Raw genomic sequence first — 51,643 nt, forward strand, 5'->3', positions numbered from 1 at the left:
CCACCCGCACCACCGGCAGCCCGTACTGGGTGAGCGGTCCGGGGTCCGGCAGCCCCAGGAGCGCGTAGGAGGCGCCCGCGGAGAGCGCGGTCAGCGCGGCGGCGACGAGGGCGGCCAACACGGCGGCGGTGACGATCAGCACACCCACGGAGCTGGACGGACGCCGTTCCGGTGCGTTTTCCTGAGCGGTCTCGGATGGCACACACCGAGCGTAACCGTCGAGGCGGTTCGTCCCTTCGCAGGATGCCTCGCCGGCTGGTGATCTGTGCCGCGGTGGACCGCTACGGTAACGCCGTGATCGCTGTTCGCCGCAGTGCGCCGCTGCTGCTCCTGTGCGCCGTCACCGCCTGCTCGACGCCGGTGCCCGGCGAGCCGGTCCCGGCCGTCGGGTTCCAGGAGCCGCCGACGAGAGCCACCGCGGTCGGGCAGCACTCGCTCCCCGCCAGCGTCGACCCGTGCACGCTGCTGACCCCCGAGGACCTGGTGGCGCTCGGCGGCACCGCGGGGCCGCCCCGCCCGGACCAGCCGATGCCGGGGGTGTGCAGCTACCCGCTGACCAGCGCGCCGGCGAACGCCGCGGCGGTGGGCCTCTACCACCCGCTCGAGGTGGTCGCGGCACGCCAGCCGGGCGGGGTGGCGGTGGAGGTCGAGGGCAGATCGGCCTGGCTGTACTGCGAGCTGGTCGACGGGCACCAGACCTGCACCGCCACCACCGCGCTCGCGCCCGACCGCTCGTTGCTGACCATGCTGACCGTCGAGGGCGCCTCCGCCGCGGACACCACCGACCACCTGTTCGGGTTGACCACGGCGGCGTTGCACCGCCTGACATCGCGCTGACCTGCGAGGACGCCTGTCGTTACGGTTCTGGGTCTTCGATCAGCTTGCCGTTCGGTACCGGGTCGGCAACGGTGCGGCGTCGATGCAACGGCCAGGACCGCTGCCCGCTACCCTGCATGCTTGCAGCTCAGCGGAGCACACCATGCCCCCATAGCTCAGCTGGATAGAGCGGAGGACTTCTAATCCTTAGGTCGCAGGTTCGAGTCCTGCTGGGGGCGCAACACCGCAGGTGAGGCGCGAGGGACCGGACCCCGTCAAGATCAACTCTCACCTTACCCCCACCTCTGCGCCCGGCTGCGCCCCCGTCACCCGCGCGCGAGGTCGGCGGGGTGGCCGCTGGGGCACCTGGTGCGGAACATCCCGGCGGTGAGCCGGGTTGCTGGGTGTGGAGGTCCCGGCCGCACTCGCCAGGAGGACGATCATGACTGCTTCCTCGTTCGACCCGCGTGACCTGCTCGCGAAGAGCCGGCTCGGCGTGCTCGCCACGATCAAGTCCGACGGTGTCCCCCAGCTCTCCCCCGTGACGCCGTACTACGACCGGGAGGCCGAGGTCGTGCTCATCTCGACGACCGAGGGACGGGCCAAGACGGCCAACCTGCGGCGGGACCCGCGTGCCGCGCTCGAGGTCACCAGTCCCGACGGCACCGCCTGGGCCACCGCCGAGGGAACGGTGACGCTCACGGGCCCGGGCACCGATCCGCACGGCCCCGAGGTCGAGGCACTGGTGGGCTACTACCGCCGCGCGGCCGGCGAGCACCCGGACTGGGACGAGTACCGGTCGGTGATGGTCTCCGACCGCAGGGTGCTGGTCACCTTGGCGGTCTCCCGGGTCTACGGCGCCAGGATCCGCTGAGCGGCGCAGGATCGCCCGCGGCGGCACGGTTTGCGAGGCCTGACCGGTCCTAGCGCCGGGGCGCGAGGAGGCCCATCCGAGGTACCGCTGCGCGCCCAGCACGACCGGGCCGCGGACCGGTTCGGGGAACTCCAGCAGGACGTGCAGGAACGGCCGCGGCACCTTCTCCTGCCGCGCCAGGTCCCGCCGCCCGAGGAACGCCCCACCCCGCAACATCGGATCCCGCCCGGTCACGACGGAGGTCGGCGCAGGCAGACCGACCCGTGCACAGGCACGGCTGATCTCGGCCTCTTCCCCGTCACGACCGAAGAACCGGTCCAGCACCATCGGCGTCACGCTCGCCCACCGCCGGGACGGGCCGAGCCACCACTCCGGGGCCAACGGGGAGCCGGAGACGCTGCTCCGTCGGAGCCGTAGACGCGCATCGGTCAACCTGAGCTCGAAGCTGTCTGACAGTCCTGCGTCGATCGTCTTGACGAGGTCGTCCCGCCCGCCTGGAACCAGCACGCCGACCCCGAGCACATCACCACTGGCCTCGGCGTGCCCGGCGTCGAGCAACGGGAGGCAGGCGACGTGGAGGTGGTCCTGCCGTCGTGCCCACTGATCTCCGGCGGAATGGGATCGGACACGCGGCTCATGACGGTCTTCCGCAGGCATCCGGCGACCGCTCCGGCCATCTTGCCCCGAACTCGAACGTGCTGTGGGAACGCGTGCGTGAGCATCACGCGGCACCGGTCCGGACGTTCTGGACGCCGGTCGGCGGCGAGGAGAGGATCGGGGCGTGGTGCGTGTGCCGGCGGAACGCACTGCCGTGCTGCATGATCCGAGACTCATGGTCAACCGGCCGGTCACATGGGCGAACACCGCAGAAGTTGGCGATTGCACCATGTCGATCGGACGAGCTGCGCTCGTGTTCCACAGATCAGACGAGCGGTTCCGGTCGCGGTCCACGGGGTTGGAGGAGCCCGAGCCCTCCACGGCCGGTCTCCGGCGCATCCTGCACTGACAAAGCGACCGCGTCAGCGTCACGACGTCATGCGTCCATGAGGTCATGAGACCTCACAGCCGACTGCGCCGAGGCCAGGTTCGGAAACCGGATCGAACGATCTGGCACACCGACACGTCACGCGGGGCGTGGCCGCCAATCCGGAAGAGCTTCATCCGACTCTTCCCGCGGCGTCTGAGGACAGCCTCGGCATCGGCCAAGGCGCAACCTGGGCGGATCTGCGACAACCCCACCTGATCGAGCGATGAAACGCGTGTTCGACGCTGGCAGTGTGGAGGTGTGGACGTGTTGGCGTTGGTGTCGCGGTCGAGTGTGGACGGTGGGTGTGCACAGTCGACGATGGCGGCGTGCTCGGATGCCGAACTGGAGGCGGTGATCCGCGATGCCGAGGCCGTGATGCGCGCTGCGATGGCGTTGCAGGTGCAGGCGATCGCCGAAGCCGAGGACCGTGGTCTCCCGGCCGAGCAGGGAGCCCGCACGACCGAGACGTGGGTGCAGGAGAAGCTGAACATCGCCGGCGGGGAGGCGAAGACCCGGGTCCTGGTGGCGCGGAAGGCGACCGACCACACCACGCTGCACGGCGAGCCGATCCCCGCAGAACTTCCGGCGACCGCCCGGGCGATCAGCACCGGTGCGATCACGGTGGCGCACGCGCGAGTGATCATCGACGGCGTTCGGCGGATGGAGCCGGTCAGCACGCCCGCTGAGCAGCGGCAGGCCGAGGCCGTGCTCGCTGACTGGGCTCGCGGGTTCTCCCCGCACGAGTTGGCGAAGCTGGCGGAGCGGATCCGCTACTGCTTCGACCAGGACGGCGCCTACCGCGACGAGCAGACCCAGCACCGGCTGCGGGAGCTGCACTACGGCACGGCAGCCGACGGCATGACGGTGGTCAACGCCCGTCTCGACCGGGAGACCGGGGCGAAGTTCCGCGCGGCCCTCGAACCCCTCGCCGCACCGCGCCCTGCGGAGGACGGCGAACCCGATCCGCGCACGCCCGGTCAGCGCAACGCCGACGCCCTCGACGCGCTGCTGGACATCGCCCTCGGCTCAGACCGCCTGCCGCGCGCCGGCGGCCAGCGCCCGCACCTCACGGTGACCATCGACTTCGACGACCTCACCCGCGCGCTCCGCACCGAGCAGCCCGGCCTTCCCGGCACCCTGACGGCGAACGGTCAGCCCATCACCGCGGAGAACGTCCGGCGCCTGGCCTGCGACGCCGAAGTCCTGCCGGTCGTCCTCGGCAGCGACAGCCTCCCCCTCGACATCGGCCGCGCACAGCGCACCGCACCGCCGCACCTGCGGGCCGCACTCCTGGCACGGGACGGCACGTGCGCGTTCCCGTCCTGCGACCACCCGCCGGGCACCCCCGACGCCCACCACATCACGAGCTGGATCGACGGCGGCGCCACCGACCTGTCGAACCTCGTCATGCTCTGCGGCCACCACCACAGGGCCGTCCACCACCAGCACTGGCAGATCACCGTCGAAGACGGCCGCCCGATCTTCACCCCACCGCCCACCATCGACCCCACCCGCCGACCGCGCCCCGGAGGCCGCCCCACCAGCACCGACCACACCACCCTCCTCCGCCAGGTCATCCCCCGACCACGCCAACCGGAGGCCACACCCGCCCACACCTGAGCCGCCCCACCCCCGGGACGGCCACCCCCGCACGCCTTGGAACAGGCGCGAGCGGTCCGGCGCGAAGCGGCCCGGGCACGAACCGCTCGCGGGACAAAACAGCAGGTCAACGGCGGCATAGCAGCTGTGTAAGATCGAACCGCGACTCGCGAGCGATCTCCAACCGAGACCGCTCGCGGTGATCTTTGAAACCGCAGCTCAGAAGGCCCGTAATCGCCAAGCAGTGTCACCGGCTCTCGCAGCCGGTCCCCATTGAGGCGGGCAGTCGGTCCACATCCGCTCCTCGCCGAGTGCCTTGTGTCACCGGCTCTCACAGCCGGTCCCCATTGAGGCCCGTAGGCGCGGGCGGCGCCGATACCCCGGTTCTGGTGTCACCGGCTCTTCAGACCGGTCCCCATCGAGGCTGGGACACGAAGTGGCAGATGTAGCCGACGATGGTCAGCGTCACCGGCTCTCGAAGCCGTCCCCCTTGGCGTGCCCTTGCGCTTCTTCGCTCCTCGCAGTCGAGTAGGGCCGTCACCAGCCAAGCTGGGCCGCCCCTGCGCATGCCTCGGCCCGACGCGGCTTTTCCTCCTCCAGGAACGCGCCGGTGCTGCTCTCAGTTCTGACCCCCTCGTGCGCCAACGACAAGGACGGCTGGCGTGTTGCCACACGGCACGTCGACCATCAGTCGACTTCCGCTCGTGCCAGTCAGTTTCAGCGATCGTCGGCGCATCTTGGCAGTTCGTCCCCAGTGGACGTGGCAGATCCAATCCTCGATGTGTTGCACGACCTGCCTCGCTCCCTTGGCGTGTGCCGACACCGCACAGTCGGGAGCGGCTCACGTGGCAACCTCCCGGCCTGTCACGAGAGTTCACGCCCGCAAACCTCAAGAGTCATCACTCGCCACTGTGGCATCAGCGCCCCACGCGACCCGGCCGTAGGAGCGCCGTGGGCCATGCTTGCAGCTGAACCGCTCGCACTCACCGGGCATCACCACCGCCGCGCGAGCTTCGACCGGGTCGACCCATCCGCGCGCCACCTGAACCCGACCTCGTCACGGGGGCCGCACTGATCGAGCACGGCCAAGGCTGGGCATGGCGCCAGAGGGGACAGCGGAGCAGACGTCCCCGTCACGGCCGCCGATCGCGTGCGAGGGTGGTGCAGGAGGCAGTGTCGGTGCCGTCAAGCCGCTCGACCCACTGACGGGACGCCTCCCCGCGGGGAGCCGCTTTCAGGTTCTTACCTCCAGACGCCCGAAGGCCGGTGCGAGCACCCCAACGCGAACCTCCCCAGGCACGGACCGCCCGCACACCAAAACCGCAGGTCACGTCGGCAATCACACGTATGCAAGATCGAACGGCGCTACGTGAGCGATCTCCAGTCGGGACCGCTCGCGATGATCTTTGAAACCCCAGCTCAGGGGCCCAAAAACCCTCAGCCCTGTCACCGGCCTCCACGGCCGGCCCCCATTGAGGCCCGCCCCCGCAGACCAGCAGCGTGTAGTCGTGCAGCCACGGCTGTCACCGGCCTCCACGGCCGGCCCCCCTTCGAGAGCCTGATCGGTTCCGTGCGTGATGCCTTGGGTCGACACCGTTGTGCCGGTTTTTCATGCGGGTTCGAACGCGGAGAACCGGACGAGGGAAGACCGGACCCGCAGGCCCGGTGGACGCATGGTCGTGAGTGCGAGGACCGGTTCCAGCCGGTTCCTGCACTCACGACCGCGAGGTGTGCCGGTGTTGCGTTTCGGGCCGTAGTCTTGTCGCGGTGTGATCGGTGATCAGCGGAGATGGCCGGCAGGGCGAGGTGGGCTGGGCTCGCTCGCCTTGTGTTGAGGGGTTGGAGGCCGCAGGGATGGGCTCGTCGGACTCGCCTTCCGCGGTGACGGGAGTACCGGCCGGGGCGTCGGTGCTGGTCGGGCCGTCCGCAGGTGTCAGGCGCCGGCAGCGGAGGTTGCGGTGAGTCAGCAGCGGATGTTGGACGTGCTCACTGCGGAGTGGGACGAGGTGGCCGAGCGGCTCGACCCGGAGGCGTTCACCCGGTTGGTCTCGCTGGTGGGTGAGTTGCAGGGCAGTGATGCGGACACCGCTGCGTTGGTGACCGAGGACATCGCCGTGCTGCTCGGGGAAGTGCTGCCCGTGGAGCATCCGGTGCGGCGGGCGTTGGCCGAGTCGGAGACGCGGTTCGGGCGGTCGGACGTGGAGTGGGATCGGCTCAGCGGCGGGTTGCGGGACCGGCTGACCGGGTCTGCGCCGCGGCCGGACCTGGAGCGGTTGCGTTCGGTCGACGCGCTCGACGAGCAGCAGGTCGTGGCTGCCGGGCTGGAGCCCGAGGACCCGAGCTTGATCCGGTTGCCCGGCGAAGGCGGTGACCGGTGGCCGGCGTTCCAGTTCGGTGCCGACGGGGCGCCACGCGAGGTCGTGCGAGCCGTCAACCGGCTCCTGCACGCCGGCGAAGACCCGTGGGGCGCGGCGGATTGGTGGCTCGGGCACCACACCTCGCTGGGCGGGGTCCCCGCGCAGCTGCTCGGGCAGGTCGACGACGACGCGCTCATCGACGCGGCGCGTGACGAGTCCGCGGAGGTGTGAGCGTGCCGCAGGCCACTCCACCTCAGCAGTACGCGGCCACGCCGAACCGGTACGTCCTGCCCGCTGACACGGCGTTGTTCCGGCTCCACGAGCGGGCACGGCACGCCGCCGAGTTCAAGCCCGCGCACGTCAGCTTCGGTGCACCGGGTGGGCGGTTCGACGGGACACCGGAGGACCCGTTCCCCACCTACTACGCCGGGTTGCACGTCACCACGGCGCTGGCCGAAGTGCTGTTGCGGAACATCAGCTTCGGCCACGACGGGCAGCGGTTGATCCGCCGGGCGCAGATCGCCGGGCGGCGGTTCAGCGCGGTGCGCACGAAGCGGGAACTCACCCTGGTCAGCTTGCTCACCGGGCCCGACCTCGCTGCGGTGGCGCAGGATTCGTGGCTCGTCGACGCGGAGGGCCGGGACGCCTACCCGCACACGCGGAGCTGGGCGTCGTGGATCCGGTCGCAGGCGGACTGGGCGGACGGGTTGATCTGGCCGTCCAAGCGCGACACCGGGAAACCTGCCGTGGTGCTGTTCGGCGACCGGTGTGCGGACGCGCTGGACGGGGCGGAGCCCGACCTCCACATCGACCTGGACTCGCCGATCGGTGAGGCCTGGTTGGCCACGATGCTCGCGCCCTACCGGGCCGCCGTCGCGCCGAGCCCCAGCTAGCGGAACCTCAGCGCTGGGACCTGGTTCCGCCGTCAGCGCTGGGACCAGGTCCCGCCGTGCTGGAGGTGCAGCCACTCGCGCTCCCACGCACGCATGCTGATCCGCCGGGCCAGCCCCTGGGTGCCCGCGATCAGGCCGAAGCAGGCGAGCTCGGTCACCACGAGGAACAGCAGCGCGGCGAAGACGGCGGACGTGGTGATCGACCCGGCGCTCGCCGGCTGCGGGACGCGGTGGCCCGCTTCGTCGACCCACACCGTCACGGTCTCCCCGGCGCTGGCGTTCGCCGGGACCTGGACCGTCGCGCTGTGCTTCTGCAGCCCGACGCGCCACTCCGCGACCGCGGTGGAGCTGAGCGCGTCGTTGCTGTAGACCTCGGAGACGGGGATGTCCATCTCGGGGCTGGTGGTCAGCACCGCCTCGACGGGGCGAGTGGTCGCGGCCGATTCCGCTGCGCGCTGGGTGAGGCTGGCGTGCAGCGAGGCACCGAACATGCCCGCCACCGGCACCGCCACCATCGCCGCCATCAGCAGCAGGACCGTGATCCCCGCGGCGAGCCGGTCGATCGGCCTGCGCAGCGGGTTCCGGTTGACCCCCAGTGCGTTCACCAACCAAGCTGCGTGCGCCTTCAGCGCCGCGACCATGCCAACCTCCAGACTGCCGGTGCACCGTGCGCCGCGGACCGCCGTCGTGTGGTCGTGCTCCGATGGTTGTGCGCGGCAACCTCCGTGCCGAGTATCCGCCCCACCTGCTTCATTGTTATCACAACGTGACTGTTCATACACCGGGAGTGGAGCAGATCACGTTCTGTGTCGTGCAATGCGGATGTACCGGGCATTTCCGGCGCTCGTGCAGCAGGGCGGGTCCGCGCTCACCGCTCCCGGCTGCCGAACAGGCGCCGGGCGACCCGGCGGGTGCGATCCCGCTTCGGCCCGCGCTGGACGACCTCGCGCAGCCACTCGTGCCACGCCGTGGCGTGCTCCGCGTCGACGCCGCGCAGCAGCCTGCTCACGCGGCGGAAGTCGGGGTGCTCGTGCTTGTGCACCCACGCTTCCAGTTCGCGGTCGAACGCGGCGCGCACCGTGGCCGTGGCGCTGTCCGACCAGGCGCACACGAACGCGAGCACCACCGCGCGGTCCCGCCGGTCCCGGTCGACGTCCTCGTCGTTCCACACCGCGGGCAGTGCGCGGACCAGGGTCTGCGGGAGCTCCTCGCCGCACGCCGCGATCGTCCCCGTCGACTCCTGCGGGTCGGCGTCCAGCAGGGCCGCCACCAGCTTGTCGGCGCGGGCGCCGAGCACCGTGCTGGAGATGTCACCGAGGCTCCCAGCTCCCGCGCCCTTCTTGCGGTGGTTGCTCAGCCAGACGCGCAGCTTGCTGTCGTCCTCCCACAGCGTGCGCAGGTCCTTGCGGTCACCGAGGTGGTGGCTGAGCATCCGCAGCACGTCCAGGTAGCGCCCGTTCACCGTGGACCTGGCCAGCACGCGGAAAGCCCGCTGCGCCAACGCGTCCGACACCGCCGTGGACGGCAGCTCGGCGAGGAAGTCGGACAGCTCCCCCAGCGTGGGCTGGGATGCGCCGAACAGCGCGTCGTAGACGGCTTCCTCCGTCCCGGGACGCTCGGGCGCGCGCAGCAGCGCGCGGAACGCCTCGACGGTCTCCTGCCGCGCCGACCCGCCGGCGGCGACCGCGGCGGACGCGACCGCGGCGTCCAGCGGCTCGAACGGGTCCGACACGGTGGGGGCGAGCAACCGCCACCAGCGGTCCTCGATCGCCTGGCGGACCTCGTCGGCGTCCGGACCCTGGAGGCGCCGCGCCAGCGCGTCGCGCAGCAGGCCGAGGAGCTCCGGGGCGCAGGTCCACCGTTCCGGGTCCACCCCGGCGTCCGGGTGGTGCGACCACCACGCGACGAACCGCTCCGCCGCCTGGCGGAAGCCGTCGAGGCGGGGGTGCACGTCGAAGCGGGCCGCGGTGCGCAGCAACAGGTCCATCCGCTCCGGCAGCACCGCGTCGGCCGCGTTCTCCACCAGTGCCGTGGCCCGCTCCGCCTCAGCGGTCGTCCACGGGCGGGGGGTGAGCGGCGACCGGTCGTCGGCGCGCGTGCCGCGCACGATCTCGCCGATCTCCGCGCGCAGCAACGCGATCCGCACCTGACCGGCGCGCTCCAGCTCGGCCTCGGCGAGCCGGGCCAGCACCGGCACCCCCGGGTCGGCGGCCAGCACCGCCGTCAGCACCGGGTCCAGCACGTCCACTCCGGACACCGCGGGCGGGGCGCACAACCACTCGGCCAGCGCCATCGCCGCGTCGTCCCCGGCCACCGGCTCGCCCAGCGCCACCACCCCGGCGGCGAGCCGGTCCGCCGCGTTCGGACGGTCCGCGCCCCGGCCGGCGGCGAACCGGTGGGACAGCTCGACGGCGTCCACCACGTCGAAGGGGTCGGCGCGGAGGAAGCGCGGGACCCAGTGCTGCGCCGCAGCGCTCGGTTCGCCCTCCCACCGCTCACCGGTGACCAGGTTGAACACCGCGACTCCGCTCTGGTCGACCAGCGACCCCGCCTGGTCCGGGCGCAGCGCCAGCACGTCCGCCCCGGTCGCCTGCGGGTCGGTGGCGAACACCTGGAAACCGACCTCGAGCGCGCTCTCCTGCGGCAGCAGCAGCGTCGCGGCGGCGATCCAGCGCGCCACCGCACCGGGGTCCTCGCTGACGAACACCACGCGCGGCGCACCGCCGTCGATCGCGGAGTGCACGGCGAGCAGCCAGGACTCGCCGTCCCGCTGCCCCAGCACCCACTCCCGCAGCGCCTCCACCCCGAACCCGGTCTCGGGTTCGGCGGGCACCGCGGGGCACTCGCCGCTCGGCGCGGGTCCGGTGACCCACCACGGCGCGTCCCACAGCTGCGCCGGGCGGATCGGCCCGTAGGGCCCGGCATCGGGGGCGACGAGCGCGTGGACGACGTGCTCGCCCTCACCGGTGCCCGCGCTGCGCGCCGTGACGTAGACCCCGTCGTGCGCGTGGACCAGCGACGGGCGCTCGGTGACCGCGCGCCGCACCGCGGTCGTCATCTCCTCGGTGGTGCCGGGGGAAACCGCCCGGAACTCAAGCTCGCCCGGTTGTTGTCCTGGGCCGCGGGCGGTGCAGTACAGCGAGTGGAACTCCCGCGCGCTCATGCTCGGCTCCGTTCGATGACCCTGTGGCTGCGGGAGGGCCGCAGCTCGTCCGCCCCGGTCGGGCGCTCGCGGCCGCGGTCCGGTCCCGCACCGAGCGCGGCCCCCGCGGCGCAGCGGTCGCGCTCGAGGCCCCCGGGCTGCCAGCGCGTCATGTCCTCACCGGCGAGGAACAGCTGGTCCAGCCGGGCCCGGCGGCAGCAGCGGGGACACGCGACCTCAACCATCTCGTCCTACCCCGTGAGCGCTGCCGACCGCAAGATCGACCGTCGCCCACGGCTGCACACTAAGGCACCTCCAGCTGGGAGTTGGGCGGATCGATCAACTCGACACCGGACGTGCTCGCGAAGCAGCGCAGCCAGAACGGCCCGCGCCGCGGCAGGTCCACGGTGACCGCGACGGGGCCGTCGATGCGGTGCACCGCGTGGTGCACGACCTCGCCGTCCCCCGGCTCCCGCGGCATGCGGCGACCGGGCGCGACGACCACCACCAGCTCGCACTCCGGCACCGGGTGGTCACTGTGGAGCAGGATGCGCGCGGTCGCCCCGAACAGCCGGTGCCGCCGCACGACCCGGTAGCCGACCTGGGCCGGTCCTCCGGTGGTCAGCTCGGCAGGGCTGGAGCGGAGCTCGCCGACGACCGCGGTGACCCGCACGTCCACCGCGCCCGGACCGGCGTCCACGCGGCACCCGCCCTCGTCCTCGTACTGCTGCCGCGTCACCCGCCGCCGGCCGCCGACCGCACCGCGGGTCCAGCGCACCTCGGCCTGCTGCACGCCGTCGGGCCACTCCCAGGACAGCAGGAGCTCGCGCCCGGAGCGGCGCCCGTCCAACGAGGTCACGGGCGGTGGGCTCGACGCGGTGTGCCGCACCGTGACGGCGTCCGCGCGGGCCTCGGTGCCGTCCGGGAGCCGGTAGCGCGCCACCAGCAGGTAGTCCGCGCGAGTGTCCACAGTGGTGTCTCGGAACGCGGTGAGACCGTCGGTGGGCACCGGGACCTCGCCGGAGGGGCCCCTCCGCACCACGTCCACCCCGACGGCGTCCGGGTGCACCTCCCACCGGCCTTCGACCGCGCCGTCCCGCACCGCCAACCGCACCTCGTGCACCGGCGGCAGCACCTCGACGGTCGCCCCGGCCGGGCGCGACCACGCCCCGTCGGGTTCCGCGGCGAACACCGCGTAGCCCGCGGTCCGGCCCCCCGGCACCGCGGTGTCCACCGCGGACGTCGCCGTCCCCTCGGCGACCACGTCGCCGTCGCCGGGGTGCTCGGGCGCCCGCCCGGCCCGCCGCACGACCCGGTACCGGGTGCCGGCGTCGTGGTCGGGCCGCGCGCGCCACGACAACCGCACGCCGAGCCCGTCCGACCGGGCCGTCAGGTCCGCCACCGGGCTCACCGGGATGCGCCGGGCCTCGGCCGCGATCGCGCCGTCGTCGGAGGCCAACCGGGCCGCGTCCGCCAGCTGCCGCCGGGCGTCGTCCTCGGCGCCGCGCTCCAGCGCGCGGCGCGCGGCTTCGCGCAGCTCGCGCACCTGCGCCGCGTGCCGGTCGACGGCCGCGGTCGCGGCGGCCGCCTCCTCGGCGTCGGTGATGCCGACCAGGGCCTGCTGGGCGGCCACCAGCCGTCCGTCGGCGAGCAGTGCGGTGACCTTGGCCAGGCCGGTGGCCTCCACCTCCGGCGCGCCCGCTTCGCTGAGCACGCTCACCACGACGTGCCGCGCCTCGCCCTCCTCCAGCCCGGACTGGCGCAGCACGCGCAGCAGCGCGCCGGCGGGCGCCCCGCTCTCGCGGAACCGGCGCACGTCGTCGACCAGGTGGTAGAGCGCCAGGCGGCGGAGGTCGACCGCCGTGCTCACCAGCTCCAGGGCGTCCCGCGCGGCTCCACCGGAGCGCTCCAGCGCCGCGCGCACGGCGTCCGCACCCAGCCCGTCGGGACGTGGTGGGGTGCTGCGGAACCCGGTGACCAGCGCGAAGCCGGTCAGCTCGCCGTGCAGCAACGCGGGGACGCTGGTGACCTCGGCGTCCCGGAGCAGTTCCTTGAGGCGGCGGAAGGACCCGTCCGGCAGTCCGGGGGTCTTCGGCAGGTCCAGCGGCACCACCGTCCGCACCCCGGCCTCCGCCAGTGCCGCGTCCACCTCGCGCGGGGCCAGTGGGCCGACCGCGCGGCGCAGCGCCTCCAGCTGGCCCGGGGTGACCAACCCGAGGTCGCCGAAGTGGGCTCCGAGCACCTGGGCGAGCTCGGCGACCTGGGCGCTGACCGCCGCCGCCCGCTCCTCGTGCCGGGCCCGCCACCAGGACATCCGCGCCAGGGCGTCGCCGTGCTCGCGGCGCAGGTGCCGGTCCTCGCGCAGGAAGGCCCGGTAGACGCTGGTGGTGAAGCCGGCCCAGGCGGCCGAGCGGACCCGGTCGCGCCAGTGCGCGCGGACCTGCGCCAAGCGCTGCGCGAGGTCGGCGTCCGAGAAGTCGAGCGCGAGCGCGTACCGGGTCAGCAGGTCGTCGGGCAGGCGTCCGCCGCGCCCCCGCAACGGTCGCACCACGTCACGCTCGTACGCCTCCGGATCGAAGGGTTCCAACGCTCCGCCCGCCTCGCAGTCACGAGTGACCGGCCTCCGCGGTGACCGGTGGTCACCGGATGATCACCAAGCCTAGCCGCGAGGAGCTCCGCCTCGGGTGGGATCTTCGGCGGGCCGGAGGGCACCGGGGCGTGAGCGGCGCTGGGCCGTTCCAGTGAACGGCTGCGGCGGTCGGGGTGGCCGACCGCCGCAGCCGGTGGCTCACCGCAGGGTGAGCGCCTCGTGGGTGAACAGGCGCGGCTCGACGGCCTTGCCCTCGGCGAAGTTGGCCTCCACCTCGGCGATCTCCGCGGAGTTCGGGACCGCGCTGGTGCACTCCGGGCCGGCGCTGGCGCCCGACATCAGGTCCTCGCACACGCCGGTGCGGTCGTCCGGCAGGCCCAGGATGTGCCCGAGCTCGTGCGCCGCGATGCGGATCTCGTCGTAGCCCTCCTGGACCGCCTGGCGGCCCATCCAGATCTTGCCCTGGCCCAGACCGGTCAGCTGGGTGCGCGGCCAGCCGTCGTCGGCGACCACCACGACGTCGGCGCTGCCGCCCGTGGCCGGCTCGAACTTCACGTTCTGCACGTGCTCGTTCCACACCTGCGCACCGGCGTCGACCGCCTGCTGGAACTCCTCCGACTGGGACGCGTCGTAGGTGATGACGCGCACGTCCTCCGGGGCGGCCGAGCCCGCCACCGGCAGGCCCAGCGCCACCAGGAACGCGATGAGCAGGCCGACGACGGGCCGCAACGTCCTGGGCACAACCATCTGCACCAACCTCCCTCAACGATCACGGTCCCCACGAACGTATTGCGGCCGATCACCGGTGACGCCGGGGTGGCGTAGACCCGCCACCGCGACGGACCTCCCGGTTGGTGCTCGGGGAGCTGTGGCGGGAGGTGTGCGCGGGCGGACTGCGCGACACTCGAACGACCCGAGTCCGGGAGGTGAGGGATGGCCGAGGAGCTCGAGCCGCTGCCGACGGACTGGCAGCGGGCGCTGGCGGTCGCCGCGCACCCCGACGACCTGGAGCACGCCTGCGCCGGCGCGGTCGCCGCGTGGACGGCGTCCGGCCGCGACGTGGCCTACCTGCTGGTGACCCGCGGCGAGGCGGGCATCGACAGCCTACCGCCGGCGGAGGCCGCGCCGCTGCGCGAGCTCGAGGAGCACGCGAGCGCCGCCAAGCTGGGCGTGCACTCGGTGGAGTTCCTGGACCACCGCGACGGGGTGGTCGAGCACGGTCTGGCGCTGCGGCGCGACCTGTGCCGCGCGGTCCGCGAGCACCGGCCGGGCCTGGTGGTCACGGTCAACCACCACGACACCTGGGGACCGGGCAGCTGGAACAGCGCCGACCACCGCGCGGTCGGCCGGGCCGCGCTGGACGCGGTCGCCGACGCCGGCAACCGGTGGGTCTTCCCCGAGCTGCTCGAACAGGGCTACGAACCGTGGCAGGGGGTGCGCTGGGTCGCCGTGGCCTCCGCACCGCACCCGACGCACGCCGTGGACGTCACCGAGACCCTGGAGCAGGCGGTCGCGTCGCTGGCCGCGCACGAGAGCTACCTCCGGGCGCTGAGCGGGGAACCGGTCGAGGAGCACGCCCGCCGGGTCGTGGAGGGCGTCGCCCGGCAGCACGCCCACCGCTTCGGCGGCCGACCGTGCGCGACCTTCGAACTGTTCGGCGCGGGGTGACGGTCAGCCGATGACCGGCAGGCCGACCGCGGCGTCCACCGCGATGGCCACGAAGACCAGCGCCAGGTACGAGTTCGACAGGTGGAACAGCTCCATCGGCTTGAACACCCGGCCGTTGCGGACCGCCGAGTGCAGGCGCTGCGCGACGATGAGGAACGCCGCCCCGGCCAGCACGGCCAGCGCCACGTAGACCCAGCTGGTCACCGGCACCAGCAGCAGCGTGCAGGCCACCGTGGCCCAGCTGTAGACCAGGATCCGCGCCGACACCTGGCGGGGCGTGGCCACCACCGGCAGCATCGGCACCCCGGCGCGCGCGTAGTCGTCCTTGTACTTCATCGCCAGCGACCAGAAGTGCGGCGGCGTCCACAGGAACACCACGCCGAACATCACCAGCGCCGGCCACTCCACGGTGCCGGTGACCGCGGCCCAGCCGACCACCACCGGCATGCAGCCCGCAGCGCCGCCCCACACGATGTTCTGCGAGGTCCGGCGCTTGAGCACCAGGGTGTAGACGAAGACGTAGAACAGGATCGCGCTGGTGGCCAGCACCGCGGCCAGCAGGTTCGCGCCCAGCCAGAGCACGAGGAACGAGGCCACGCCGAGCACGATGCCGAAGACGAGCGCGTTGCGGCGCGGCACCTCGTAGCGCACCAGCGGCCGCTTCTTGGTCCGGTGCATCACCGCGTCGATGTCGGAGTCCGCGACGCAGTTGAGGGCGTTGGCGCTGCCGGCCGACATGGTGCCGCCGACCAGCGTCACGATGACCAGCCACGGCGAGGGGATGCCGCGCGCGGCGAGGAACATCGCCGGGATCGTGGTGACCAGCAGCAGCTCGATGACCCGCGGCTTGGTCAGCGCGAAGTACGCGGCGACGACGCTGCGGCGACGGCCGGCGGTCTGCCCGGTCTCGGCGGGGGCGGATTCGTGGGTCGCTGTCATGAGGCGGGTGTTTCCTCCGCGGTCCGGGGGCGCGGCTCGGTCAGCGGCTTGCCCGCCAACCGGAGTTCGTGCCAGCGCGTCACCTTCCGCTCGGCGAAGAACGCGCCGAACGGGATGGTGCCGGCCAGCAGCACCAGGAGCATGCGCCCCAGCGGAACGCGCAACTGGGTCGTGGCGACGACGGCGACGAGCAGGTAGACCATGTACAGCCAGCCGTGCGCGACACCGATCCGGAACGTCCACGCGGTCCCGAGCTGCTGCGTCGAGCTGCCTTCCTCCCACAGCCCGGCGAGGTACCCGTACTTGAGCACCATGGCGGCGCACAGCAGGATCAACAGCACCGCAGTGACGTACGCCATGATCCGGTAGAAGATCAGCACACCAGGCTTCACGCCAATCCCTCAATCCCGCCTCGTGCCTCGAAACACCGGTGTCAACCAGACCGTACGCCACGCACGACCAGCGTCTGCGGCGGACCTCGGCCAGAAGTGACCCCACCCACCCGGGCCGGCCGGAGCGCCCCGGCGGGCGTCAGACCATCCGGTAGGCCTTGGCCACCAGTTCGAAGGAGTGCAGCTTGGTCTCCCGGTCCGGCACGTTGGCCGTGAGCATCAGCTCCTGGACACCGGTGCGCTCCCGCAGCTCGTCCAGGCCCGCGCGGACCGTCTCCGGGGAGCCGTAGACCGCGTCCGCCAGCCAGCTGTCCACGAAGCTCTGCTCGAGCTCGTCGTAGGCGTACTCGCGCGCCTCCTCGCGGGTGGGCTGCTTGCCGGGCATGCCCTTGCGCAGGCGCAGCATGCTCAGCGCGATCGGGCGGACGATGTCGAGCGCTTCCTCGTCGGTGTCCGCGGCCACCGTCTGCACCCCGATCAGCGCGTACGGCTCGTCCAGCACCGCGGAGGGCTGGAAGGACCGCCGGTACAGCTCCAGGGCGGGCAGCGTGTTCTGCGCGCTGAAGTGGTGCGCGAAGGCGAACGGCAGGCCGAGCGCCCCGGCCAGCTGCGCGCTGAAGCCGCTCGACCCGAGCAGCCAGATCGGCGGCACCGGCCCGTTCGGCACGGACTGGATCGCCGCGTACGGGTGGTCGATCGGGAAGTCGTCGCCGAGGAAGGCCATCAGCTCGCCGAGCTGCTGCGGGAAGTCGTCGGCCGACAGCGGACCGCTGGTGCGGCGCAGGGCGCGCGCGGTCGCCTGGTCGGTGCCCGGGGCGCGGCCGATGCCGAGGTCGATGCGCCCGGGGTGCAGCGCCTGCAGGGTGCCGAACTGCTCGGCGACGACCAGCGGCGCGTGGTTGGGCAGCATCACGCCGCCGGAGCCGAGTCGCAGCGTGCTGGTGTGCGCGGCCAGGTGCGCGATCACGACCGCGGGCGAGGAGCTGGCGATGCCGGGCATGCCGTGGTGCTCGGCGACCCACATCCGCTGGTAGCCCCACGCCTCGACGCTGCGGGCCAGGTCGGTGGTGGTGCGCAGCGCGTCGGAGGCGCTCTGGTGGGTCCCGACGGTGGACAGGTCGAGGACCGACAGCGGTACCGGCGAGTCACCGCGCGCGACGCCCTTGATCTGGTCGGCCTGGGAAGCGGTCGCGTCACCGGCCTCGGCGCGCTCCGGGGTCGCATTGGTGTCCATCGATCAGCACAACCACCCGGGCCCCAGCGTTGTTCCTGCCTGTGCCGGTGACCACAGGCGCCGGGCTCAGGCGAAGCTGACCTCCCGGGCCGGCTGCGCGGGCCGGGCCCGGCGGCGGGTGAGGATCGAGTCGCGGATCTCGCCGGCGCGGACCGCGCCGTTGGACAGCAGCGACGAGGTCAGGCCGTGGGTGTGCTCGGTGCCGCCCTGCAGGTAGATGCCGCCCGGGAGGTCGGTGCGGGTGCGCACGCGGTAGTCCCGCTCCACCCGCAGCCGGCCCTCCTCGTCGCGCTCGCAGTCCTGCGCGGTCTCGCCGAGCAGCCGCTCCGGGTCGCGGGGCCGGCACCCGGTCGCGTACACCAGCAGGTCGGCGTCCAGCTCGGTGCGCTCCCCGGTCGGCAGGAACTCGACGGTCACCGCCACCCCGCCGTCGCGGTGCGCGACCTCGCGCACCCGGGAGGCGTTGAGGATCCGCAGCCGCTCCTCACCCCGCACCTTCTCCTGGTAGGAGATGGCGTAGAGCTGCTCGATGAGGTCCAGGTCGACCACCGAGTAGTTGGTGTTGCGGTGGTAGTCCAGCAGCTGCCGGCGGACCTCGGGCGAGGCGGCGTGGAAGTCGTCCACGGCCTGCGGGTCGAAGACGCGGTTGGCGAACGGGCTGTCGTCGGCCGGGCTGTAGCCGTACCGGCTGAACACCGCGCACACCTCGGCCGCCGGGAACGTCCGGTGCAGGTACTCGGTGACCTCGGCGGCGCTCTGCCCGGCGCCGACCACCACGCAGCGGCGCGGCGGCTCGGTCAGCTCGTCCACGCGGTGCAGCAGGTCGAGGTTGTGCCACACCCGCTCGCCGAGCTCGGCGCCCGGGGGCAGGCTCGCTTCCAGCCCGACGGCGAGCACGACGTTGCGCGCCCGGTGCACCTCCAGCTGCCCGCCGTGGCGGACCACGGCCTCGAAGTGGTCGCCGGAGCGGTGCAGCTCGACGACCTCCGCGCCGTAGCGCACCACGTCGGAGACGCGCTCGGCGGCCCACTCCAGGTAGTCGTGGTACTCGACGCGGGTCGGGAACATCGTCTTGTGGTTGATGAAGTCGACCAGCCGGTGCTTGGCGTGCAGGTAGCTCAGGAACGAGAAGTCGCTGGCGGGGTTGCGCAGGGTGACCAGGTCCTTGAGGAAGGACACCTGCATGGTGGTGCCCTCGATGAGCATGCCCCGGTGCCAGCTGAACGCCGGTTCGCGTTCGAAGAACACCGCGGAGAGGCGGTCTGCCGCCGGCGCGGTGCGGTTGTGCTCCTCCACCGCGATCGCCAGCGCCAGGTTGGACGGCCCGAAACCGATCCCCAGGACGTCGTGGACTTCTTCCTCGCTCGGTACGGCAGTCACGTTGTCCCCTCGCCTCGCAGGTGCCCGGTTCGCGGGCACGCGGCCGTGCCGGCGCGAGTGCTGCCTCGCGCCGGGCTGCGGTCCACGTCGTTCAGTCCCGGTCGTGGTTGTGCTTGTCGTGGTACTCGGTCTCGGCGAGCCCGTGCTTCCAGTAGCCGATGGCGAGCACGGAGCCGGCGTCCATGCCGCGATCGGTGCGCAGGTGGCGGCGGATCCCGTGGACGATGCTGGACTCCCCGGCCACCCAGGCAGAGACGTCCACGTCGGCGGGCACGTCGAGCTGCTGGACGGCGTCGACGAGCTGCCGGGAGCGGCCGGCCGGGACGCCGTCGCGGTGCAGCCAGGTCCACTGCAGGTCCGGCGGGCACTCGACGTGCTGCTGGTCGGCCGGGTCACCGATCTCGACCAGGACCTGGCCGCGCGCGGTGGGCGGCAGCCCCTCGACGATGGCGGAGATCGCGGGCAGCGCGGTCTCGTCGCCGACCAGCAGGTAGTAGTCGGCGGCCCGGCAGGTCTTGCCGCCGGGCCCCATCACGCCGAGGTGGTCACCGGGCCGCGCGTTGCGAGCCCAGTTGGAGGCCACCCCGTGCGCTCCGTGCATCACGAAGTCCACGTCGAGCTCACCGCGGGCCTCGTCGTAGCGGCGGACGGTGTAGGTGCGCATGGTCGGGCGCACGTGCGGTTCGGGCCAGCGGTAGCGGCCGGTCTCCTCGTCCAGCACCGGGAGCACCGGTCGCTCCTGGCCCTGCCGCGGCACGAACACCTTGATGTTCGGCCCGGTGTGCTGGTCCAGGAAGCCCTCGAGCTCCTCGCCGCCCAGGGTGATCCGCCGCATCGACGGGCTCAGCTCAGCGGTGCGCAGCACCTCGAGATCGCGCGCTGGGGGCCGGCTGTGCCGGAGTCGGTCCGCGGTACCCATCGACCCGTGCGTTCCTTCCTGTCCACCAACGATCATGCCAGTTAAGGCTAGCCTAACCATAGATCCACCGGCTTGTCTTCCCCGCGGTGGCTCAGATCTCTCGGCGCCGCCCGCCCGTGATCCGCGTCCGCGGCGCCGCCGCGGCGGGTTCGCGCACCGGCGCCTGCTCGGCGAGGCGCAGCGCCAGCGCGGCCCCGACCAGCGCGAGGCCGGCCGACACCGCCATCGCCAGGTGGTAGCCGTCGAGGCCGGGCGCACCGGCCAGCACGCAGGCCGTCAGCGCCACGCCGAGCGCGGACCCCACCTGCCGCTGCACGGTGAACAGCGTCGAGGCCCCGCCGGTGGCGGAGGCGCTGATCGTGGTGAAGGCGACGACCTGCAGCTCGGCGGACGCCGCGCCCACGAAGAACCCGGTGAGCAGCTGGACGAACGCGGCGAACCACAGCTCACCCGCGCTGATCGCGTTGAGCAGCAGGAACGAGCACGCCGCACCGAGCATGGCGGTCGCGATCACCCGGCGCGCGCCGAACCGGCGGTGCGCCCAGCCGACCAGCTGGGAGGCGATCATCAGCCCGATCGCCTTCGGCAGCGTCACCAGCCCGGTCTCCCAGGCCGAGGCGCCCAGTTCCCCCTGGAACATCAGCGTGAAGCCGTAGAGCGTGCCGAGGAACCCGGACACGCACAGGAACAGCACCAGGCTCGCCCGGCGGAACGACGCGTCGCCGAACAGCCCCAGGTCCAGCATCGGCGCCCGCGCGCGCAGCTGGGTCCGCACCAGCAGCGCCAGGCAGACCAGCCCGGCGCCCCCGGCAGCCCAGGTGTGCGGCGAGCCCGGGCCGTGCCGCCCGACCGACTCCAGCGCGTACATCACCAGCCCGAGCCCGGGCGCGGCCAGCGCGAGGCCCACGGCGTCGAAGCGCTTCTGGCCGGCCTCGACGTGCTCGACCAGCAGCAGCGCGCCGAACACCAGCGCCAGCGCGCCGACCGGCAGGTTCACGTAGAAGCCCCACCGCCACGTGAGGTCCTCGACGAAGAACCCGCCCAGCACCGGACCGAGCGCGGGGGCCACCGCGGTCGGCACCAGCAGCACCCGGGACAACCGGATCCGCTGCTCCGGTGGGTAGGCGCGGAACAGCATGGTCAGCGCGACGGGGCTCATCACGCCGCCGCCCGCGCCCTGCAGCACCCGCGCGAGCACCAGCTGCGGCAGCTCCGCGGCCACCCCGCACAGCGCCGACGCCAGCACGAACACCCCGAAGGCGCTGAGGAACACCCGCTTGGTGCCGAACCGGTCGCCGAGCCAGCCGGACACCGGGATGCACACCGCGAGGCTGACCAGGTACCCGACGTTGACGGCCGAGGTCGCGCTGGGCGGCACGCCGAACTCGGCGGCGATGGCGGGCAGCGCCACGTTGACGATGGTGGCGTCCATGCCGTTCATGAACATCGCCGCGACGTAGCAGACGCACACCGCGACCTGGGGACTCACCCGACGCAGCACCGTCATCAGCGCGCGGGCCGCATGTCGGTCCAGTTCACCTCGATGTGGTCCACACAGGACTGGCGGTCGGCCGGGCCGTGCGCGACGGTCCACCCGGCAGGCACCTCGATCGCGCTCGGCCACAGCGAGTACTGGTCCTGGTCGTTGATCAGGGCGTAGTACTCGCCGGCCGGGTCCTCGAACGGGTTCGTCATCGTCGTGCTCCTCCAGTGCGGTGCGGTCCTGCGCTCACCGGTCCACCTCGTGGAGCTCGCGGTCGACGACCGCGGCGATCTCGGCGAGCGGCCCGGGTTGCGTCATGTCCTTGTGCTCGCAGGCGATGTCGTGGTTGCGCACCTCGCCGTCGACGTAGGGCTCCCACATCTGCGCGGTCAGCGACGCCTTGGCCGGGTTGACGGTGGCGGTGAAGAACAGCACGTCCCCGCGGAACTTGTCGTGGTCGGCCTCGTTCTCCAGCACCGCGCAGTTGGCGAAGCCGTCGATGATCGCGGTGATGGTGTGCGGTTCCAGGTTGGCCAGCGCGCTGCCCTCGGCGGACAGCACCGCCATGACGTCGTCCCTGGTCAGCGGGCGGTCCTCGAACTCGGCGAGGTCGTAGCCGGCCATGTGGAGCAGCGCCTTGAGCGCCTCCTCCTCGGTGGGCAGCTCGTCCCACACGTCCTTCGGGTAGGAGTCGAGCATGCACAGCATGCGCACCTCCTCGCCCTGCGCCTGCAGGTGGGTGCTCATCTCGTGCGCGACGACCCCGCCGAAGGACCAGCCGAGGAAGTGGTACGGCCCGTGCGGCTGGACCTGGCGGACGTGCTCGAGGTACTCGGCGGCCATCTCGCTCAGGCTGGCCGCGACCGGCCTCGGCTCGGCCAGCCCGCGCGACTGGATCCCGTAGACCGGCCGCTCGCTGTCGATGTGCTTGAGCAGCCGGGAGAACGGCCAGGCCAGCCCGGCCGCCGGGTGCACGCAGAACAGCGGCGGCTTGCTCCCGCCGGTGCGCAGCGGCAGCAGGATCTCCAGCGCGTCCCGGTCGCCGCCGTGGTCGATCCGCTCGGCGAGCCCCGCGACCGTCGGCGCGGCGAACAGGCTGCCGACGTTGACCTTCACGCCCAGCGCGTCGCGGATGCGGCCGATGAGCTTGGCGGCCAGCAGGGAGTGCCCACCGAGGTCGAAGAAGCTGTCCTCGACGCCGACCCGCGGCAGCCCGAGGACCTCGGCGAACAGCTCGCACAGGACCTCCTCGGTGGGGTTGCGCGGCATCGCGGACCCGACCGCCTCGCCCAGGTCGGGCGCGGGCAGCGCCCGGCGGTCGAGCTTGCCGTTGGGCATCAGCGGCAGCGCGTCGACGTGCACCACGGCGGCCGGGACCATGTGGTCCGGCAGCGCCTCGGCCACGTGCCTGCGCAGCTCGGCGGCGTCGCCGCCGCCCACCACGTAGGCCACCAGCCGCTTGTCGCCGGGGGTGTCCTCGCGCACCACGGCCGCGACCTGCGCGACGTCCGGGTGCCGGGCCAGCACCGCCTCGACCTCGCCGAGCTCGATGCGGAAACCGCGCACCTTGACCTGGTCGTCGGCCCGGCCGGCGAAGTCCAGCGTCCCGTCGGCGCGCCAGCGCACCAGGTCGCCGGTGCGGTACATGCGGGAGCCGGGCGGCCCGAACGGGTCGGCGACGAAGCGTTCCGCGGTCAGCCCGGGCCGGTTGAGGTAGCCGTGGGCCAGGCCGAGCCCGGAGACGTAGAGCTCGCCGACCACCCCGGGCGGCACCGGCTGCAGCTGCGCGTCGAGCACGTGGAGGCGGGTGCCGGGGTCGGGCACGCCGATCGGCACCGAGCTGCCCACGGCGTCGGGGTCGCACTCCCACAGCGTGGTGTTGACCGTCGCTTCGGTGGGCCCGTAGCAGTTGAGCATCCGCAGCTCGCGCGCCCAGCGCAGCACCAGGTCGGACGGCACCTTCTCGGCCCCGCACAGCAGGGTCGCGCCCGGCGGGAGCTCGGTGTCCGGCGGGAACATGCCCATCACCGACGGGCCGATCGCCAGGTGCGTGACCCGGTGCCGCCGGGCGTACTCGGCGAGCGGTTCACCGGGCACGCGCCGGTCGGCGGGCACCACGACGAGCGTGCCGCCGCTGAGCAGCCCCATGCACATCTCCCAGAACGCCACGTCGAAGCTCGGCGAGGCGAACTGCAGCACCCGGCTGTCGGCGGTGACGCCGACCCGCTCGCGCTGGGTGGCCAGCAGCTTGGCGATGCCCCGGTGCGGCACCACCACGCCCTTGGGCGTCCCGGTGGAGCCGGAGGTGTAGATGACGTACGCCGCGTCGTCCAGCCGCGGGGTGGGCAGCTGCCAGCCGCCCTGCGGCCGGTCGTGGCAGCTCAGCAGGGCCACCGGCAGGTCGGCGTCGAGGTCGTCGGTGAGCACCAGCCGCGGCCGCGCGTCGGTGACCATGTGCCGCAGCCGCTCCAGCGGGTAGTCCGGGTCCAGCGCCAGGTAGGCGGCCCCGGCGCGCATCGCCGCCAGCAGCCCGATGACCAGCTCGGGCGAGCGCGGCAGCAGGACGCCGACGATGTCGCCGGGCCCGACGCCGTGCTCGACCAGCAGCTGCGCCTGCTCGGTGACCCGCCGGTCGAGTTCGCGGTAGCTGAGCTCGACGTCCTCGAACACCAGCGCCGGCTTGTCCGGGTCGCGCTCGACGCTGCGCGCGAACAGCTCGGGGAACGTCCCGGCCGGCTCCCGCACCTGGCTGGACGCGTCGCCCCAGGCCAGCACCCGCTGCCGCTCGTCCGCGCCGAGCACGTCCAGGCGGCCGACCGGGGTGGCCGGGTCGGCGACCGCGGCGTCGAGCAGCCGGACGAAACGCGCGGCCAGGTCGTCGACGGTGCGCCGGGTGAACAGGTCGGTGCTGTACTGCACCAGCCCGTCGACCCCGCCGTCGGGGCGCTCGCTGAGGCTGAACGCCAGGTCGAACTTCGCCGCCCCCGGGTCCGCGGTGCTCACCTCGGTGCGCAGCCCCGGCAGGTCCGCGGTGACGGCGTCGGTGGCGCTCCAGTGGGCGAGCATGACCTGGAACAGCGGGTGCCGGGACAGCGAGCGCGCCGGGTTGAGCACCTCGGCCAGCCGCTCGAAGGGCAGGTCGGCGTTGTCGAAGGCGGCCAGGTCGACCTGCCGGACCCGGTCGACGAGCTCGCCGAACCCGGGCTCGCCCGAGGTGTCGGTGCGCAGCACCAGGCTGTTGACGAAGAACCCGACGAGGTCGTCCAGCGCGTCGTCACCGCGACCGGCCACCGGCGACCCGATGGGGATGTCGGTCCCGGCGCCCAGCCGGGTCAGCAGCGCGGCCAGCCCGGCCTGCAGCACCATGAACACGCTGGCCTGGTGCTCGGCGGCGAGCTGCCGCACCCGCTGGTGCAGGTCCGCGTCGAGCTCGAAGCGCACCGAGTCGCCCTGGTGGCTGGACACCGCCGGGCGGGGGAAGTCGGTGGGCAGCTCCAGCTGGTCGGGCAGCCCGGCCAGCGCGGTGCGCCAGAACTCCAGCTGCCGACCGGCCAGGCTGGTCGGGTCGGACTCGTCGCCGAGCAGTTCCCGTTGCCACAGCGCGTAGTCCACGTACTGCACGGGCAGCTCGTCCCACTCCGGTGCCGCGCCCCGCACCCGCGCCGCGTACGCGGTGGACAGGTCGCGCACCAGCGGCCGGATCGACCACTCGTCCCCGGTCACGTGGTGCAGCAGCACCAGCAGCACGTGCTCCTCGCCGGTCTCGAACAGCGTGGTCCGGATCGGCGGCTCCACGGCCAGGTCGAAGCCGCGCCGCGCCGCGGCGTGCAGCTCAGCGTCCACATCGGACGTCTCGACCACGGTCAGCTCCGGGACGACGTCGAGCACGTCCTGGCGCGGTTCGCCCTGCTCGTCGGGGAAGACGGTGCGCAGGCTCTCGTGCCGACGCACGACGTCACCGAGGGCCGCGCGCAGCGCCGCCACGTCCAGCTCGCCGGTCATCCGCAGCACCAGCGGCATGTTGTACGTGGCACTGGGCCCCTCCAAGCGGTTGAGGAACCACAGGCGCTGCTGGGCGAAGGACAGCGGGATCCGCTCGGGCCGCTCGACGCGCCGCAGCTCCGGCCGCCGCGCCCCGGTGCCCAGCTGTTCGGCGAGCCCGGCGACGGTGGGGTGGTCGAAGAGGCTGCGGATGGTCAGCTCGGCGCCGAGCTCGGCGCGCACCCGCGCCAGCAACCGGGCCGCCAGCAGCGAGTGCCCGCCCAGGTCGAAGAACCCGTCGTCGATGCCGACCTCGCGCACGCCGAGCACCTCGGCGAACAACCGGCACAGCGCGGCCTCGACCGCGTTGCGGGGTCCGCGCCCCGCGGCGTCACCGCCGAACTCGGGCGCGGGCAACGCGCGCACGTCGAGCTTCCCGTTGGCGGTCAACGGGATCTCGTCCACCGCCACGAACGCCGCGGGCACCATGTAGCCGGGCAGCCGCTCGGCCAGGTACGACCGCAGTTCCGCGGACCCGGCGGTGCCGACGGTGTAGCCGACCAACCGCTTGTCGCCGGGCTGGTCCTCGCGCACCACGACGGCGGCCTGCCGGACCTGCGGGTGCGCCGCGAGGTTCGCCTCGACCTCCCCCAGCTCGATGCGGAACCCGCGCACCTTGACCTGGTGGTCGGCGCGGCCGATGAACTCGATGCTGCCGTCCGGCCGCCACCGCCCCAGGTCCCCGGAGCGGTACATGCGGGTGCCCGGGGCGCCGTACGGGTCGGCGACGAAGCGCTGCGCGGTGAGCCCGCGCTGCCCGAGGTACCCGCGCGCCAGGCCCTCGCCGGCCACGTACAGCTCGCCCACCACGCCGGGCGGCACCGGCTGCAGCTGCGAGTCCAGCAGGTAGACCCGCAGGTCCGGGATGGCGCGGCCGATGACGCTGCCGTCGCGGCGGGCCACCCTCTCGCGGTCCAGCTCCACGTAGGACACGTGCACGGTGGTCTCGGTGATCCCGTACATGTTGACGAGCCTGGGCGTCTCGGGGTGCCGCCGGTACCAGTCGTCCAACCTGGACAGTTCCAGCGCCTCACCGCCGAAGATGACCACGCGCAGCGCGAGCTCGCCCTCCGGGTCCTCCCGGTCCGCCTGGGCGAGCTGGTAGAAGGCCGACGGGGTCTGGTTGAGCACGGTCACCCGCTCCCGGACCAGCAACCGCCGGAACTCCCGCGGCGACCGGCTGACCTCGTGCGGGACCACCACCAGCCGACCGCCGTGCAGCAGCGCGCCCCACAGCTCCCACACCGAGAAGTCGAAGGCGTAGGAGTGGAACAGGGTCCAGACGTCGTCACCGCCGAAGGAGAACCAGTGGTCGGTGGCGCGGAACAACCGGACCACGTTGTGGTGCGAGATCGACACGCCCTTGGGCTGGCCGGTCGAACCCGAGGTGTAGATCACGTACGCGGCGTGCTCGGAGGTCAGCGGCCCGCGCTCGCCGGGCTTGGGGTCGCGCTGCGAGTGCCGGGCGACCTCCGCCCGCGCCGTCGGGTCGTCCAGCAGGACCGAGGGGATGTCCGCGGGCAGCCGCGCGGCGTGCTCGGCGTCGCTGATCAGCACGCTGGGCTGGGCGTCGCCGACGATGTGGGCGATCCGCTCGGCCGGGTGCCCGGGGTCCAGCGGGAGGTACGCCGCCCCGGCCTTGAGCACCGCCACCAGCGCCACCACCAGCTCCGCCGACCGCGGCAGCGCCAGCGCCACCAGTTGCTCGGGGCCGACGCCCAGGTCGATCAGGTGGTGCGCGAGCTGGTTGGCCCGCGCGTTGAGCTCCTCGTAGGTGAGCTGCTCGTCGCCGGCGGTGACCGCCACCGCGTCCGGCGTCCGCTCCACCTGCTGCTCGAACAGCTCCGGCAGCGTCGCGGGCGGCAGGTCCGCGAGCTCGACGCCCGGGGCGTTCCACTCCTCCAGGACCCGGGTGCGCTCCTCGGCGGAGAGCAGGTCGATCCGGCCGATCGCGGTGTCCCCCGAGCACCGCGCGAACCGGTCGAGGAACCGCAGGAACCGCTCGCGGTGCGCGGTGAGCTCGGCCTCGCCGTAGCGGTCGGGGTTGGCGTCGAACTCGAACCGCAGCCGCCCGTCGTCGTGGTAGACCGCGACGGTCAGGTCCTCGACCGGCCCGGCGGCGACGTTGTGCACGGTGGCCGGGCTGTCGCCGAACCGCAGCTCGTAGTCGAAGGCCTTGATGTTGACCATCGGCCCGAACAGCGGCCGGTCCGAGCCCAGCAGGCCGAGGTCGCGGCGCAGGTCCTCGCTGCGGGTGCGCTGGTGCGTGCGCAGCTCCCGCACGGCCGCGCGCACCTGCGCGACCAGCTCCGCGCGCGTGGTGGCCGCGGTGATCCGCAACCGCAGCGGCAGCACGTTGACGACCATGCCCGGTACCCGCAGCGCCACCGAGCCGAGCCGCCCCATCACCGGCAGGCCCAGCACCACGTCCCCGGCCCCGGTCATGCGGTGCAGGTAGGCGCCGAAGGCGGCGATGAGCGCGTCCGACCAGATCGTGCGGGCTTCCTCGGCCGCCGCGGCCAGCGCGGTCCCGGCCCCGGACTCGGCGGTCTGCCGGTGGAAGTCGTGCGCGGTGGGCCGCGCGCTCTCGGCCAGCGACACCACGTCGGGCCGGTCGGCGAAGCGCTCCCGCCAGTACCGGGTGTCGCGCTCGCACTTCGCCGACTCCCGGTACTGCCGCTCGTCGTCGAGCAGCGCCTGCAGCGAGCCGAACGGCGAGGGGCCGGCGTCCGGGTCGGTGTAGAGTTCCGCGACCCGCCGGATGAAGATCGAGAACCCGTAGCCGTCGATGGCCACGTGGTGGATCCGCTGGTACCACCACCAGCGCTGCTCGCCGAGCTTGAACAGCGCGGCGCTCCACAGCCGCCCGTCCTGCCCGCGCGTGAGGTCCACCGGTTCGCGCAGGTCGGCGCGCATCCAGGCGTGCGCGCGCGACTCGGGGTCGGCGGCGGTGGTGCAGTCCACCACCGGCAGCTCGAACTCGGCGGGCTCCTCGATGACCTGCCCGAGCTCCGCCTCCTCGGCGCAGACCCGGACGCGCAGCGCCTCGGTCTCGGCGACGGCGCGCCGCAGCGCGGCGGCGAACCGCTCCGGGTCCACGGGCCCGTGGACCTCCACGCGTTCAGCGGTGTTGAAGATCGGGTTGCCCCGGTCAAGCTGTTGGGCGAACCAGATCCCCGCCTGCGCAGCCGACAGCGGCAACAGCTGGTCGTCTCGACCCGGCATCGCTCTCCCCACGATCAACAAGATAGGTGAGGCTTACCTTAATTGCTTGTCGATCGGGAGTACAGACGCCCGGCACCGACGACGGAGTGGGGCTACTCACTCACGTGCGAAGACCATCAGCGCGGAGTTCTTGTTCGGCAACCCGACCTCGCCCGACCTGCGGAAACCGGCCTTGCCGAAGGCGCCCACCGACGCTCCGTTGTGGACGTTCGGCTCGGCCACCACCCGCAGGCAGGCGGGGTCGGCCTCCAGCAGACCACGCGCCACCGCCCGCAGCAACGCCGACCCGAGCCCGCGGCCGACCGCGTCCGGCTCGCCGAGGGCGATGTGCACCCCGAGGTCGTGCGGGTCGTGCGGGTAGCAGCGCGCGAGCTTGTCCCGCTGCACCCGGTACAGCTCGAGGTAGCCCAGGTCACGCCCGTCGCGCCCGACGACGCACGGCAGCGAGTGCTGCCCGCCGAGCTGACCGGCCAGCTCGGCGCGCCACTGCTCCCGCGGCCACGCCTGGTTCCAGTTGACCGCGACGTGCTCGGTGTTCATCCAGCGGTGCACCAGCGCGACGTCCGGGCCGCCGTCGTCGCCGACGACCCGCACCGGCCGCAGCGACCAGCCGTCCCCCAGCTCCGGGAGCGGCACCCCGGGCGCCTCGGCCGCACCCTCCCACAGCGGGTTGGGCACCTCGAACGGCACCGGCCGCACCTCCACCTGGCCCGACCCGTCCCGGTAGCGCAGGTCGGAGCCGTTGAGCGCGGCGAGGTCGGTCAGCGTCGGGCTGGTCAACCAGTGCTCGACCAGCCACCCGGCCGTCGGGTGCGCCTCGGCGACCCCGCGCAACCGCTTCCGCAGCTCCGCGAGCAGGTCCTCCTCGTGCACGACGCCGCGCCGCCCCAGCAGCCCGATGACCGCCAGCGGCCCGCGGGTGAGCAGCTCGGTCGTCGCGGCGGCGCGGTCGCCCTCCCAGCCCAGCGCGGCGGGCAGCAGCCGTCCCTCGACGTTCGCGACCAGCCAGCGCTGCGCCTCCGCCGCGTCGGACACCGAGCGGGCGACCGCGACCAGGTCGTCCGTCAGCGGCAGCGGGTCGAGCCGGTGCCGCGGCAGCGCGTGCAGCACCCAGTCCACCAGCGAGCCGGCCTCCGCGGCGTTGATCGGCGCGTCGGGCAGCGCGCGGGCCCGCGCGTCCGCCGAGCAGGCCGCGGCCAGCAGCGCCGGGTCGGCGATCGCGGCGGGGTCACCGGCTTCGTCGAGCACGTGGATCGCGCCGAAGCCGTGCGCCCCGGTCGGCGAGCGGTACAGCACGTCGGTGCCCAGGCGCAGCGGCCCGACGGTCAGCCGCAGCGGCCCCTCGGAGACCGGGGTGTGCGTCTCGGCCAGCCACCGGCGCAGCAGCACCGACGCGCGCTGGTGCGACTGCCCGGCAAGGTCGACTCCACTCGTCACGCGAAAGCTCCTCGGAACGGGTACGTGAGCGCAGCCTAACCTAACCGGCCCGTCACACGGCAGTGCCATCGAACACCCCACCCCTCATCTGCCCACTGTGGACGGACCCGGTGTGTCTCCGCAGGTCGCCAGCACCCGGCTGACCACCCAGCGCAATTACCTGATCAGGTGATGATCGCGGTGTCTCACTGGGCGAACGCGAAGCAACGCCCCTACTCTCCGAGCTATCGGATCACCCCCACCGCCCGGAGAGGAGTTCACCCATGGATGACGCCGACTCCGTCGTTCCGCTCCGGCCGGGATTCGACATCCAGGTCCGCGGTTTCAACCGAAACCAGGTCATCGAACACATCGAACTGCTGGAGGACCAGCTGCGGCTGGTCACCATCGACCGCAACGAGGCCGCGCAGCTCAACAGCGACCTGCGCAAGCTCTGCGACGACACCCGCCGCGCGCTGGACGCGGCCGAGGAGCGCCTCCGGCGCATCGAGTCCTCCGACACCGGCCTGCCCGCCGCCTCGCAGCGCGTGCAGAACATGCTCTCGATCGCCGAGGAGGAGGTGCAGACCCTCCGCGAGCAGGCCCGGCGGCAGGCCGAGATCATCCGCGGCACCGCCGAGAACGAGGCCCGCGAGCTCATCCGCGAGGCCGAGCAGACCGCGAACGAGCTGCGCGAGGAGTGCAACCAGCTGATCGCCGAGGTCGAGGAGCGCCGCGCCCAGCTGCACCGCGAGCACGACCAGAAGGCCAGCGAGCTGCGCGCCAAGGAACACCGGATGCGGCAGAACATCCGCGCCGAGTACAAGCGGGTCATCGCCGCCGCGCAGGAGGAGGCCGACGCGCTGATCGCGCAGACCCGGAAGCAGTGCGGCCAGTGGGACGCCGAGACCGAGCAGATGCGCCTGCAAGCGCTGGAGGAGATCAACGCCCACCAGCAGCGCCTGGAGGAACTGCACGCCTCGGTGCTGTCCTCGATGGACCAGGCGCAGCGCATGCTCGGCGCCTCCATCGACGAGCTGCGCACCCACCCGCCCGCGACGGCCCCGGTCACCGCCGAGCCGGCCCCGACCGCAGAGCCGGCCGCCGCCGGCGAACCGGACCCGGAACCCGAGGCGGAGCTGCCGGTCCAGCTGCCGGAGCAGCGCGACGACGTGCAGACGTTCCTCATCCCCATGGACGGTGCGCACCCGAGCACCAACGGTGCGACCCCGCAGCCCGGACCCGCCCGATAGGACTGATCGGAGCTTTCACGTGGAACTGCTCGTGCTGATGTTCGTCACCGGTTTCGCGTCCGCCACGCTGGTCTTCTGGCCACTGCTGCACCGGGCGAACCGCCGGCTCGGCGAGCAGGACTCCGCACCACCACGCGGCAAGCACGCGCTGCGCACCCCGGCTCCGCCGAAGGTCACCCGCCGGACGACCGCCCCGCACGCGGCACTCGCCGAACGACCGGAGGAGGAAGCGTCCGCGCAGCAGGCCGACCCGGCGGCTCGCGACGCGGCCGCGCCCGAACCGGGACCGGCTGCTCAGGAGGCGGCTGCGCAGCAACCCGCGCCGGCGGCCGAGCCGGGACCAGCGACGGCCGAGGAGCCTTCCGCCGCCCAGACCGAGTCCGGTGAGGCCGAGGCGGAGGAGGCGGCCCCGCCGGCGCAGCGCACGACGGAACCGGTCGAGCTGCCCGAGCTGCCGACCGACCTGTTCGAGAAGCACTTCGAGGCCAAGTTCAACCGCACCCGCCAGCGCCTCGCCCGGCTGCGCGCCGAGATCGGCGAGGAGTGACCAACCGGGCCACCCGCGTCCAGGAGCACCAGGTCCCGCGACTTCAGTCGTCGGAGCTGGTGCTCGTCGTCTCGGGCGGGTCGACCTGGCGCTCCTGCTCCTCCCGGCGGCGGTCGGCGACGTAGAACGGCGCGGCGGCGAGCACGGGCACCATCATGCCCAGGAAGACGATCAACAGCGAAGAGCCCACGGCGCGTGAAACCCCGTCCAGGGTGAGAGAAGAGGGAAGCCACGCCGGAACTGGCGTGTCGCTGAGCACATCGTTCCGGCCCTCACCGTTCGTTAGCGCCCCCGGTCTGTGCCGCGGGTCACACGACACGGCTCCGCCTTGCCCCGCAACAGGTTCCAGCGCCTAGCGGAGGAACCGGGCGGTCGGCCAGGCCTCCCTGTGCCACGCGCTGTCCCAGAACAGCCACTCGTACTCGGTGGCGCGGGTGAACGCCGCCAGCATCTTCCGCCGGACCACGTCACCGGCGCTCGCGGCGACCCGGTCGACGAGCTCGCGCGCGGTGAGCACCGACGCGGCGAACTCCTCGTCGGCGTAGGTCTGGATCCACGCCCGGTACGGGTGGTCGGCGGCGCCTCCGGTCGCCTCCAGGATCGTGCTGCCCACGTGCTGGTACACCCAGAAGCACGGCAGCAGCGCCGCGAGCAGCACCGGGTAGGGCGCGCCCAGCGCGCAGGCGCGCAGGTACGAGGTGTAGGCCAGGCAGGTCGGCGAGGTGTCGACACCCTCGACCTCCTCGTCGGACAACCCGAACTCGGCGACGTAGCCGGCGTGCAGCCGGCGCTCCTCGACCAGGGCGCCCTGGGCCGCCCCGGACAGGAACGCGGCGTCCTCGGCGGTGTCGGCACGGGTCGCCGCGGCCGCCAGGGCCTGCGCGAACCCGACCAGGTAGCGGGCGTCCTGCACGATGTAGAAGGCGAACACCTCGCGGTCCAACGTGCCGTCGGTGAGCGCGACGTTGAACGGGTGCTCGACGATCGCGCGTTGCAGGCCGGCGGTGTGCTCCCAGGCCTGCGCGCAGAAACCGTCAGCGGGCGGGGCGGGCAACGTGCTCATCAGCAGTCCTCGTCTCGGGGGGCGCGATCCCGGTGGAGACCAGGCACCCGGCCTCCATCGGAGTTGCGGATCGGACAACGACGTGGGGCCGGAGGGCTGGTCACCACCAGCGGTAGAAGTGGTGCACCGGGCCGTGGCCGTGGCCGACGTCCAGCTGCTCGGCGGCGCGCAGCGCCCCGGTGAGGTAGTCCTTGCTCTCGCGCACCGCCGTCAGCCAGTCCGGGCGCTGCGGGCGCAGCGCCGCGATCGCGGCCGAGAGGGTGCAGCCGGTGCCGTGGTCGTTGGTGGTCGCGACCCGCTCGCTGGACAGGAACTCGCTGACCCCGTCGCCGTGGAGCAGGTCCACACTGGACTCACCGGCCAGGTGGCCGCCCTTGAGCAGCACCTGCTTGGCACCGAGACCGGCCAGCCGCTCGGCCTGGGCCGGCATGCCCTCGACGTCGGTGAGCTCCGGCTCGCCCAGCAGGTCCGCCGCCTCCGGCAGGTTCGGCGTGATCAGGTCGACCCGCGGCAGCAGCTCGTCGCGCAACGCGCCCACCGCGTCCGGCGCGAGCAGCCGGTCCCCGCTCTTGGCGACCATGACCGGGTCCAGCACCACGTGCGGCGGCGCGTAGCGGTCCAGCACCTCGATCACCGCGTGGATCACTCCGGCGTTGGCCAGCATGCCGATCTTGACCGCGTCCACCCGCACGTCGTCGAGCAGCGTGACCAGCTGGGCGGTGACGAACTCCGGCGGCACCTCCTGCACCTCGACCACCCCGGTGGTGGTCTGCGCGACGAGCGCGGTGATCACGGACATGCCGTAGGCACCGTTCGCCGAGAACGCCTTGAGGTCGGCCTGGACACCGGCACCGCCGCTGGGGTCGGTGCCCGCGATGGTGAGCACGTTGGGAAGCATGACGTCCCTCCGCTAGTACTAGCTAGGTCAGGTTCAACGGGTCTGTTCTCAGCCCGGCGCACCGGGCACCCCGCGTCACTGGTGACCAACCTATCCCGGCGGGACCGGTTAGTCGATGAGTCCGACCACCGAACCCGCGCTGACCACCTCGCCGGGCCGGACCTGGTGCCAGAGCGTCCCGGTCGCCAGCGCCGACACCCACCCGACGGCATCACCGGACGCCCGCACCTCGGCCAACCGGTCGCCGACGTGCACCGCGCTCCCGTCCGCGGCCAACCACCGCACCAGCACCCCGCGCACCGGGGCCCGCCCGGCAGGGCGCCGCCCCAGCTCGGGGAAGAGCAGCTCGGTCATCCCCACCCCCCTGGTTGCCGGCGAACAACTCAGCATCGCTCCGGGCGCACGCGCCGACAAGACCGCGCGTTCCGGCAGCTGGAGGGCCCGCCCCCAGGCCGGGCGCGAGCGATCGTCGCCGTACCCGACGGAACCGCGAGCGACGGTGAAGAGCGATCGATTTCACAGCGTGAATGGGCCCACCGGCGGGAGTAACGGCGCTTCACCGCCGACTAAACTCACCGACGATGGAAACCACGACCGATGCTCCGAGCTTCGCCCGTTCCCGGCGGCCCCGCCGACCGGAAGATCCCGCGCGGATCTGGGCCCCGTTGGCGGACCTGACCGAAGCCGCCGTCGCGGCGGCCGGATCGGGGACGGTGGCGATCACCCGCGGCTTCGACCGCAACAGCAGGCAGCGCGCCAAGGCGCTGCGCGACCTGCTGCGCGAGCGGGACGTCGCGGCGATCGAGGTGACCCCGGCGCCGGGCAGCGACCGGCTGCTCGAGGACGTCGACGTCACCGCGGTGGTCAACCTGGTCGGTGCCGGTTCGTGGCAGCCCTACCGCATCGCCGCGCAGCTGCGCGCTCCCGTGCTCACGCCGAAGCCGGGCGAGACCGCGGGCGAGCAGGTCACCCGTGACGTCATCGCGCTGGTCGGTGACTCGGGCAAGCGCGACGTGGCGCTCTCGCACGTCGCGGTGCGCTCCGAGGACCCCACCGCCAGTCGGCTGACCCTCACCCACAGCGGCGAGCAGCTGACCGTCGCCGGCGGTTGGCTGACCGTGCAGGTGCAGGGGCACGAACTGCAGGTGCAGGTCGGCGGCGAGGGCGTCGCCGAGCAGACGATCACCGCGGGCGAGGTGCGCGTCGAGGCGTTCGACGCGCCGCACCGGCTGGTGCGCGACGAGCTCCCGATCGCGGACTTCGAAGGGGCGGTCACCTTCACCGCCGAGCCCGAGGGGCTCGTGGTCCGTCCGGTCTGAGGCACCAGCACGACGACCGCGAGGCGCCGGGCAGCTGCTGCCCGGCGCCTCGTGCGCTTCCGGCGGAGGAGCGGCGTCACGTCCGGCCCGCTCCGGCGTCCCACGATCACGAGCGCGAACCGCACCAAGGAGGCACGAGATCGTGGAGCCCACCAAGGAGTGGCACGTGAGCTGCCGCGATGTCGCGGGAAGGCGACGAGACCTGTCGGTGTTCATCAACCAGGGGGACGTCGTGGTGGTGGCGCCCCCGGGCGAGACGGCCGTGCTCTCGCCGCTGGAGGTGGGCAGGCTGCGGGCGGCGCTGCGCGACGCCGTGGTGTCCGCGGCTGACCAGGACTGATCGGCCGGGCCCTTCCTGTTCCGGCCAGGTTGGGTCATTATCTACTCTCGAGTAGCTTCGCGGACGAGAGGTGGATGCGTGAGCGTGTTGTGGCAGCGGGTGCTGGCCCCGCTGAGCCGGGTTCCCGAAGGCCTCCACACGGCGTTCGTGCTGGCCCAGCGCGGGGTGGTCCGGCCCATGCGGCCGGACAAGCTGCTGCGCATCGGCCGCGCCTGGCGGCACTGGGGCGTCACGCCGCCGCTGGGCTTCGCGGTCGGCGCCGTGCGCCACCCGGACCGCCCGGCGGTGATCGACGAGCGCGGCGCGCTCAGCTACGCAGAGCTCGAGCAGCGCACCTCCCGGCTGGCCAACGGCCTGCGCAGGCGCGTCACGCCGGGGACCCGCATCGGTGTGCTGTGCCGCAACCACCACGGGCCGGTCGAGACGGTCCTCGCGGCGGCCAAGCTCGGCGTGGACGTGGTGCTGCTCAACACCGGCCTGAGCGGCCGGCAGGTCGCCGACGTCATCGCCGAGCAGCAGGTCAGCGTGCTGGTGCTGGACGCCGAGTTCCGCGCCCAGCTGCCGGAGCTGCCCACCGAGGTCGACCAGGTGCTGGCCTGGACCGACGGCACCACCCGGCACGACACGCTGGAGCACCTGATCGCCACGTCCTCGCCCCGGCGCCCGACCCGGCCGCGGCGGCACGCCCGGATGATCGTGCTCACCTCCGGCACCACCGGCACCCCCAAGGGCGCGCGCCGCCCGGACCCGCCGAGCCTGTCGCCGGCGGCCTCGGTGCTGTCCCGGATCCCGCTGGACAGCGGCGAGCGGATGCTCATCAGCGCTCCGCTGTTCCACACCTGGGGGCTGGCCGCCTTCCAGCTGGCAGCCGTGCTCGGCGCGACGCTGGTGCTGCGCCGCAAGTTCGACCCGGAGGAGGCGCTCGCCTGCGTGCAGCGCCACCGGTGCACGGCGATGTTCGCGGTGCCGGTGATGCTCCAGCGCATCCTGGACCTGCCCGAGGAGGTCCGCGCCCGCTACGACCACAGCTCGCTGCGGATCGTGGCCAGCAGCGGCTCGGCGCTGCCCGCCGACCTGGCCACCCGGTTCCAGCGCACCTTCGGCCCCGTGCTGCACAACCTCTACGGCTCGACCGAGGTGTCGTGGGTGAGCATCGCCACACCGCAGGACCTGCGCGCGGCACCGGGCACCGCGGGCCGGCCGCCCCGGGGCACGCGGGTGCGCATCCTCGCCGAGGACGGCAGCCCCGTCGAGCGCGGCGAGACCGGACGCATCTTCGCGGGCAACGCGATGCTCTTCGACGGCTACACCAACGGTGGCCGCCGGGAGGTCCGCGACGGCCTGATGTCCACCGGCGACCTGGGGCGCATCGACGCCGCCGGTCGGCTCTTCGTCGTCGGCCGCGAGGACGACATGATCGTCTCCGGTGGCGAGAACGTCTACCCGAAGGAGACCGAGGACGCCATCGCACGCCTGCCGGAGGTCGCCGAGGTCGCGGTCATCGGCGTCGACGACCAGGACTTCGGCCAACGGCTCGCCGCCTTCGTGGTGCTCCGCCCGGGTCAGGAGCTCGACGCCGAGCAGGTGCGCGACCGGGTCCGCGACCAGCTGCCGAAGTTCGCGCTCCCCCGCCACGTGGTGTTCCTCGACGAGCTGCCGCGCAACGCCACCGGCAAGGTGGTGCCCCGGGAGCTGCGTGAGCGGTTGGCCACGTGACCCAGACGGCTGCACGATCACGCCCTCCGGGACGTTAGGCTGCCTCGGGTGAACGACCGTCTAGTGTGGATCGACTGCGAAATGACCGGTCTCGACCTCGGCAAGGACGCCTTGATCGAGATCGCGGCCCTGGTCACCGATGCCGACCTGAACGTCCTCGGGGATGGCGTGGACATCGTGATCCACGCCGACGACGAGTCCTTGGCCGGGATGCCCGACGTGGTCCGCGAGATGCACGACCGCTCCGGGCTCACCGAGGAGGTGCGCCGCTCCACCGTCACCCTGGCCGAGGCCGAGCAGCAGGTGCTCGACTACGTCCGCCAGTACGTCCCGGAGGGCCGGTCCGCCCCGCTGGCGGGCAACTCCATCGCCACCGACCGCGGTTTCATCGCCCGCGACATGCCGCGGCTGGACGCCCACCTGCACTACCGGATGGTCGACGTCTCGTCCATCAAGGAGCTGTGCCGGCGCTGGTACCCGCGGATCTACTACGCGCAGCCGGAGAAGGGCCTGGCGCACCGCGCGCTGGCCGACATCCGGGAGTCGATCCGCGAGCTCGCCTACTACCGGCGCACCGCGTTCGTCCCGCAGCCCGGGCCGACCAGCGAGCAGGCCCAGGCGGTCGCGGCCGAGCTGCTGGCCGGCGACGCGGGCGCGGGCGGCACCCGGGAGACGCCCGAGCAGGAGTCGCAGAAAGGCCGCTGACCAGCAGGATCGCCGTAACCGGTACCCGCGGGAAACCGCGTGACGGCGCACGCTAGTATATGAGCGTTGCTTCGGAAGACGGCCGGTTCGAGGCCCGATCCGAGCGGCCGAGGTGGGTGTAGCTCAGTCGGTAGAGCACTGGGTTGTGGTCCCAGGTGTCGCGGGTTCGATTCCCGTCACTCACCCCAAGAGCGGCGGAGGCCCGGTTCCTGAGGGAACCGGGCCTCCGTCTTCGTCGCGTCCGGGCTGCGGGGCCCGGCGAGTCCTGCGTGGGACAGGACCCGCCGGGACCAGGAGGTCACTTGCCGCCCTGCACCCACTGCTCCCACGGGATCTGCCAGTCACCGAACCCGTCCCAGGGCCGCAGGTCCGGGCCGCCGGAGTTCGTGATCTCCACGACGTCGCCCTTCTTGACCAGGTCGAAGACCCACTTGGCGTTCTCGGTGCTCATGTTGATGCAGCCGTGGCTGACGTTGCTGTTCCCCTGCTGCGCCACCGACCAGGGCGCGGCGTGCAGGAACTCACCGCCGTTGGAGATCCGGACCGCCCACTGCACCTCGGTGCGGTAGCCGCCCGCCTCGACCGGCAGGCCGTAGGTGGAGGAGTCCATCACCTTCGTGGCGTGGTGCTCGGTGACCACGTGCACGCCGTTGTTGGACGGGAAGTCCGGCTTGCCCAGCGACACCGGCATGGTCCGGATGACCTCGCCGTTCTTCTCGATCGACATCTGGTGCGTGGCGCCGTCGGCCCGCAGGATCACCGCGTCCCCGATGGTGATGGTCGCCTTGCGGTCCTCCTGGCCCCACACGCCGTTGCCGAGGTCGCGCCCGTACACGTCGATGTCGACGGTCACCTTGGTGCCCGGCTTCCAGTACTCCTTCGGCCGCCAGTGCACCTCGCGGTTGTTGAACCAGTAGAACGCGCCCTCCACCGCGGGCTCGGTCTGGACCCGGATCGCCTCTTCGGCCTTCTCCTTGTCCGGCGCGGGCGCGTCCTTGCTGAAGTAGAACGCCAGTGGCTGCCCGACGCCGACGGTCTGCCCGTCCAGCGGGTTCATCGAGACGTACGTCTGCTCACCCGGGGACACCGTGCTGAACGTGGCCTGCTGGGTGATCGCCGGCCCACCGGTGCCCTGCGCGGTCACCTCCAGCGTGTAGGTCTTGCCGTAGCCGAGCTTCTCCCCGGCCGTCCAGCTCGTGCCGTCCGGCGCGATCGTGCCGGACACCTCCTTGTCCTCGGTGTTGGTCAGGGTCGCGCGCACGATCCGTCCGCCGGTCACCTTCGCGGTGATCGGGGCGGTCGGCGACACGTCCTCGGCCCCGTTCTGCGGGGCGAACTCGACCACGGGCGCCGGTGGCACGTCACCGGAACCCTCCGGGGTCTGCCCGTCGGCCCCGCTGCAGCCCGCGACCAGCAGCGCGACCACACCGAAGATCAACATCGACACCAGCCGAGAAACCCGCACGGATTCCCCGACCGGATTACGCCACTCCCTCATGAGCAACAGTCCGTCCGCTCAGAAACACCATCAACCCCTGTGAACAGTGTGCCGCAAGTACCCGACTGGGGATGAAGCGACCGGGTGTACACAGAGAGTGATCCACGCAGGCCGATCACTCCCCCGGAGAGACGCTGCGCGCCACCCGGAGGTTGCCCGGGAGATCAGACCCCACCCCCCGTTCAGGGCCCTCCAGAGCCGTGCTAATGTTTTCCACGTCGCCAGGGAGACCGATGGGAAACCCCGGAACGACACACCAGCGCCAATAGCTCAACTGGCAGAGCAGCTGACTCTTAATCAGCGGGTTCGGGGTTCGAGTCCCTGTTGGCGCACTCGAAGCAGTCGAACACCCTGCTCGTGCGGGGTGTTTCCAGTCGCCGGGCGACCGGGCGGGGAACCGACCGGAATCCCGGTGGCACACGAGCGCCAATAGCTCAACTGGCAGAGCAGCTGACTCTTAATCAGCGGGTTCGGGGTTCGAGTCCCTGTTGGCGCACTCGAAGCAGCAGAACGCCCCGCACGTGCGGGGCGTTCTGCTTTTCCGGGGCGTTCACGGCGCCGAGCTCCCGCGCCCCAGCCCCGAGACCCTGAGGGTGATGTTGAGCCGGCCCGCCCGCAGGCCGGTGTCCGGGGCCGTTCCCGGCCTCGTCCGCAGCACCCCGTGGTGGGCGAGCCGGCTCGGCCCCCCGAAGACGAACAGGTCGCCCGAGCACAGGGTGATGTCCCGGTAGGGCTTGCCCCGCGAATCCGGGTTGCCGAAGCGGAACGTGCACTCGTCGCCCAAGCTCAGCGACACCACCGGTTCCCGGCTGCGCTCGTCCTTGTCCTGGTGCATGCCCATCTTGGCGGTGTCGTCGTAGTAGTTGACCAACGCCACGTCCGGCGCGTAGTCGTCCGCGGGCTGCTGGTAGGCGTCCGCCAGGGCCCGGCGGCCGAGGTCGGCCAGCCAGTCCGGGACGGGCGGCACCGGCGAACCGTCCTCCCGCGTCCGGGAGTAGCGGTAGGGGATCCACTGCCAGCCCAGGCACACCGTGCGGACCGACATCACACCCCCGCCCGGCAGCGTCGGCGAGCGCATCCCGGCCCGCGCCCACTCCCGGCAGGCCCGCACCAGGTCTCGCTGCTCGGCCAGGCCCAACCAGTCCGGCACGTGCACCGCGCCCGGGGCGATCTCCGCTCGGGCGCGCGGGATCAGCGCATCCACCGGCGCTCCTCTCCGGGCCCCATCGTCGCAGCTCGCCTCGGCGGGCGCGTCAGCGCGGGACGACCAGGCGCAGGTCCTCGACGCTGCGTCCGACGCGCAGCTCGCCGGTCCCCGGCTCGACCTCCACGTCCACCGAGACCTCGGCGCCCGCCTCCGCCTCGACCACCGCGAAACCCGCCAGCCGCACCGGGTCCGCGGCGTAGACCTGGACGACCTCGCGGCCCGCCCGCTCACCGGTGTTGCGCAGCGCGACCCGCACCACGTCCCCGTCGACCTCGGCCGCCAGGTACTCCCACGTGGTGTAGCCGAGCCCGTGCCCGAAGCAGAACGCCGGCGTCACGCCGCGGTCCCGGTAGGCGCGGTAGCCCACCGACGTGCCCTCCTCGTAGCGGAGTTCGCCGTCCACCGGTTGCACCGCGGGCAGCGGCACCGGCACGTCGGCCAGCGCCGCGGGGAAGGTGGTCGGCAACCGGCCGCCGGGCTCCGCCCGCCCCAGCAGGACGTCCGCGAGCGCGTCGCCGTACTCCTGGCTGCCGAACCACGTCCACAGCACCGCCGGCGCGGTGTCGCTCCACGGCATGAGCACCGGCGCCCCGGCGTTGACCACCACCACGGTCCGGGGGTTCACCGCCAGCACTTCGCGGACCAGGGCGTCCTGCGCACCCGGCAGGTCCAGCGAGGTGCGGTCGCGCCCCTCGGTCTCGACCTCGTCGTTGGTGCCGACCACCACCACCGCGACGTCGGCCTCGCGCGCGGCGTCGACGGCCGCCGCGAGCTCGCTGGCGTCGTCCCACTCCTGCGCGCGGTGGCCGAGGCCGACCGCCACCAGGCCCTCGGTGCTCCGCGGGGTGTACTCCACGGTCAGCGACGCGCGACCGGAGTCGTCGAGGTCCGACTCGACCAGCACCACGTTGAACCGCTGCTCCGGCGGCTCCAGCATGTCCCCCATCGGGTCGGTGATCTCCTCCGTGCGGGCCACGTCCGCCTCGAGCACGTCCCGTCCCGCGATCTCCGCCCGGAAGTGCCCGGTCCCGTTGACGCCGAACACGTGCTCGCCGACCTCGGCGCGCAGGTGCACCCGCAGCCGCACCCTCGCCGCGCCGTGCGGCAGCCCGGACGACCACAGCAGCCGGTCGGTGCCGCGGAGCTCACTGCCGAGCACCGCTCCGTCGCCGTCCAGGAAGTCGACGCGGACGCCGGTGCCCTCCCCGTCCGGGTCGAACGCCTCCTCCGGGGCGATCAGGTCGAGCAACCGCCGGTGCCGGACCCCGCGCCGGTACACCACCTCCGCGTCGGGCAGCGCGGCGCGCAGCCCGTCCAGCGGGGTCACCACGTGCGGCGGGCTCACGTGCGAGGAACCCCCGCCCTGCACCGCGGGGATCGTGGCGTTCTCCCCGATCACGGCCACCGTCGACACCGCCGGGTCGATCGGCAGCACCGGCGCCTCGTCCACGGTCTCGTTGCGCAGCAGCACGAACCCGCGGGTGGCGAGGTCGCGGACGACCGGCCGGGCCTGCTCCGGCGGCGGACCACCGACGGGTTCGGTGTCGTCGAAACCGCCGACGCGGGAGGCCAAGCGCAGCAGCCGCAGCACCTTGTCGTCGAGCACCTCGACCGGGACCTCGCCCCGCTCCACGGCCTCGGCGAGCTCGTCGTCCGACCACGGGCTCTCCGGCCCCGGCATGGCCAGGTCCAACCCGCCCAGCGCGGACTCGCGCAGCGAGCGGGTGGCGAACCAGTCCGACACCACCACGCCGTCCCAGTCCCACTCGCCCTTGAGCACCTCGTTGACCAGCCGCGCGTTCTCGGTCATCGTCTGGCCGTTGACCGAGTTGTAGGCGGCCATCACCAGCCACGGGTGCGCCTTGGACACGATCCGCTGGAACGGCGCCAGGTAGACCTCGCGCAGGGTGCGCTCGTCGACCACCGCGTCGTAGGTGAACCGCTCGGTCTCGGTGTCGTTGGCGACGAAGTGCTTCGGTGTCGCCCCCACCCCGCGCGACTGGACGCCCGCGACGACCTCCGCGCCGATCTCGCCGATGAGCAGCGGGTCCTCGGAGAAGTTCTCGAAGTTCCTGCCGCCGAACGGACTCCGGTGCACGTTGACCGTCGGCGCCAGCACCACGTGCACGCCCCGGCGCCGCGCCTCGTCGCCGAACAGCTCCCCCGCCGTCCGCGCCGCCGCCCGGTCCCAGGTCGCCCCCAGTGCGGAGGCCACCGGCAGCAGCAGCGCGGTGTCGCGCTCGTCCCAGGTCGTGCCGCGCACGCCGTTGGGCCCGTCGGAGAGCACCAGCGAACGCAGCCCGATCCCCGGTGCGGGGTGCAACGTCCAGAAGTCGGCGCCGGTCAGCAGCCGAGCCTTCTCCGCGGTGCTCAGTTCCGCCAGCAGTGACCGCAGCCGCTCCTCGTCCACGGCAACCCCTTTCGGCTCGCTCCTGGCGACAGTGTCGAACACAGCTCCGACACCTGTCGACCGTGCGCGCGGCGCGCCGACATCTGCCCCTTCGCGCCGACCGCGGACCCAAGATGTAGTGTGTCGCTCGCTGGTGGTTCACCGGAGCGATCCGGTGAGGCAAGAGGGAACCCGGTGCGAGTCCGGGACTGCCCCGCAGCGGTGAACGGGAACGACCGTCGTGACCCGACGCCCACCCGGGCGGCGGGTACAGCACTGGGCACCACGCCTGGGAAGCCACGACCAGTAGGCCGCCCGTGAGTCCGAAGACCTGCCACCGGTGCACGCGCACAGCGTGCTGTCCGGGACCTCGAGGGCGGGTCCGCGCGGACGAACGGCGGCCGGTGCCGTCGCTGTCTGCCTGCGCGCGCTCGTGGTCCACCGAGCTCGCGAGGGAGAGAGAGCGTGACGGCGACACTCGACAACTGGACCGAGGTGTCCACCGCGGTCCACCAGGCCTGCGCCGGACTGCCCGGCGTGTCCGCCGAAGCCGTGCTCGACGAGGTGCGGCGCACCGGCTACGCGGGGATGAGCGACGACGAGCTGTCGCTGGCCCAGGTCATGGCGGCCCGCACCCTGATCGAGACCGAACCGAACTACTCGCAGGTCACCGCGCGCCTGCTGCTGGGCCGGATGCGCCGCGACGCGCTGCGGTTCCTCGGCGTCGCCCCGGACGCCGACTACCCGGACCTCTTCGCCGCGCACGTGCGCCGCGGGGTCGAGCTGCAGCAGCTGGACCCGGAGCTGGCCGGGTTCGACCTCGACCGCCTGGGCCGCGCCCTGGTCCCCGAACGCGACCTGCAGTTCGGCTTCCTGGGCCTGCAGACGCTCTACGACCGGTACTTCCTGCACGAGGGCGGGGTGCGGTACGAGCTGCCGCAGGCGTTCTTCATGCGGGTGGCGATGGGCCTGGCACTGCGCGAGGACGACCGGGAGGCCCGCGCCGTCGAGTTCTACGACCTGCTGTCGTCGTTCGACTTCATGTGCTCGACGCCGACGCTGTTCAACGCCGGGACCACCCGGCCACAGCTGTCCTCCTGCTTCCTGACCACTGTGGACGACGACCTGTCCAGCATCTTCCACTCGATCAGCAACAACGCCCTGCTGTCGAAGTACGCCGGGGGCCTCGGCAACGACTGGACCCCGGTGCGCGGCATCGGCGCGCACATCAAGGGCACGAACGGCACGTCGCAGGGCGTGGTGCCGTTCCTGAAGATCGCCAACGACACGGCGGTGGCGGTCAACCAGGGCGGCAAGCGCAAGGGCGCGGTGTGCGCCTACCTGGAGACCTGGCACATCGACGTCGAGGAGTTCCTCGACCTGCGCAAGAACACCGGTGACGACCGGCGGCGCACGCACGACATGAACACCGCGAACTGGGTGCCGGACGAGTTCCTGCGCCGGGTCGAGGCCGACGAGCAGTGGACGCTGTTCTCCCCGGACGAGGTCCCGGACCTGCACGACCTCTACGGCACCGCGTTCGCCGAGCGCTACCGGGCCTACGAGCGGGCCGCCGACCGCGGTGAGATCACGGTCGTCAAGCGGGTCCGCGCGGTCGACCTGTGGCGGCGGATGCTGACCATGCTGTTCGAGACCGGGCACCCGTGGATCACCTTCAAGGACCCGTGCAACCTGCGGTCCCCGCAGCAGCACACCGGGGTGGTGCACTCCTCGAACCTGTGCACCGAGATCACGCTGAACACCAGCACCGACGAGGTCGCGGTGTGCAACCTCGGCTCGATCAACCTGGCCCGCCACGTCACGCCCGAGGGCATCGACGCCGAGAAGCTGGAGCGCACCACCCGCACCGCGGTGCGGATGCTGGACAACGTCATCGACATCAACTTCTACACGATCCCCGAGGCCCGGCGGTCCAACCTGCGGCACCGGCCGATCGGCCTGGGCCTCATGGGGTTCGCCGACGCGCTGTTCACCTTGCGCGTGCCGCCGGCCTCGCGGGCCGCGGTCGAGTTCGCCGACCGCAGCACGGAGCTGATCAGCTACCACGCGATCAGCGCGTCCAGCCGGCTGGCCGTCGAGCGCGGCCGGTACGAGACCTTCGAGGGGTCGCTGTGGAGCCGCGGCGTGCTGCCCCTCGATTCGCTGGAGCTGCTGGCGGAGGCGCGCGGCGGTGACGTCGACCTGGACCGGTCGTCCACACTGGACTGGGACGCGCTGCGCGAGCGCGTCGTCCGCGACGGCATGCGCAACTCCAACGTCATGGCCATCGCGCCGACCGCCACCATCGCCAACATCTGCGGCGTCAACCAGTCCATCGAGCCGGTCTACCGCAACCTCTACGTCAAGGCGAACATGTCCGGCGACTTCACCGTCGTCAACCCGCACCTGGTGGCCGACCTCAAGCGGGCCGGGCTCTGGGACGAGCAGATGGTCGCCGACCTGAAGCTGCACGACGGCAGCCTGCTGCCGATCGAGCGGATCCCGCAGGAGCTCAAGGAGCTCTACGCCACGGCGTTCGAGATCGAGCCGCGCTGGCTGGTGGAAGCCGCCGCGCGCAGGCAGAAGTGGATCGACCAGGCCCAGTCGCTGAACCTCTACGTCGCCTCCCCGAGCGGCCGCAAGCTCGACGAGCTCTACCGGCAGGCCTGGCGCTCGGGCCTGAAGACGACCTACTACCTGCGGTCGACCAGCGCCACCCACGTCGAGAAGAGCACCTTGCGCGGCACCGACGGCCGGCTCAACGCCGTCCCCACCGCGGTCCCGGCGAGCGCCTGCTCCGTCGACGACCCCGACTGCGAAGCCTGCCAGTGACCCCGTGACGCGACTTCGATGAGGCAGGCCCCCGGTCCCCGTCGAGGTCGCGCACCTCCACGAGCCGACACCCGACCTCCCGGTCGTCGACCGGGATCCCTTGGAGCACCACGAGAGATGCCTACCCCGCAGTCCTCTTCCCCCGCAGGCCTCGGTGAGATCGACCGCTCCGGCGGGCGCGTCGACGTCAGCGAGAAGGCGATGATCAACGCCCGCGCCGACGTCAACCAGCTGCTGCCGCTGAAGTACGGCTGGGCCTGGGACAAGTACCTCGCCGGCTGCCACAACCACTGGATGCCCACCGAGGTCTCCATGCAGGCCGACATCGCGCTGTGGAAGTCCCCCGACGGGCTCAGCGACGACGAGCGCCTGCTGCTCAAGCGCAACCTCGGGTTCTTCGCCACCGCGGAATCGCTGGTGGCCAACAACGTCGTGCTGGCCGTCTACCGGCACATCACCAACCCCGAGTGCCGGCAGTACCTGCTGCGCCAGGCGTTCGAGGAAGCCGTGCACACCCACACGTTCCAGTACGTCTGCGAGAGCCTCGGCCTCGACGAGGGCGAGCTGTTCAACATGTACCGGGAGATCCCGTCGATCTCCGACAAGGACGCGTGGGCCCTGCAGTACACCCAGAGCCTGGAGGACCCGGACTTCGCCACCGGCACCACCGAGGCCGACCAGGCCTTCCTGCGCGACCTCGTGGCCTTCTACGTGGTCTTCGAGGGCATGTGGTTCTACACCGGGTTCGCGCAGGTCCTGGCGCTGGGCCGCCGCAACAAGATGGTCGGCGTCGCCGAGCAGTACCAGTACATCCTGCGCGACGAGTCGATCCACCTGAACTTCGGCATCGACTGCATCAACCAGATCAAGCTGGAGAACCCGCACCTGTGGACCGCGGAGTTCCAGGCCGAGGTGCGCCAGATGCTCACCGAGGCCTGCGAGCTGGAGATCGCCTACGGCCGCGACACCATGCCCCGCGGCATCCTCGGCATCAACGCCGACCTCTGCGCCCAGTACATGCACTTCATCACCAACCGCCGCTGCGACCAGCTCGGCCTGGAGCCGGTGTTCCCGGAGACCGAGAACCCGTTCCCCTGGATGTCGGAGGCCATGGACCTGAAGAAGGAGAAGAACTTCTTCGAGACCCGGGTCATCGAGTACCAGTCCGGCGGCTCGCTCACCTGGGACTGATCCGACGGCGCGGTGAGCGGCCCGGCCGTTCACCGCGCCACCACGGACGCGAGCGAGTCGGTGTTGGCCGGAGCCGTTCCCGGTTCAGCCGCAGACCGCGCCTTCGGCTGCCGAGCCGACCAGCTTCGCGTACTTGCCCAGCACACCGGTGCGGAACCGCGGTGGCGGCGGCGCCCACTCCGCCCGCCGTCGCTGGAACTCCGCGTCGTCCACGAGCAGGTCCAGCGTCCGGGCGGCCAGGTCCAGCCGGATCGGGTCGCCGTCCCGCACCAGCGCGATCGGTCCGCCGTCGGTGGCTTCCGGGGCGACGTGCCCGATGCAGAGACCCGTCGTCCCGCCGGAGAACCGGCCGTCGGTGACCAGCAGGACGTCCCTGCCCAGGCCGGCGCCCTTGATCGCCCCGGTCACCGCGAGCATCTCCCGCATGCCCGGACCCCCGCGCGGGCCCTCGTAGCGGATGATGACCACGTCCCCGGGCTTCAGGGTGCCGTCCTCGACCGCGTCCATCGCGCCCTGCTCGCCGTCGAAGACCCGTGCCGTGCCGTCGAACCGCGCGGAGTCGAACCCCGCGCTCTTCACCACGGCACCGTCCGGGGCGAGCGAGCCGCGCAGGATGGTCAGCCCGCCGGTGGGGTGGATCGGGTCGGACAGCTGGTGCAGCACCTCGCCGTCGAGCTCCGGCGGACGGAGCTCGTCCAGGTTCTCCGCGACCGTCCGCCCGGTCACCGTCATGCAGTCGCCGTGCAGCAGGCCCGCGTCCAGCAGCGCCTTCATCACCACCGGCACGCCGCCGATGCGGTCCACCGCGGACATCACGTAGCGACCGAAGGGCTTGACGTCGGCCAGGTGCGGCACCCGGTCGCCGATGCGGTTGAAGTCGTCCAGCGACAGGTCGACCTCGGCTTCGCGCGCGATCGCGAGCAGGTGCAGCACGGCGTTGGTCGACCCGCCGAACGCCATCACGACCGCGATCGCGTTCTCGAAGGCCTCCCTGGTGAGGACCTGGCGTGCCGTGAGCCCCTTCTCCAGCATGCCGACCACCGCGCGCCCAGCGGCCCGCGCGCCGGCGTCGCGGCGGCGGTCCACCGACGGCGGGCTCGCCGACCCGGGCATCGACATGCCCAGCGCCTCCGCCGCGCACGCCATCGTGTTCGCCGTGTACATCCCGCCGCAGGCACCTTCACCAGGGCAGATGGCGCGCTCGACGCGGTCGACCTCCGCCCGGGAGATCAGCCCGCGCGCGCACGCGCCGACCGCTTCGAAGGCGTCGATGATCGTCACCTCGCGGTCGTCGACCCGCCCTGGCAGGATCGACCCGGCGTAGACGAACACCGAGGCGAGGTCGAGCCGCGCCGCCGCCATCAGCATCCCCGGCAGGCTCTTGTCGCAGCCCGCGAGCAGGACGGTGCCGTCCAGCCGCTCGGCCTCCACCACGGTCTCCACCGAGTCGGCGATGATCTCCCGGGACACCAGGGAGTAGTGCATCCCGACGTGCCCCATCGAGATGCCGTCGCTCACCGAGATGGTGCCGAACTCCATGGGGAAGCCGCCGGCCGCGTGCACCCCGTCCTTCGCGGCCTGCCCGAGCCGCTGCAGGGACAGGTTGCAGGGGGTGATCTCGTTCCAGGAGGACGCGACCCCGATCTGCGGCTTGCCGAAGTCCTCGTCCTGCATGCCGACGGCACGCAGCATCCCGCGTGCCGCAGCCCGTTCCAGTCCCTCGGTGACCTCGCGGCTCCGCGGCTTCAGGTCAGCACGGGTGAGCTCTGCACCATCCACACGAGGACTGTAGGCGCCCCCACACCCCCACGCTCGCCGTCGCAGCGCGAGCTCCGCGCCCGCGTCCCGGCAGCGCTCCACGGAGCTGTTCATCCGGAGTGCTGCGGAAGCAGGCACCAAAAAGAAAAGGGGGGTGGCCCTGAAGCCTTCCGAAGAAGGTTTCAGGGCCACCCCCACTCATGTTGTGTGTCGGCGGTGTCTTACTCTCCCACACCCTACCGAGTGCAGTACCATCAGCGCTGGGGAGCTTAGCTACCGGGTTCGGAATGGGACCGGGCGGACCCTCCCCGCTATCGCCACCGACAACCCTCACACCCCACACCCACGTGCGGGGAAACCTCAGGGTCACCAACAACAAACCATGTTCGGTTATCAAACAGGGCACCTGGTTGCTGTCCCAGACACCGTATAGTGAGTGCGCAACATCTTCATGTAACAAGTCCTCGGCCTATCAGCACCAGTCAACTCCACACATTACTGCGCTTCCATCTCTGGCCTGTCAACCCAATCATCTCTTGGGGGCCTTACCCCTATCACAGGGTGGGAGACCTCATCTAGGAACAGGCTTCCCGCTTAGATGCTTTCAGCGGTTATCCCTCCCGAACATAGCCAACCAGCCACGCCCTTGGCAGAACGACTGGCACACCAGAGGTTCGTCCATCCCGGTCCTCTCGTACTAGGGACAGCCTTCCGCAAGTCTCCTACGCGCGCGGCGGATAGGGACCGAACTGTCTCACGACGTTCTAAACCCAGCTCGCGTGCCGCTTTAATGGGCGAACAGCCCAACCCTTGGGACCAACTCCAGCCCCAGGATGCGACGAGCCGACATCGAGGTGCCAAACCATGCCGTCGATATGGACTCTTGGGCAAGATCAGCCTGTTATCCCCGGGGTACCTTTTATCCGTTGAGCGACACCGCTTCCACCAGCCAGTGCCGGATCACTAGTCCCTGCTTTCGCACCTGCTCGACCCGTCAGTCTCACAGTCAAGCTCCCTTATACACTTACACTCAACACCTGATTGCCAACCAGGCTGAGGGAACCTTTGGGCGCCTCCGTTACCCTTTAGGAGGCAACCGCCCCAGTTAAACTACCCACCAGGCACTGTCCCCGATCCGGATCACGGACCCGAGTTAGATGCCCAGAACGACCAGAGTGGTATTTCACCAACGACTCCACCCCAACTAGCGTCAGAGCTTCACAGTCTCCCACCTATCCTACACAAGCCGAACCAAACACCAATACCAAGCTGTAGTAAAGGTCCCGGGGTCTTTCCGTCCTGCCGCGCGAAACGAGCATCTTTACTCGTACTGCAATTTCACCGGGCCTGTGGTCGAGACAGCGGAGAAGTCGTTACGCCATTCGTGCAGGTCGGAACTTACCCGACAAGGAATTTCGCTACCTTAGGATGGTTATAGTTACCACCGCCGTTTACTGGCGCTTAAATTCTCCGCTACACCCCAAAAGGGGTTCACGGGTCCTCTTAACGTTCCAGCACCGGGCAGGCGTCAGTCCATATACATCGCCTTACAGCTTCGCATGGACCTGTGTTTTTAGTAAACAGTCGCTTCTCCCTGGCCTCTGCGACCACCACCAGCTCCCCCAGCACGTGGGATCACCAGCAGTGGCCCCCCTTCTCCCAAAGTTACGGGGGCAATTTGCCGAATTCCTTAACCACAGTTCACCCGACCGCCTCGGTATTCTCTACCTGACCACCTGTGTCGGTTTCGGGTACGGGCCGTGCACACACTCGCTAGAGGCTTTTCTCGGCAGCATGGGATCACTCACTTCACCACAACGGCTACGCATCACCCCTCACCCACACGGCATGCGGATTTCCCTACACACCGGGCTACAGGCTTACACCAGTACAACCACTCACTGGCAGAGCTACCCTCCTGCGTCACCCCATCACTTAACTACTACCCCATCAGGTCCCATGCACCCGGAAACATCATCCGAAGAATCAGCAACCAAGCGGATGGTTAGTCTCAAGGGATTCGTTATGGACGCATGCGCACGGGTACGGGAATATCAACCCGTTATCCATCGACTACGCCTGTCGGCCTCGCCTTAGGCCCCGACTCACCCTGGGCGGACGAACCTTCCCCAGGAACCCTTGGTCATCCGGCGGAAGAGATTCTCACTCTTCACTCGCTACTCATGCCTGCATTCTCACTCCCACACACTCCACCACCGGTTCACACCATGGCTTCACCGCATGCAGGACGCTCCCCTACCCAACAACACCAAACAGTGCTCTTGGCATGGCTTCGGCGGTACGCTTCAGCCCCGCTACATTGTCGGCGCAGGACCACTTGACCAGTGAGCTATTACGCACTCTTTCAAGGATGGCTGCTTCTAAGCCAACCTCCTGGTTGTCTCAGCGATCCCACATCCTTTCCCACTAAGCGCACACTTAGGGGCCTTAGCCGATGCTCTGGGCTGTTTCCCTCTCGACGATGAAGCTTCTCCCCCACCGTCTCACTGCCACGCTCAAACTCAAGCGTATTCGGAGTTTGGCTGATCTCAGTAACCCGCGAAGGCCCATCAACCAACCAGTGCTCTACCCCACCCAAGCAGAAAACGTGACGCTGCACCTAAATGCATTTCGGGGAGAACCAGCTATCACGGAGTTTGATTGGCCTTTCACCCCTACCCACAACTCATCCCCCAGGTTTTCAACCCTGGTGGGTTCGGGCCTCCACACGGTCTTACCCGCGCTTCACCCTGGCCATGGGTAGATCACCCCGCTTCGGGTCTACACCACGCGACTCAACGCCCTCTTCAGACTCGCTTTCGCTCCGGCTACCCCACAACAGGTTAACCTCGCCACGCAGCAGTAACTCGCAGGCTCATTCTTCAAAAGGCACGCCATCACCCACAAAAGGCTCTGACGGATTGCAGGCACA

Annotated in this window: 37 protein-coding genes, 4 tRNA genes, 2 rRNA genes, 1 pseudogene and 2 riboswitches (2 of these 46 cut by a window edge); of the genes and pseudogenes, 18 read left to right on the forward strand and 26 right to left on the reverse strand. The window is 71.7% G+C overall.

The window, feature by feature from the left end; translation table 11 throughout:
• Positions 1-142: the start of a bifunctional copper resistance protein CopD/cytochrome c oxidase assembly protein gene (locus HNR68_RS23940; RefSeq protein ID WP_343050482.1), read on the reverse strand. It extends 1,826 nt beyond the left edge of the window; the window shows 142 of its 1,968 coding nt (coding positions 1-142); the start codon lies at positions 140-142; its stop codon lies off the left edge, out of view.
• Positions 143-294: 152 nt separating this feature from the next.
• On the opposite strand from HNR68_RS23940, the gene HNR68_RS23945 reads away from it, so the two are divergent.
• The 3 genes from HNR68_RS23945 (at position 295) to HNR68_RS23955 (ending at position 1,690) form a co-directional block, all read left to right on the forward strand.
• Positions 295-837: a DUF3558 family protein gene (locus HNR68_RS23945; protein WP_343050368.1), complete on the forward strand. Its 543-nt coding sequence runs from the start codon at positions 295-297 to the stop codon at positions 835-837.
• Between the two features lie 144 nt (positions 838-981).
• Positions 982-1,055, forward strand: a tRNA-Arg gene (locus tag HNR68_RS23950).
• A gap of 203 nt (positions 1,056-1,258) precedes the next feature.
• Positions 1,259-1,690 carry a PPOX class F420-dependent oxidoreductase gene (locus tag HNR68_RS23955; protein ID WP_179723988.1) on the forward strand — a complete coding sequence of 144 codons (432 nt, stop codon included), beginning with the start codon at positions 1,259-1,261 and terminating at the stop codon, positions 1,688-1,690.
• A gap of 87 nt (positions 1,691-1,777) precedes the next feature.
• Here the strand turns inward: HNR68_RS23955 and csb2 are convergent.
• Positions 1,778-2,347 (reverse strand): annotated as a pseudogene (csb2, locus tag HNR68_RS27705) (type I-G CRISPR-associated protein Csb2); the annotation flags it as partial.
• Between the two features lie 721 nt (positions 2,348-3,068).
• Between csb2 and HNR68_RS23965 the strand changes: the two are divergent.
• From HNR68_RS23965 to HNR68_RS23975, 3 genes are all read left to right on the forward strand, one after another.
• Positions 3,069-4,337 (forward strand): HNH endonuclease signature motif containing protein, encoded by a 1,269-nt coding sequence (locus HNR68_RS23965; protein WP_343050369.1) that lies wholly within the window; start codon positions 3,069-3,071, stop codon positions 4,335-4,337.
• Between the two features lie 1,937 nt (positions 4,338-6,274).
• A complete protein-coding gene (locus tag HNR68_RS23970; RefSeq protein WP_179723990.1) occupies positions 6,275-6,904 on the forward strand; it encodes a hypothetical protein in 630 nt (209 codons plus the stop codon).
• Positions 6,905-6,906: 2 nt separating this feature from the next.
• On the forward strand, positions 6,907-7,566 hold the full coding sequence (locus tag HNR68_RS23975) for an RES domain-containing protein (protein ID WP_179723991.1): 660 nt from the start codon (positions 6,907-6,909) through the stop codon (positions 7,564-7,566).
• Between the two features lie 32 nt (positions 7,567-7,598).
• Here HNR68_RS23975 and HNR68_RS23980 read toward each other — a convergent pair whose 3' ends face one another.
• The 5 genes from HNR68_RS23980 to HNR68_RS24000 all read right to left on the reverse strand — a co-directional run bounded on the left by HNR68_RS23980 (position 7,599) and on the right by HNR68_RS24000 (position 14,045).
• Positions 7,599-8,207 carry an Rv1733c family protein gene (locus tag HNR68_RS23980; protein ID WP_179723992.1) on the reverse strand — a complete coding sequence of 203 codons (609 nt, stop codon included), beginning with the start codon at positions 8,205-8,207 and terminating at the stop codon, positions 7,599-7,601.
• A gap of 227 nt (positions 8,208-8,434) precedes the next feature.
• Positions 8,435-10,729 carry a GTPase-associated protein 1-related protein gene (locus tag HNR68_RS23985; protein ID WP_179723993.1) on the reverse strand — a complete coding sequence of 765 codons (2,295 nt, stop codon included), beginning with the start codon at positions 10,727-10,729 and terminating at the stop codon, positions 8,435-8,437.
• Positions 10,726-10,953: a hypothetical protein gene (locus HNR68_RS23990; protein ID WP_179723994.1), complete on the reverse strand. Its 228-nt coding sequence runs from the start codon at positions 10,951-10,953 to the stop codon at positions 10,726-10,728. Before HNR68_RS23990 ends, HNR68_RS23985 begins: the two co-directional genes overlap by 4 nt.
• A gap of 59 nt (positions 10,954-11,012) precedes the next feature.
• A complete protein-coding gene (locus HNR68_RS23995; RefSeq protein WP_343050370.1) occupies positions 11,013-13,259 on the reverse strand; it encodes a SaeA-related protein in 2,247 nt (748 codons plus the stop codon).
• A gap of 237 nt (positions 13,260-13,496) precedes the next feature.
• Positions 13,497-14,045, reverse strand: a complete 549-nt coding sequence (locus HNR68_RS24000) for a snapalysin family zinc-dependent metalloprotease (RefSeq protein WP_179723996.1) — start codon at positions 14,043-14,045, stop codon at positions 13,497-13,499.
• A 186-nt stretch (positions 14,046-14,231) separates the two neighbouring features.
• Here HNR68_RS24000 and HNR68_RS24005 point away from each other — a divergent pair, with 186 nt between their 5' ends.
• Positions 14,232-14,966 (forward strand): PIG-L deacetylase family protein, encoded by a 735-nt coding sequence (locus tag HNR68_RS24005; protein ID WP_179723997.1) that lies wholly within the window; start codon positions 14,232-14,234, stop codon positions 14,964-14,966.
• 3 nt (positions 14,967-14,969) lie between these two features.
• Here HNR68_RS24005 and HNR68_RS24010 read toward each other — a convergent pair whose 3' ends face one another.
• From HNR68_RS24010 to HNR68_RS24050, 9 genes are all read right to left on the reverse strand, one after another.
• Positions 14,970-15,905 (reverse strand): heme o synthase, encoded by a 936-nt coding sequence (locus HNR68_RS24010; RefSeq protein ID WP_179723998.1) that lies wholly within the window; start codon positions 15,903-15,905, stop codon positions 14,970-14,972.
• Positions 15,902-16,297 (reverse strand): DUF3817 domain-containing protein, encoded by a 396-nt coding sequence (locus HNR68_RS24015; RefSeq protein WP_179723999.1) that lies wholly within the window; start codon positions 16,295-16,297, stop codon positions 15,902-15,904. Before HNR68_RS24015 ends, HNR68_RS24010 begins: the two co-directional genes overlap by 4 nt.
• A 139-nt stretch (positions 16,298-16,436) precedes the next feature.
• Entirely contained in the window at positions 16,437-17,531 is a 1,095-nt protein-coding gene (locus HNR68_RS24020; protein ID WP_179724000.1) for an LLM class flavin-dependent oxidoreductase, read from the reverse strand.
• 66 nt (positions 17,532-17,597) lie between these two features.
• The gene (locus HNR68_RS24025; protein ID WP_179724001.1) at positions 17,598-18,911 is read right to left on the reverse strand and encodes a SidA/IucD/PvdA family monooxygenase; all 1,314 of its coding nucleotides are present in this window, start codon (positions 18,909-18,911) and stop codon (positions 17,598-17,600) included.
• A gap of 91 nt (positions 18,912-19,002) precedes the next feature.
• A complete protein-coding gene (locus tag HNR68_RS24030) occupies positions 19,003-19,830 on the reverse strand; it encodes a siderophore-interacting protein (RefSeq protein ID WP_179724002.1) in 828 nt (275 codons plus the stop codon).
• A 91-nt stretch (positions 19,831-19,921) separates the two neighbouring features.
• The gene (locus HNR68_RS24035; RefSeq protein ID WP_343050372.1) at positions 19,922-21,319 is read right to left on the reverse strand and encodes a DHA2 family efflux MFS transporter permease subunit; all 1,398 of its coding nucleotides are present in this window, start codon (positions 21,317-21,319) and stop codon (positions 19,922-19,924) included.
• Positions 21,320-21,336: 17 nt separating this feature from the next.
• The gene (locus HNR68_RS24040) at positions 21,337-21,525 is read right to left on the reverse strand and encodes an MbtH family protein (protein ID WP_179724004.1); all 189 of its coding nucleotides are present in this window, start codon (positions 21,523-21,525) and stop codon (positions 21,337-21,339) included.
• Between the two features lie 34 nt (positions 21,526-21,559).
• Positions 21,560-28,579, reverse strand: coding sequence for an amino acid adenylation domain-containing protein (locus tag HNR68_RS24045; protein WP_179724005.1), 7,020 nt, complete (start codon positions 28,577-28,579; stop codon positions 21,560-21,562).
• A gap of 96 nt (positions 28,580-28,675) precedes the next feature.
• On the reverse strand, positions 28,676-30,016 hold the full coding sequence (locus HNR68_RS24050; RefSeq protein WP_343050373.1) for a GNAT family N-acetyltransferase: 1,341 nt from the start codon (positions 30,014-30,016) through the stop codon (positions 28,676-28,678).
• A gap of 263 nt (positions 30,017-30,279) precedes the next feature.
• On the opposite strand from HNR68_RS24050, the gene HNR68_RS24055 reads away from it, so the two are divergent.
• Entirely contained in the window at positions 30,280-31,248 is a 969-nt protein-coding gene (locus HNR68_RS24055) for a DivIVA domain-containing protein (protein ID WP_179724007.1), read from the forward strand.
• Positions 31,249-31,267: 19 nt separating this feature from the next.
• Complete coding sequence (locus HNR68_RS24060) at positions 31,268-31,795, forward strand: hypothetical protein (RefSeq protein ID WP_179724008.1); 528 nt, start codon at positions 31,268-31,270, stop codon at positions 31,793-31,795.
• A gap of 43 nt (positions 31,796-31,838) precedes the next feature.
• Here HNR68_RS24060 and HNR68_RS24065 read toward each other — a convergent pair whose 3' ends face one another.
• The 4 genes from HNR68_RS24065 to HNR68_RS24080 all read right to left on the reverse strand — a co-directional run bounded on the left by HNR68_RS24065 (position 31,839) and on the right by HNR68_RS24080 (position 34,110).
• Positions 31,839-31,985: a hypothetical protein gene (locus HNR68_RS24065; protein ID WP_179724009.1), complete on the reverse strand. Its 147-nt coding sequence runs from the start codon at positions 31,983-31,985 to the stop codon at positions 31,839-31,841.
• A 162-nt stretch (positions 31,986-32,147) separates the two neighbouring features.
• Positions 32,148-32,858, reverse strand: a complete 711-nt coding sequence (locus HNR68_RS24070; protein ID WP_179724010.1) for a TenA family protein — start codon at positions 32,856-32,858, stop codon at positions 32,148-32,150.
• Between the two features lie 100 nt (positions 32,859-32,958).
• Positions 32,959-33,756, reverse strand: a complete 798-nt coding sequence (gene thiD / locus HNR68_RS24075) for a bifunctional hydroxymethylpyrimidine kinase/phosphomethylpyrimidine kinase (RefSeq protein ID WP_179724011.1) — start codon at positions 33,754-33,756, stop codon at positions 32,959-32,961.
• A riboswitch (TPP riboswitch) is annotated at positions 33,744-33,839 on the reverse strand. (Overlaps the previous gene by 13 nt.)
• A 25-nt stretch (positions 33,840-33,864) precedes the next feature.
• Positions 33,865-34,110: a hypothetical protein gene (locus tag HNR68_RS24080; RefSeq protein WP_179724012.1), complete on the reverse strand. Its 246-nt coding sequence runs from the start codon at positions 34,108-34,110 to the stop codon at positions 33,865-33,867.
• Between the two features lie 227 nt (positions 34,111-34,337).
• On the opposite strand from HNR68_RS24080, the gene HNR68_RS24085 reads away from it, so the two are divergent.
• The 5 genes from HNR68_RS24085 to HNR68_RS24105 all read left to right on the forward strand — a co-directional run bounded on the left by HNR68_RS24085 (position 34,338) and on the right by HNR68_RS24105 (position 38,024).
• Entirely contained in the window at positions 34,338-35,075 is a 738-nt protein-coding gene (locus HNR68_RS24085) for a hypothetical protein (protein WP_179724013.1), read from the forward strand.
• Positions 35,076-35,217: 142 nt separating this feature from the next.
• Positions 35,218-35,415: a hypothetical protein gene (locus tag HNR68_RS24090; protein WP_179724014.1), complete on the forward strand. Its 198-nt coding sequence runs from the start codon at positions 35,218-35,220 to the stop codon at positions 35,413-35,415.
• Between the two features lie 78 nt (positions 35,416-35,493).
• Positions 35,494-37,131, forward strand: coding sequence for an AMP-binding protein (locus HNR68_RS24095; protein WP_343050374.1), 1,638 nt, complete (start codon positions 35,494-35,496; stop codon positions 37,129-37,131).
• A 48-nt stretch (positions 37,132-37,179) separates the two neighbouring features.
• A complete protein-coding gene (orn, locus tag HNR68_RS24100; protein ID WP_179724015.1) occupies positions 37,180-37,836 on the forward strand; it encodes an oligoribonuclease in 657 nt (218 codons plus the stop codon).
• A 112-nt stretch (positions 37,837-37,948) separates the two neighbouring features.
• Positions 37,949-38,024: transfer RNA gene (locus HNR68_RS24105), tRNA-His, on the forward strand.
• A gap of 110 nt (positions 38,025-38,134) precedes the next feature.
• Here HNR68_RS24105 and HNR68_RS24110 read toward each other — a convergent pair.
• On the reverse strand, positions 38,135-39,277 hold the full coding sequence (locus tag HNR68_RS24110; RefSeq protein ID WP_246330524.1) for a L,D-transpeptidase: 1,143 nt from the start codon (positions 39,275-39,277) through the stop codon (positions 38,135-38,137).
• Positions 39,278-39,593: 316 nt separating this feature from the next.
• Here HNR68_RS24110 and HNR68_RS24115 point away from each other — a divergent pair.
• Positions 39,594-39,666 (forward strand) — tRNA-Lys (locus tag HNR68_RS24115).
• A gap of 91 nt (positions 39,667-39,757) precedes the next feature.
• A tRNA-Lys gene (locus HNR68_RS24120) sits at positions 39,758-39,830 on the forward strand.
• A 54-nt stretch (positions 39,831-39,884) separates the two neighbouring features.
• Here the strand turns inward: HNR68_RS24120 and HNR68_RS24125 are convergent.
• Together HNR68_RS24125 and HNR68_RS24130 are read right to left on the reverse strand one after the other, a co-directional pair.
• The gene (locus HNR68_RS24125) at positions 39,885-40,538 is read right to left on the reverse strand and encodes an alpha-ketoglutarate-dependent dioxygenase AlkB (RefSeq protein ID WP_179724017.1); all 654 of its coding nucleotides are present in this window, start codon (positions 40,536-40,538) and stop codon (positions 39,885-39,887) included.
• Between the two features lie 49 nt (positions 40,539-40,587).
• On the reverse strand, positions 40,588-42,951 hold the full coding sequence (locus tag HNR68_RS24130) for a glycoside hydrolase family 3 C-terminal domain-containing protein (protein ID WP_179724018.1): 2,364 nt from the start codon (positions 42,949-42,951) through the stop codon (positions 40,588-40,590).
• Positions 42,952-43,068: 117 nt separating this feature from the next.
• Positions 43,069-43,283, forward strand: a riboswitch (cobalamin riboswitch).
• 112 nt (positions 43,284-43,395) lie between these two features.
• Between HNR68_RS24130 and HNR68_RS24135 the strand changes: the two genes are divergently transcribed.
• Complete coding sequence (locus HNR68_RS24135) at positions 43,396-45,762, forward strand: ribonucleoside-diphosphate reductase subunit alpha (protein ID WP_179724019.1); 2,367 nt, start codon at positions 43,396-43,398, stop codon at positions 45,760-45,762.
• Positions 45,763-45,879: 117 nt separating this feature from the next.
• The gene (locus HNR68_RS24140) at positions 45,880-46,953 is read left to right on the forward strand and encodes a ribonucleotide-diphosphate reductase subunit beta (RefSeq protein ID WP_179724020.1); all 1,074 of its coding nucleotides are present in this window, start codon (positions 45,880-45,882) and stop codon (positions 46,951-46,953) included.
• 84 nt (positions 46,954-47,037) lie between these two features.
• On the opposite strand, the gene ilvD is transcribed toward HNR68_RS24140, so the two are convergent.
• The 3 genes from ilvD to HNR68_RS24155 form a co-directional block, all read right to left on the reverse strand.
• Positions 47,038-48,732 (reverse strand): dihydroxy-acid dehydratase, encoded by a 1,695-nt coding sequence (gene ilvD, locus HNR68_RS24145; protein ID WP_179724021.1) that lies wholly within the window; start codon positions 48,730-48,732, stop codon positions 47,038-47,040.
• Between the two features lie 187 nt (positions 48,733-48,919).
• Positions 48,920-49,036, reverse strand: a 5S ribosomal RNA gene (gene rrf / locus HNR68_RS24150).
• 127 nt (positions 49,037-49,163) lie between these two features.
• A 23S ribosomal RNA gene (locus HNR68_RS24155) occupies positions 49,164-51,643 on the reverse strand (it continues 601 nt past the right edge of the window).

This window comes from Saccharopolyspora hordei (genome assembly GCF_013410345.1).
Lineage (GTDB): Bacteria > Actinomycetota > Actinomycetes > Mycobacteriales > Pseudonocardiaceae > Saccharopolyspora > Saccharopolyspora hordei.

What these genes read in the sequence shown, in the direction of transcription:
- HNR68_RS23955 (WP_179723988.1), top strand. Translation starts at nt 1,259, where the DNA reads ATGACTGCTTCCTCGTTCGACCCGCGTGACCTGCTCGCGAAGAGCCGG.
- HNR68_RS23980 (WP_179723992.1), bottom strand. Translation starts at nt 8,207, where the DNA reads ATGGTCGCGGCGCTGAAGGCGCACGCAGCTTGGTTGGTGAACGCACTG.
- HNR68_RS23985 (WP_179723993.1), bottom strand. Translation starts at nt 10,729, where the DNA reads ATGAGCGCGCGGGAGTTCCACTCGCTGTACTGCACCGCCCGCGGCCCA.
- HNR68_RS23990 (WP_179723994.1), bottom strand. Translation starts at nt 10,953, where the DNA reads ATGGTTGAGGTCGCGTGTCCCCGCTGCTGCCGCCGGGCCCGGCTGGAC.
- HNR68_RS24000 (WP_179723996.1), bottom strand. Translation starts at nt 14,045, where the DNA reads ATGGTTGTGCCCAGGACGTTGCGGCCCGTCGTCGGCCTGCTCATCGCG.
- HNR68_RS24005 (WP_179723997.1), top strand. Translation starts at nt 14,232, where the DNA reads ATGGCCGAGGAGCTCGAGCCGCTGCCGACGGACTGGCAGCGGGCGCTG.
- HNR68_RS24010 (WP_179723998.1), bottom strand. Translation starts at nt 15,905, where the DNA reads ATGACAGCGACCCACGAATCCGCCCCCGCCGAGACCGGGCAGACCGCC.
- HNR68_RS24020 (WP_179724000.1), bottom strand. Translation starts at nt 17,531, where the DNA reads ATGGACACCAATGCGACCCCGGAGCGCGCCGAGGCCGGTGACGCGACC.
- HNR68_RS24030 (WP_179724002.1), bottom strand. Translation starts at nt 19,830, where the DNA reads ATGGGTACCGCGGACCGACTCCGGCACAGCCGGCCCCCAGCGCGCGAT.
- HNR68_RS24040 (WP_179724004.1), bottom strand. Translation starts at nt 21,525, where the DNA reads ATGACGAACCCGTTCGAGGACCCGGCCGGCGAGTACTACGCCCTGATC.
- HNR68_RS24045 (WP_179724005.1), bottom strand. Translation starts at nt 28,579, where the DNA reads ATGCCGGGTCGAGACGACCAGCTGTTGCCGCTGTCGGCTGCGCAGGCG.
- HNR68_RS24055 (WP_179724007.1), top strand. Translation starts at nt 30,280, where the DNA reads ATGGATGACGCCGACTCCGTCGTTCCGCTCCGGCCGGGATTCGACATC.
- HNR68_RS24070 (WP_179724010.1), bottom strand. Translation starts at nt 32,858, where the DNA reads ATGAGCACGTTGCCCGCCCCGCCCGCTGACGGTTTCTGCGCGCAGGCC.
- thiD (WP_179724011.1), bottom strand. Translation starts at nt 33,756, where the DNA reads ATGCTTCCCAACGTGCTCACCATCGCGGGCACCGACCCCAGCGGCGGT.
- HNR68_RS24080 (WP_179724012.1), bottom strand. Translation starts at nt 34,110, where the DNA reads ATGACCGAGCTGCTCTTCCCCGAGCTGGGGCGGCGCCCTGCCGGGCGG.
- HNR68_RS24085 (WP_179724013.1), top strand. Translation starts at nt 34,338, where the DNA reads ATGGAAACCACGACCGATGCTCCGAGCTTCGCCCGTTCCCGGCGGCCC.
- HNR68_RS24110 (WP_246330524.1), bottom strand. Translation starts at nt 39,277, where the DNA reads ATGTTGATCTTCGGTGTGGTCGCGCTGCTGGTCGCGGGCTGCAGCGGG.
- HNR68_RS24140 (WP_179724020.1), top strand. Translation starts at nt 45,880, where the DNA reads ATGCCTACCCCGCAGTCCTCTTCCCCCGCAGGCCTCGGTGAGATCGAC.